Raw genomic sequence first — 52,586 nt, forward strand, 5'->3', positions numbered from 1 at the left:
CTGCTCCTCTGCACCCCTGCTGCCTCAATGATTTTCCCTTTTCTTAGTGCCATTCCTCCATGCCCAATGCCCAAATTAGATTTTCTGAAACAGACAATTATTGCTCCCATAGTTGGGAATATTGCGATCGCCTTTTTTTCTGTGCTTGTAATGTTGTTGAAAACCTTTTTTCCCAACTCAATATCGGGCACATACTTACAACTGTTTTTCTAAAAGTTAAGAGCCTTGAAGAAGAATTCAGAAGTCAGAATTTAGGAGCGGAGCCGGAGACGCTCCGCCTCTGGTCAGAATCAAGACGCTCGAACGCGAGTGCGTATCCTCTTGGGAGAAGACTCGGTTTAGCCGCGCTATCCGCTTTTTCGGTCAAAATTTATTCTGTTAGCGCAGCGGGGCGTAGCCCATTCTCACTACTGACTACTGAATTCTGTTTGATAAATTTAAAACTCCTAACTCCTAAATTCAAACTGAAAGGTGACCATTGTTCATCCTACTAAGCAAAGGACAAAATTATGAAACGAATATTTGCATTAATTTTGGTAATTTTTCTCTGGCTTAATGTTGTCCCCACAGCTTTAGCGGAGAACACTACATTAGTACCTTGTGCCGAATCATCTGCATTTGTAGAACGAGTGCAAAATGCACCTGATAGTTATTACACTACAAAGCCATTAAAGGCTTATTCTCGGTTACTTTGTGGCGAGGATGGTTTACCTCATTTAGTTCTTGACCGCTTCAGCCTTGCCTTTGACGTGCTGACTCCCATAGTGATATTTCTCTACATTGCTGGTTGGATTGGCTGGACTGGTCGTTCCTATTTGCGGACAATTCAAAAACTTGGTTCCCCAGAAGAAAAAGAACTATTTATCGATTTGCCAGTATTCGTTAAATGTATGATATTGGCTTTTGCTTGGCCGGCATCAGCAGTTCAAGAATTTCTCAGTGGTGAATTAGTTGCTAAGGATGAAGAAATTCCGATTTCAATTCGCTAAAAGCTATTGACAGTTGATGATTAACTATTAACTGTCAATTAACCCCCCAGAAAAATAATCGAATAAGACAAAATTAATTAGGATAAAAACATGGAGTCACGCTATTTTTTGAAAGTTTTCACAATGGTTCCTGTAGTTGCTACCTTAGCATTGATTATTTTAGCAGTGATTTTCATTGAATTGAATTGAATTACGTTTTTCCGGGATTACAATATGGGACTTTTTTCCATACTCTACCGTCAACAGTCACTCAATTTGAGATTTTGGATTTTAGATTTTAGATTATCCCCATGCATTAATGTAGGGGCTTGAATCTAAAATTTGAGATTTTGGATTTTAGATTTATGCCATGAATAAATTCAGGAGCTTGAAACCTTTTTAAATTTTGGATTAAAAATCCAAAATCCAAAATTTAAAATCTAAAATGGTTACTCCTGCCTCCTGAATATTAATGTGAGGAGAAAAGAGTTTCCCAGTCGATTACAGGTGGTCTTTCTCCCTGGTTGACTATTTCAAAAATTTTCCTAGAACTACTTGGGTAAGAAAGGGATTCCACACAAGCATTTGCTACGTCAATCCGGCTAGTATCACCCGAAAGTGTATCCCCAGTACCTACGACCACACCATATTTACCACCTGTTTTTGCCTTGAGGAGGGTGTTGAGGTCGTATGAGGTATAGGGGCCGTCAATGAGGCGTCCTGGGCGGATAATGGTGTAGGGTAATCCTGAATCAATAATGGACTCTTCGCCCTTTTGTTTGGCATCCAACACACCAAAGGCATTAAGAATACTAAAGGGAAACTGATTTTTACGGAGAATTCCACAGGAAGAGACGAAAACGAATCGCTGCAAATTCCGGGGTGCTGCTGCTACTAGATTTCTTACACCTTGAGCATCGACCTTTTCTGGACTATTCTTTGCTTTTGCTTGACTAGATTTGGGGTTAAGGAAAGTGATGCCCCATTCAAGCAAGTTCGGGGATTGCTCAAACTCCCATCGCTCAGAGGGGAAGGCAGTGGTTCCAGTACAATTTATGATGTGGGTGACATCTGGCATTGCGGCTGGCAGTGTAGCTGGCTGGCGGATGTCACCAACGGCAATTTCCACTCTTTGGTTAAACATCTCTTCAGCTTTTGCGGTATTGCGTGTCAAGACACGAACTTTCAAGCCTTTCTCCAACAGCTTGCCTACCACCAGTTGCCCTACTCCACCAGTAGCACCAGCAACTAGTACCAAATCTTCAACTGACGTTTGAAAAGAAGTCATAAAGTGCCTTTGAGATAGTCTATTGCTAATCTACTTAAAAAAATGCGATGTCTACAACGGACTGTTTGGTGACGCACATCGCCAAAATAGACCCAGATTAAAGATTTTGCTAATGGCTGTTGACTTTGTAGCTTTCAGGCTGACAAGTGGGAATTTTAGGAAAAGGGCAAACTCCCCAAAACTGAATTAGCACAGTAGCCAGCACTTGAGGTTTCGAGCAAAGAATGAAAATTAGTCAAAAATTAATTTTGGGTGTTCTAGGAATGGCTACTCTCTCAGGAATTATTGCTGCGATTAGCGCTCATCAACAATTGAAGATAGCTAAATATCTTGCTCAACAAGAGGCTGAAGAAGTTGCTGGACTACTGGGATATTTTGTAAGTTATGAGCTTGAATACCACAAAATGCGATCGCGAGAGGAGATGCTAGCCCATTTGCAAGAGCATGTTCAAGCACTACACAAACAGCGTCAGCGCGATCTGGAGATTGTAGACCGCAATAAAATCATTCTGGCAGATGTAGTCGCGGAAGACATCGGGACGCGATTAGATCACGATCGCAATAATGAAGTTGGTAAAACCATTCAAGATGGGATACCAAGAACCTATGTTGAGACTAGTTCTGAATACCCAAAGGGGATTCAATTAATTGCTGTTGCATTTAAGACTACCAATAGTAAAACCTTTGGTGCAGTCATTTTGGAATATACACCGCTTTATAAAGCAGCCCTAGCAACAGCCCATAAAAATATTTTTGTCACGTCGGTCATCAGTTTAGCATGTGGCATATTTGCATTAGCAACAGGCTATTTGATCTCTAGAAGCATCTCTAAACCGATTAAACAACTCCAGCAAGCTGTGGTAAATCTGGCTGAAGGCAAGCTGGATACCAGAGTTAATATTCGCTCTCATGATGAGATTGGCGAGTTAGCTACCTCGTTCAACAAAATGGCAGACGATCTACAATATTCCAGAGATGAATTTGTCAATGCCAACGAACAATTACGAAACGAAATTGCCGAGCGCCAACAAGCAGAAATAGAACTTCAGCAAGCTCTAAAAGACCTGAAAAAAACCCAAATCCAATTAATTCAATCTGAAAAAATGTCGAGTCTGGGTCAACTAGTGGCAGGAGTTGCCCATGAAATCAATAATCCAGTTAATTTTATCTACGGCAACCTCGAACACACTGATGATTACACTCAACAGTTGCTGCTGTTAATTAAGCTTTATCAAAATTATTATCCCAACCCAGAGCCAGAAATTCAAAATGCTAACCAAGTGGTGGATATTGAGTACCTAATAGAAGATTTACCTAAGATGTTATCCTCAATGAAGATGGGGGCCAAACGCATCCGTGAAATTGTTCTCAGCCTACGAATCTTCTCTCGTTTGGATGAAGCTGAGTTCAAAACGGTTGATCTGCATGAAGGGATCGACAGTACACTGTTGATTTTGCAACACCGGATCAAGGCACAAAATAATCGCCTTGAAATTCAGGTGATCAAAGAATATGGTGAAATGCCTAAAATCCAGTGTTTTGCAGGGCAACTGAATCAGGTATTTATGAACCTCTTGGCAAATGCAATCGATGCTTTAGAAGAGAGTTTACAAAAAAACATTTGTCCAAATCCCTGGATTCGCATTTCTTCTGAACAGGTAAATGAAAATGCCGTGATTCGGATTGCTGATAATGGAGTAGGAATTGCAGAAGCAATCCAGTCGCGTTTATTTGACCCTTTTTTCACCACAAAACCAGTTGGTCAGGGAACTGGTATGGGATTATCGATCAGCTACCAGATAATTACTGAAAAGCATGGTGGATCTTTGCAATGCATTTCATCACCGGGACAGGGTGCAGAGTTTATAATTGCAATCCCGATTCGAGCAGTAAAATCAGCACAATTATCAATCTGCGATCGCCATGCCTATCGGGAAAAATCAGCGTGAGTAGTTTTTCAGTCCATAGCTGCGTAGGCGTAGCCCGTCGTAGACATCGCGATTAGAGGGGAAATTGCGCCCGAATTGTTCGGTTCTACCACTGTCACCAGTACACAAATGGCTATAACCTCTTAAGTAGTAGTGAAATGTCTACCCTAGACGCTGTTAGTCGCTCTTGAATTAAGGGGTGAAAACCTGTGTACAAATGGATATTGCCAAGTCTGAGCGAAATCTTGGCTGAAAATCAATCAAGTGTGGCTGAATGTTCACCTGCTAAAGCAGAGCGGCAGTGGCGTGTCAGCCTCGCAGCGACAGAACATTTGCTATTAAATACTTTAGCACCTGCTTCAGTTGACACAACGCAAGGATTAATTTTAGCTGCACCAGCTCCCTTATTTAGTCAGCCAAAACTGACTCAAAGTTTACAAACAGTAACTTTTACGGCCAAACCATTTAATCCCTTGGCACTGATGCCATTTCAGATGCCAGATGCAATGCCTGGGGCGGGCTACGCCAATGCATTTGTAAATGAAGAAATTGCCCTCCACGAATCGGTACTTCCCTTACTAGCTGCCGATCCGCTAGGTGCAGAACAGTTTTGCTTGGTTTTTACAGATAAATTTAGATTAGTGCTGGTTTTAGCAACCCACAAAAACGGTAAAAAAACCTTTTCATTTTCTTTTGAGCCAGAGGTAGTACAGCAGGCTTGGCGATCGCTAGGAGCAAGGGTAATGCTGGCTAATCCAGAGTTTTTTGCCCGCTTGGATGCATTAGTAGAAGAGTATTCCCCGGTAGCCCCAGACTATCGGATTATGATTGAGTTTAGCCAGTTGTTGCTTCAGGAATTAACAGAACCAGAAGAGATTAGAGACTCTTTATTAGGGACTGGGGACAAGGAGAATAACCCATGCCCAATGCCCAATTCCCAATCCTCAATCCCCAATGCCCAATCCCCAAATCCTGATGTAGAATTGCTCCAAGCCTTCGCTCACGAAGTCCGCACACCTTTAACAACGATTCGCACTATGACTCGTCTGCTGCTGAAGCGGCGAGACTTAGATGCTAGCGTGATCAATCGCTTAAAAGTTATCGATCACGAGTGTACTGAGCAAATTGACCGCATGGAGTTGCTGTTTAAGGCAGCAGAACTGGAAACTACTACCTCAGCAAAATCCTCAAAAACTCAACTCACGCCGATGTCTTTAGATCAAGTGTTGCAGCAGAGTATTCCCCGTTGGGAACAAGCAGCGCATCGGCGGAACTTAACTTTAAATGTTGTTTTACCCCAGCAACTACCAACAGTGGTAAGCAATCCCACCATGCTGGATCAGGTTCTCACTGGTTTGATGGAAAATTTTACTCGCAGCTTACCTGCTGGTAGCCATATTCAAGTACAAGTTATCCCGGCTGGAGATCAACTGAAGTTACAATTATCGCCCCAATTTGGATGCAAAGATTCAAATAAAGCCGCCACACCTGCAACACCACCAATTCGCAAAGCCCTTGGTCAACTGCTGATGTTCCAACCAGAAACGGGTACGATTAGTTTGAATATTGCTGCAACCAAGCATTTGTTTCAGGCGATCGGTGGCAAACTGATTGTGCGCCAGCGTCCACACTATGGCGAAGTTTTGACAATTTTCCTGCCTTTAGAAGTTAGCAATAAACAGAAACCAGTAGTCAAAAGTTAGGAGTTATAGCCATTTTTAATTCGGTAAGGTACAACAACTATGCAAATAGACCTAACCCCCTTCCCGAAGCGGGAAGGGGGAATAATTCAAAGCCTCTCTCCTAAAAGGAGAGAGGTAAAAATCGTACCTCACTGGGTCGATAACTGCTATAACATCAGAGTATTCGGTGGTGATTTTCCAGCAGCAATAGTCAGATAGATTTACGATTATACTTAAATTAAGTCTCCTTACACCACACTAAAAAGCCGTGAAATAATTTAAATTTCTACGGCTTTTATTTTTTGTAGATAAAATTAGTAATGATTTAGCGATTAGCTCATGCGTTCGTTTAGCTATCACAAAACTTCTTTCACCAGATAACCATCTTCCATATGAATGATGCGATCTGCAATATCTAAAATTCTATTATCGTGAGTGACCATTAAGATAGCACAATTCTGGTCTTTAGCTAGTTTCTGCATCAGGGTAACAACATCTCGGCCTGTTTTACTGTCTAAAGCCGCTGTCGGTTCATCAGCTAAAACCAATTTAGGATGACTGACTAAAGCACGAGCAATCGCTACCCGTTGTTTTTGTCCTCCTGAGAGATCGGATGGGTAATAATTAACTCTATTCTCCAATTTAACAGCATTGAGTATAGCTTCTGATTTGCTGCGGGCTTCCGATTCAGGAATATTTTTATGTAATTCCAGTGACATTTGAACATTCTGTCTGGCTGTTAAGAAATCTAACAAGTTGTGGGCTTGAAAAATATAGCCAATATGGCGACGTACCTTAACTAATTGCTGATTACTCGCTCCAGAAAGCTCCTGACCAATAAATTTAAGACTTCCTTCTTGGACAGAACGTAACCCACCAATCAAAGTCAGCAAAGTTGTTTTTCCTGAACCTGATGGCCCAGTCATAATCACAATTTCTCCGTATTTGATATTAAAATTAATATCAAATAATACCTGGCTTCGGATTTTTTTTTCCCCGAAGTAGTGATTAAGGTTTTCTATAGTAACAATGAATTTTTGTTGAAACATTTTATTTAGATAATAAATTTAAACTAGAAAATATCTGCTGGATCTACATTACGGAGTTTATTTGTAGATAAGAAACCAGACGTTAAACACATTAATGTGGCTGAGATTAATACTAAAATGGCTTTATCTGTAGTCATGATAACTGGTAATTTAGTTGCATTTTTCGACACATCATATAGGGCTATTGATATAGCTAAACCTGGAACATAACCTAGAGATGCTAAAATTAAAGCCTGTTGAAAAACTACACTTAATAGGTATTTGTTTTTGAATCCCATTGCTTTCAAGGTTGCATATTCAGTTAAATGAGTAGAAATATTACTATAAAGTATTTGATAAACAACGATTACACCAACAACAAACCCCATTAACACCATCAGATTAAACACGAACCCAATGGGTGTTCTCAGAGACCAATAGGCTTTTTCCAAAGCAATAAAGTCTTTGCGGGTAATAACTCTTACGTCTTTGGGTAACTTGGCTGATAAATCTGCTAAAACTTTTTGTGGGTTGGCATTAGGTTTAAGTTTAATTAAGCCTATATCTATTTTTTGTACTGGACGATCTTGAAATATTCGTAGGAAAGTTGAAGAACTAACGATTAAATTGCCATCAACACCAAAGGAAGGGCCTAACTTAAATAAGCCACCAATTTTAACTCTGTAACCAACTAATCCAGTATAGCTGAATATTTCAACTTTGATAACTTTTCCTTGCTCAAATTCTTTAGCGATCGCTCCAAATTCTGGTCGTGAATCTCGGTCAAATAAAACGATATTAGGTATTCTAATTTGAGTAAGCTTTTCTTCAATATTGGGAAAATTAAAAATGGATTTAACTGGATCAAATCCCAGCACATATACTGGAAACTTCAGTCCGTTTTTGGGGTTTTTAAACTTAGCAAATTGCACATATAAAGGGCTAACTGATTCTACACTATTAAAACCTAATACTTGATATAAATGTGAACGAGGAAAGCTTTGATTTGATGTTAAAGATTTATATTGGGCACTGATTAAAAATAAGTCTCCTTCTAGACTTTTATGTAACTGTGTAGCACTGTCATAGAGGGCAGCTTGGAAACCAATTTGCATAAACATCAGAACTGCAACGAAAGCAATCCCAGCCAAAGCTACAAGAAAGCGGATTTTTTGTCGGGCTAGTTGTAGCCAAGCCAAGGGAATATTGAGAATCATTTAGTAAACCTCAAGGAGAGAAAATAGACTAAATTGAGGAAAAGTACTTTGTTGAAATCAAGAACTTTTTGGTGTGCCTTAATTACAAATTAGTATTAGTCCGTTCAGGGATATTCAGTGAGTTACAAAGCTTGATTGAGAAGTGTTAAATATAAATAAGTACCTCTACTTGTAAATCAGTAAAGCCAGCGACTTGCTGGTTATCTTGTAAATTATCAATCCGAATTTTTACATCAACTATTTTGTTATCCGTGTCTGCTTGAGGATTGTTATTAAAGATATTTTGTTTGCCAATTTGTAAACCAATATCTGCAACTTTTCCTCGTAATTTACCTGGTAAAGCATCGCTAGTAATAATAGCCGACTGACCTATACGTACTTTTTTAATATCAGTTTCATAGACTTCTGCTACCACATACATCTGTTGTGTACGACCTAAATCAGCTATTCCCGTAGTGCCGATCACTTCTCCAGGCCAAGCATTAATTTTCATGATTTGCCCAGTTATAGGCGATCGCACAAGACTTAAATCCCACTCTGCCTTAGCCTGGTTAACTGAGGCTACTGCACTTTCGACATCAGCTTGTGCTGCTGCTATATCGGTAGGACGAACCTCAGCAATACTCTTTAGCCTTGCTTTGCCCTCGGTTAACTGCTTTTGAAGAGTTTCTATACTGCGCTTGAGAGAAGCTTTAGCCTCATTGAGTTGTTGTTGAACTGTATCTAATCGCAAACGTTTAGTATCTGCGTCAGAAGCTGAAATCGCCCCTTCTTTATATAACTGCTGATATCGCTGATTTTCGCTTTCAGCATTCCGCCACTCTGCCTCTAAGCGAGCGATCGTTGCTTGTTGGGCAGAAGTTTCTCCACGCAACTCAGCTTCTAAACGAGCAATGGTTGCTTTCTGTGCAGAGATATCTCCCGCTTTTGCACCAGCTTTTACCTGGTTAAGACTCGCTTGGGCAACTAGGACTTGTTGCTGGGCTTTTTCTAAGGCTGCAAGACGGGGAAAGTAAGTGTCAAGAATTGCAACTATTTGCCCTTGTCGCACCTTATCTCCTTTATTTACCATAAGTTTTGTCACCCTTACACCCCCTTGGGAGTCTGGGGCTGACAGACGAATCACCTCTCCTTGAGGTTCTAAACGTCCTAAGGCAGCAATAGCAGTCATTTTAGAAGAACTACTTGAGGTAGCTACAGGCTCAACTTTCGAGGACAACTGAAATCGGGAAAAGGTATAGAAAGTAACGACACTAGTAGCTACAGCCATAGTAGTTGCTAAGATGACCGGCCACCAACCTACAGGTTTGATAAATGGTTTTATAAATGACTGTTTTTGTTTTTGTACCATAATTTTAATGAAGGAATTAAGCCCCCCTTTTGAAGGGGGGTTGGGGGATCTTCCGAAGCCAGATATCACTAACAGCAAGCGGATTGATGGATCAATCCGTTAGTAGAATCAAACCGCTGTGCAAAGAGTCATCAGTCATTAGTCCAAGAGAAACCACGCCCACTTTTTAATGTGGTTTGAATTAGTCCGATGAAAGACAAAGTTTTTCCGCCCGTAAGGAACGGGGTATGCACCAATGACCAATGACTACTTAATCAATTTTCGGCAAACCTATTTGGTACTTTATGCATCTAACTAGAGATAGCTCTATTTGTTTAGTACTACCTCTTTTTTACTTTTAACGATCGCCAAGTATTCGTTGCGAGTTCCATCTATCCGATAGTGGTCGCAAATTTGACAGAGTTTTAAGATATCCAATCGACTAAATACTTTTTGATGCTCAATTCCATTGTCGTTTCTCCACCGCCAAAAAGTTGTCCGATCGATGCGGCGATTACTTTCAGGCCATCTTCGTCGGGATAAAAAGTCTACTAGTTCCTCTTCATAAAACGAGTAGCCTTTCGGTAACTTTAGGAGTTCTTCTCTTAACTCAATTAGCGGGATGAGTGGATCTAGCTCAGATAGTCTCATGCCAGCAAGCCCTTATATTTTCGTGACAGTCAAATTATGCAGAACGCTTCATACAACACGGTTAATCGCATTATCATACTGTGCGTTTATGAATATATGGAGTGATCAGATAATCAGGTGAATTTATATTTGTATTCTCCCTATTTAAAGATCTATCCACTTTCTGAAACCGACAGTATTAAATTACATTATTTAATCACTTACGATAAACTGATTGATACTCAATTGCAACCCATATGCAACAATTTTGATGAAGAATAGTTAGCAGAATTTCCGATATAATTTATGGATAATATTTGCAGTTTGCTAACAATTTTTAATCCTTTTATGTCCTCACTGTTACTCAGCATCTCAAAATAAGTCTTTGATTTATGATGGATTTTTTGTTCACTAAATTTTTTCATTCTTCAGATATAGTTACTAGTGGTTATTGTTACATTGTGATGGATTGATTCTTCTGCAATAAGAATTTTTTAAAAAATTAGCTTATTGATTAATGCATAATTTTTTAAAAAAATAAATCGACTTTTGGATAGATGTAAAAGCTATAGCAGTAATTCATGAATACTGGACTTTTTCAGAAAACCGACTCTCTGTGTATTTCAATACGCAAAGAAATTATACACAGTTAAATTTTACTGTCAAAATAATATTGTTATTGAGCAACTTTGAAAATAATGATAATGACTGAAACTAAGTTATATGCAATTTGCATGCAATTTTTAAAATGTATTTTTGCTATATGACATACTAATTGAAATGAGTTTTAATAGTTATGTGAGTGACAGCAATCGCCCCCCAAAGACCCTAGATAAAATGAAACTACAGCGATTCATGCTCTCATTGCCAAGCTTTGATAACCAGCGACTGATTTTTCATGCAGCTCGCCAGACCCTTCGCAAAGCTGAGATGGCCCGTGTTGCTGTGCGTGAATGGCTCAATCAACATGATTGTGAGCTAGAAGAGTGGAAAACCAAAAAAGCTTCTGAGTTGGGAATTAGTATTAGTAGACTTGAGCAAAAGCTATTAGCTACCGCTCAACATCAATCGATAACAAATAAAGAAAATGACAATCCCAATTCAGAAGAAGATTCGTAATAATTCAGCATCCATGAGTCAGAACTTCTAAGTAATCTAGAATGATTAGTATATTTATTCATCAAATGTTTCCTGATTATTTCACTATTCTGACTCCTGAGCTCTTCCGATGATTCCGTATAACTTAATGTGTAGATTCTGATCCAATTACCCAATTACAGCTAGCAAATGTGTAACCAAAAATATAGTACTGTTAATTTGAAGTTGTCTAGAAAGTTCTGTTTAACAAGATTCCATTTAGCAAGACTTATCCCGTCGTATATAAGTTGCATATCAATTGTAATGGATAGGCTACTGGTCTAATATTCAGTACAAGCTACAATTGAGCGGATAAAACGAAGTAGGATAAGTTCTCTGGATGAAACTATCCAAGCTAAAGCGGCAAGCTGCCCTCCATTTATCTCTGGCGGCTTCTGCCGTTAAGATTGCTGTTGAAATGCTCTAATGAAAGCATATTTTTCATCATCAATAAATCTTGCTTTCGTCTCAAAAATAATCTAATTTACTCTAGTCGTAGAGGAAATATATTTACAAATTCCTCTACATTACAAAAATCAAATAATGAAGATAAAGTCATGGCTGCTTCTAGAATTGAAGCTGTTTTGGCACAGTTGCAAGAAGAAGTGAGCAATTGTGAACAAGCTCTACTTAAGCTCATACAGGTGAAAAAAGTTATGGTTGAAAATGCACCACTAACCAGCAAAATAAATCCACAGAGGCAAAAAACCGATATTGCGATTATCGGCATGGCCTCTATATTTCCCCAATCGAAAAATTTACAGGAATATTGGGAAAAAATTATTCACAAAGTTGATTGTATTACTGATATTCCTCCTTCACGTTGGAATGTAGAGGATTATTACGATCCTAATCCCAGAACCGCTGATAAAACCTACTGTAAAAGAGGCGGATTTATCCCGGATATCAATTTTAATCCTATGGAATTTGGGCTGCCACCCAATAGCCTAGAAGTCACAGACATTTCGCAATTGCTAGGTTTAGTTGTTGCTAAAGCAGCAATGGAAGATGCAGGTTACGCCGAATCTCGACAGTTTAGCCGCGATATCTACGATGGGCTTCGCCAACGCACCGGTGTAATCTTAGGTGTGGCGCTAGGTAGGCAATTGGCGGTTCCACTGACTGCGAGAATGCAGTACCCAGTTTGGGAAAAAGTTCTCAAGGGTAGTGGCTTATCCGATGAGGATACACAAAAAATCATTGAGAAACTCAAAAGTGCATATGTGCAGTGGGATGAGAACGCCTTCCCCGGTATGCTGGCAAATGTAGTTACAGGAAGAATTGCCAACCGCCTAGATTTGGGCGGAACTAACTGTGTAGTCGATGCCGCTTGTGCAAGTTCATTAGGTGCCCTCAAAATGGCAATTAGTGAGCTAATTGAGCATCGAGCCGACATGATGATCACTGGCGGAGTTGACACCGACAACTCAATCATGGCCTACATGTGCTTCAGCAAAACTCCTGCTGTTTCCCAAGGTGAAAATGTCAAACCATTCGATGCAGAATCCGATGGGATGATGCTGGGTGAAGGTGTGGGAATGTTAGTTTTGAAGCGCCTTGAAGATGCCGAGCGAGATCAAGACCGAATCTATGCAGTCATCAAAGGTATTGGCACTTCTAGCGATGGCCGCTATAAAAGCATCTATGCACCGCGTCCAGAAGGTCAAGTCAGAGCCTTGCATCGTGCTTATGAAGATGCTGGATTTTCGCCTACGAGTGTTGGTTTGATTGAAGCACACGGTACTGGCACTATGGCTGGAGATCCAGCCGAATTCTCATCTATAAAAGAAGTTTTTGGCGAAAACAATCCCAAAAAACAACATATTGCCCTGGGAACTGTCAAATCGCAGATTGGACATACAAAAGCGGCTGCGGGTGCGGCAAGTTTGATCAAAACGGCTTTGGCTCTCCACCACAAAGTCTTACCAGCCACAATTAACGTTACCAAACCGCATCCTAAATTAGATATTGATAGTTCCCCATTTTATTTAAATACGGAAACTAGACCTTGGATTACTGCTGATGACCAGCCAAGACGTGCAGGGGTAAGTTCTTTTGGCTTTGGTGGCACAAATTATCACGTCGTTTTGGAAGAATACACAAGTCAACATCAGCAACCTTATCGTTTACACAAACCTTCGCAGTCGGTGTTGCTATTTGCATCAACGCCTGAAGAATTGTTGTCGCGCACTCAAGAAATTAGACAGCAATTGCAATCCGAAACAGGAGAGCAGCTTTATACAGAATTGATTTCGGCATCTCAATCTTTAGAAATTCCGATCGCAAATGCCAGACTTGGGTTTGTTGCTGATTCTCTCACCCAAGCTTGTGACTTCTTGCAAACAAGTATTGAGTTGCTCAAAAACAAGCTGCAAGCAGAATCCTGGGAGCATCCCCAAGGAATTTACTACCGCAAAACTGGCATAGTTACAGAGGGGAAGGTGGTTGCCCTATTTTCTGGGCAAGGTTCGCAATACTTAGAGATGGGTAGGGAACTCTTAATTAATTTCCCTGACTTGGGGCAGACTTATGCTCAAATTGATAACCTTTTACGCCAAGACGGTTTGCAGCCCCTTTCGGAGGTTATTTTCCCTAACCCTGTGTTCGATCTAGATCAAAAGACTGCCCAGATGAAAGTGTTGCAGCAAACAGAATATGCACAGCCGGCAATTGGGGCTTTTAGCGTTGGTCTGTACAAGATATTGCAACAAGCTGGGTTTAAACCAGATTTTATCGCCGGACATAGTTTTGGAGAACTTACTGCCCTTTGGGCTGCGGGGGTTTTGAGTGAGAAAGATTACTTTTTCTTGGTCAAAGCTAGGGGTCAAGCGATGGCTGCACCAAAAGATCCAGAATTGGATGTGGGAGCCATGCTGGCGGTGAAAGGGGATGTCAATCAGGTTACAGAACTTATTCAGAATTTCCCGCTGATTACCATTGCTAACCTGAATTCTCCATATCAGATGGTGTTAGCAGGGACGAAAGCTGAAATTGCCAATGTAGAAGAGGCTCTGAAAACTCAAGGATTTTCTACTATCTTGTTGGGAGTTTCCGCAGCCTTTCACACTCCACTAGTGGCTTATGCACAGCAACCCTTTGCCAGAGCTATTGAGAAAGTTACTTTCAATGAGCCACAAACCCCGGTTTACACCAATGTGACCGGAAAGCGTTACCCAAATGAACCGCAAGTTATTCAAAAAGTCCTCAAAGAACATCTGAGGAATCAGGTGCTATTTAAGCAGGAAATTGAAAATATTTATGCTGAAGGCGGTTACTGCTTTATTGAATTTGGGCCGCGAAGCGTTCTCACCAATTTGGTAAAAGATATTCTGAGCGATCGCCCGCATTTAGCTATAGCTTTAAATACCAGTCATCTCAAGGATAGCGATCGCACTTTGCGGCAAGCTGTTATCCAGTTGCGCGTTGCTGGATTACCTTTGCAAAACTTAGACCCCTATCAACTGGAGTACAAAATCCCAGAAGCTTCTCCAAATAAGCTCTTGAATGTCCGCTTAAATAGCACCAACTATATATCAGAAAAAACAAAGCAGTCCTTTGAAAAAGCTATGCAAAATGGGCATCAAGTGAAATCCACTGTTGCTAACGGCAATCAACCAGTCATACCTAACATTCCTCATCCGGCAGAGAAAGTCGCAGTCAACGGTCAATCCACCTTTACTAACGGTAATCAATTAGTAACACCTAACATTTCTCATCCAGCAGAGAAAGTCGCAGTCAACGGTCAATCCACTGTTACTAACGGTAATCAAGCAACACCTAACACCTCTCAACCAACAGAGAAGGTAGCAGTCAATGGTCAATCTACCGTTGTTAATGGCAATAAAACTTACTCAGCAGCAGCTAACTCCTCTCATCCAGCAGAGAAAGTAACAGTCAATGGTGGAGTGAAATCTGTGCAGAACGGGCAATCAGACCAACTAGATATCAAGCTTCAGCAACCTATTCCAGAACTTCCTCTGAGTTATCTAAGAGCTATAGACAACTTAGAGTACACCTTAATAGAGTTCAATCGCCATCAACATCAAATCTTGCAGGTTCATGAACAATCTTTGAACCATCAGACAGAATATACCAAAACCTTTTTCCAACTCATGCAGCAACAACATGCGTTGTGGGGAAATGGTAAATTCAGCGGGCCACAAACACAAACACAGCAATTGGTAGTTTCCAGTTCAGAGCGCAGCATCATGCGGTTTCACGACCATCAAGCTGATAGCCTCCGCATCCATGAGCAATATCTGAACCATCAACAAGAATACACTAACAACTTTTTCCAATTGCTCCAGCGACATTATGAATTATCCCCTAGCAATAACACTCAACAGAGTCTGATACCGCCACTCAACTTTCAACCAGTAGCTCCACCATCCCCAGAGGATAACCCTGTTCTGGAGACTGCATCGGTTGCTGTACCTAACGGATTTGCGACTAAATCTGAGCCAGTTTCAACTAATGGTAACGGCACAAATGGTAATGGCGCACATCATCAAGCAGCAGTTTTAGATATTACTCCACTAAAAGAGAATAATACTGCAACTGTAGCCTTTGCACCCGCAGCACCTACAGAGCCAGTATCACCTCCAAAACCCGCAGCACCCGTACCTCCAACAGTAATTATTGATCAAGCGACTCTGAGTCAAACTTTGATTAACGTCGTTAGTGATAAAACAGGCTATCCGACAGAGATGTTAGAGCTGACGATGGATATTGAGGCAGATTTGGGGATTGATTCCATCAAACGTGTGGAAATTCTGGGAGCATTGCTAGAACTATACCCTGATTTGCCCAAGCCGAATCCTGAAGAAGTAGGACAGCTACGCACCCTCGAGCAAATAGCTGAGTATATGGGGAAAATTGCATCAGAAATCTCAGCAGCGATACCTGCGACGGCGGGCTTGGCCAACGCGCTCGTGAATGGAGCAGGGGAGCAGAGGAACACAGGCGCAGAGGAGCAGAAAGAAACTAGCAACGAGTCTTTGTCCTCTGCCTCTTTATCCCCAGTTCCATCAATTGATTTAGAAAATCCAGAGCTTACTAACATTGTGCTCAATGTCGTTAGTGAAAAGACAGGTTACTCAACGACGATGTTAGATTTGTCAATGGATATTGAGACAGATTTGGGAATTGATGGCGTCAAACTGGTGGAAATTTTGGGAGCGTTGCTAGAACTATACCCTGATTTACCCAAGCTGAATTCAGAAGCATTGGCTCAACTACATACCCTTGGACAAATTGTTGCATATATAGAAAAGGGACTAGGGACTGGGGACTGGGGACTAAGGACTGGGAAAGAGTTTTTTCAATCTCCAGTACCCAGTACCCAGTACCCAATAACCAATCCCCAATCCCCAATCCCCAATCCCCAATCCCCAGTACCCAATCCCCAATCCCCAATCCCCAGTACCCAATCCCGAATTCTTCGCTCTCCTGTCAGACTCAAATATCTTCCCGAACCTGATATTTTAGATTTCACTTTATCCGATCAGCATATCGCCTTGCTTACTGATGATGGTTCTCTCACCACGACGAAACTAGTTGAGACTCTGTTAAAGCGCGGCTGGAAAACTGTTGTCTTAACTTTTCCCTCAAGTGTGATTCCTAAGCAATCTCCTTTACCTGAAGGGATTAGTCGCGTGGTGCTTGCAGATTTGAGCGAAGAGCATTTGCAAGAACAGTTAGCAGCGATCGCTACTAATTATGGCCCAATCGCCGCGTTTATCCATCTGAATCCCTCAAATCACGAAGATACAATCAAGAATGTCCGCTATCTGGAATCAGAGAAAGCTATTCTTCGCCATGTCTTTCTCATCGCCAAATATCTCAAAGAACCACTCAATCAAGCAGCACTTCAAGGACGCAGTATTTTTGTAACTGTGGCTCGTCTAGATGGCGAATTTGGACTAGGACAAAAAACCAACTTTGGTGCAATTGGCGCTGGACTATTTGGACTTACCAAAAGTTTGAACCAAGAATGGGAGTCTGTATTTTGCCGAGCGATCGACCTCAGTCCTGATTTAGATGCTCAAACATCTGCACAGCATATCCTCGCCGAACTTCATGATCCCAATTTATTGGTTGTGGAAGTAGGATATAACTCACAAGGACGATCAACCTTAATATGTGAACAAGAAGAACAAAAAAACAGAGAGCAGCAAGTAGGAACAATCCCCTTTGCACCCAGCACCTTTTCCGCCAACCTTTTCCCCATCCCCAATCCCCAATCCCAAGTATTTCTTGTAAGTGGTGGTGCGAAAGGGATAACGGCTCAGTGCGCGATTAAACTAGCACAACGTTATCAATGCAAATTTATCTTGGTAGGTCGTTCTGTCGCTGATCCAGAACCTGTGTGGACTGAAGGTTACTTGAGTGAAGCGGATTTGAAAAAGCGGATTATGGAGAATTTCCTAGCTAAAGGCGAAAAACCCACACCTGCAATGGTGCAGAAAAAGTTTAACGCTATTTCATCTAGTCGGGAAATTGCCACAACCTTACAAGCCATTAAGCAGGCGGGTGGACAAGCTGAGTATTTTAATGTTGATGTGACTGATGCGATCGCTCTTAAGGAGCAAGTTGCTAATGCAGTGAAGCGTTTTGGCCCGGTAACAGGAATTATTCACGGGGCTGGTAATCTGGCTGATAAGCGGATTGAGAAAAAATCAGTCCAAGATTTTGAAACAGTTTACACTGCCAAGGTTAAAGGTTTAGAAAATCTGTTGCGGTGTGTACCACCCAGTCAATTGAATTATTTAGTCCTGTTTTCTTCTGTAGTTGGTTTCTACGGAAATGTCGGACAGACAGATTATGCGATCGCTAATGAAATTCTCAACAAATCAGCCCACCTTGTCAAACTCAACCATCCCCATTCTCATGTAGTCGCGATTAATTGGGGCCCTTGGGACAGTGGTATGGTTTCTCCTGAATTAAAGCAAGCTTTTGCTGAACGAAATATCGAGACTATTCCGATTGAGATTGGCACACAAATGTTAGCTGATGAATTAGCTAGCACCAATCAAGAAACTGTGCAAGTTTTAATTGGTAGTCCCCTGGTATATATCCCAGAAAAATTACCAAGCGAGTTGAGAACTTTCCGTATCCAGCGGCAATTAACATTAGCAGCTAATCCCTTTTTACAAGATCATGTAATTGCTGGTTATCCAGTTCTCCCAGCAACTTGTGGACTCTTATGGATTGCTAATGCTTGTGAACAAATCTATCCTGGTTACAAAGCCTTTAGTTGTACAAATTATAAAGTTTTGAAGGGACTAATTTTTGATGATAATTTGGCAACTGAATACACTTTAGAATTGCAAGAAACTGCAAAAAATGATATCAATGAGATAGATTTTGATGCCAAAATTTGGAGTAAAACTCCAGAAGGTAAAATCCGTTATCATTTTAGTAGCCAGATGAAACTGAAGCGAGAAATTTCTAGTGCCCCTATACACAAATTTCTGAATTTAAGCCAGGATCATCGAATCACCGCTACGACTTCATCGCTTTACCAAAATGGGGCAGCTAGCTTGTTTCACGGACTTGCTTTTCAAGGTGTTAAATCTGTCTTAAATGCTACTCTGGACAAGATTACTATAGAATGTTATTTGCCGGAGCCAGCAGCAAGAAAACAAGGACAGTTTCCAGTCCAAACATTTAATCCCTACATTGCAGATGTGCAGATTCATGCATTTTGGATTTGGGCACAGCATTTTTATCAGGTAGCTTGTTTACCTTCAGAAATCAAAACTTTTGAACAATTTGAAGCTGTCCCCTTTAATGAAACATTTTACGTTTCTTGTGAAATAAAATCCAAGACAGAATCGGGTTTGGTTGTGGATGTCATCGCCCATAATTCACAAGGACAAATATATACCCGAATGCTTGGAGCAAAGGGAACTATTTTACCCAAGCAATTAGATGAGATTTAAGTAGGAATCAGCCTAACTTTTCACGTCATGTGGAAAAGCTTCCTAACCCCCAGGTAAAAAATTCCAAGTCTCTCTCCTTCAAGGAGAGAGATTTAGAGAGAGGTTTTCCTGATACCGGAAAAAGTCAGCGAATCCGCAACTCAAAAATGTATACATCAGCTTGAGGAGATAGGTGATGGAAGAACTTGCAAAAAATAAAACTCCTAAAATAGCAATTGTGGGAATGGATTGCTATTTGGGTGGCGGTTGCAAAGGATTAGATGCCTTTGAACGCAGTATTTATGAAGGAACTCAGCATTTTATTTCCATCCCTCTTCAGCGATGTCTACAAGAAAATTTGCTAAAAAATTATGGTTTTACCGACGGGACATTACCATTAGGCGCATACATCAAAGATTTTGAAATTGATACTTTCCGTTTGGAAATACCGCCAGAAAAAGTAGACAATTTTAACCCTCAAGAACTGTTAATGCTTCAGGTAGCTGATAATGCTCTCAAAGATGCAACACTTCGTCAAGGGACAAGAATAGCAATAATCATTGCTACTGCTAAAGAGCTAACTCTAGAACAACTTCCAAAAACAGAACAGTTGGAAGTCATCGACAAAGACGGTGAATATCCAAGTTACATCGAAAATGGATTGGCTGATTATATTTCCAAACTATGGAATTTTGCTGGCCCTGCATTCACATTAATTGCCAAAGAAAATACTGTTTTCAAAGCCTTGGAGCTTGCACAAAAGCTACTCGCAATTAAAGAAGTAGATGCTGTTTTAGTTGGTGCAATCGAGCTTGCTGGAGATGGCGCTAGTGTTTTACAACGAAATCAAATAACAAAAGTTAACACAGGCGTGAATACTCTCAGTTACGACCAAAATGCCAATGGCTGGATAGTAGGCGAGGGTGCGGCGGCTGTAGTATTAAAGCTCCACGAAACAGCAAAACAAGAAAATAATCGCATCTATGCAACGATTGACGCCCTGAGTTTTACAAAAAATTCAACAAATAGCGTCGTCCCCATTACCCCTTATCCCCAATCCCCAAATCCTGAAGCGGTAACACAAGTTTGTCAACAGGCTTTTCATCTTGCAGACATCAAACCAAAAGATATCAACTATTTAGAAGTTGTTGGTAGTGGAATTCCTCAGCAAGACGAGACAGAAATTAAAGGTTTGCTCACAGCTTATCACACATTTGAACCAAATTTAACTTGTGCGATCGGTAGTGTCAAAGCCAATATTGGTCATACCTATGCTGCGTCGGGAATAGTCAGTCTGGTTAAAACAGCACTCTGTTTATATCACCGCTACATCCCCGCAGTTCCCCAATGGTCTGGCCCCAAAATGCCAGAGATTTGGCAAGATAGTCCCTTTTATGTAGCTTCTGAATCAAAACCCTGGTTTTTAGAAAAAGGAGCCACTAGAAGAATAGCTGCGATTAACGGGATGGAAATAGATGGGAGTTATGCACATTTAATTTTGTCAGAGGAACCAAATCAGAGAGATCACAGCAGCAGATATTTAGAGCAAATGCCTTATTATGTATTTGCGATCGCAGCTGACGATCAATTAACTCTATTAGACGAAATCCACAATCTTCAGCAGACTATCACAGATTCTTCTTCTCTCTTTGCGGCTGCTAGGCAGACTTTTACGGCTTTCCAACAGCGTCAACAGGCAACTTACGCTCTAGCAATTCTCGGACACAATCAAGATGAATTGCAGCGAGAAATTCAGCACTCCCTCAAGGGTATTGCCAATGCTTTCGAGACAGGGAAAGACTGGCAAAGTCCTCTCGGTAGCTATTTTACAGCAAAACCGCTGGGTCAAAGAGGTAAAGTTGCTTTCGTTTACCCAGGTGCCTTTAGTGCTTATATCGGATTAGGTCGAAATCTGTTTCGCTTATTTCCTCAACTTTACGATGATCCCTTCATCAGAAGCATCTACAATCGTGTTGCCAACGTCGAAAAACTTATTTATCCTCGAAGCTTAGAAAAATTGTCAACCAGGCAATTAGAAGTCCTTGAACAGCAATTGCTCAAAGATTCAGTAGCAGTACTCGAATCAGAAATGGCTTGTGCTGGACTGATGACAGCAATTCTGAAAAATTATTTCCAAATCAAGCCCCAATGTGCTTTTGGTTATAGCTTAGGCGAAATTAGCATGATGTTGGCTCAAGGTGTCTGGACTCAGTTTCAAGAAGGTAGTGAGGGCTTTAACTCATCATCTCTGCTGAAGACAAGGCTATCTGGCCCCAAAAATGCTGTGCGCGAGTATTGGGGATTACCTCAAGGACAGGATAAACAAAGCGAAGATTTTTGGCGCAACTATATTCTCATGTGTCCAGTATCACGTGTTCAGGAAGCTATCAAAGATGAAAAACACGTCTATTTGCCCTTAATTAATACTACAGAAGAAGTTGCGATCGCTGGTGAGATTCAAGCCTGTCAGCGCGTGATTGCCAATCTAAATTGTAATGCTTTTTCTGCTCCCTTCACCCATGTCATTCATTGCGAGGCAATGCGCTCTGAATACGATGAACTTGTGAGATTAAATACATTACCTACTCAAAACGTACCAGAGACTATTTTTTATTCCGCAGCCGAATATAAACCGATTGCCCTTGACAGCCATTCTATTGCTCACAACATTGCTCAAAACCTCTGTCAACAGCTTAATTTTCCTCAGCTAATTAACCGTGCCAATGAAGATGGATTCAAAATATTCATCGAAGTAGGTGCCGGTAGTAACTGTTCCAGATGGATTGATAAAACTCTCAACACAAAAGAACACATCACAGTGTCTCTTAATAAAAGAGGTGTAGACGATCATACTTCTATTATCAAAGCCTTAGCAAAACTCCTTAGTCATCGGGTTGTTCTAGATTTATCACCACTATATTCTCAAGAGCCAGAAATTTTCCATCAAAGCCAGTTTACTCTGAGAACTATAACCTTAGATAATAGGAAGATTAGTTACACATCTTTGAACAATAAAAATTTAAATATCCCGCAAGAGATATCTTTTATATATCCCAGCAAATCTGTTAATCAACAGCAATATCAACTATCAGAATTAAAGGAATTTACAGAAATGAATTCTTCTTGGTTATCAAATCCAACCAAAAGTCTTGAAAATGCTTCTAGAAATATAGAAACTCTCCCAGAGGATGCTAACCTTAAAAAAGGCAGCGAACCTACTCAGCTATTATTACAAGAGCGCCATGAAACTGTAGATAAATCACAAGTTAACGAAAGTTGGGCAACAGAACAGGAAAATAATCAATTCATCCTGACTCCTAATTTAACAAGCAGTGTTGTTAATGAACCCCACTTGCTAAATTTACACAGCCCTTACTATCAAAAACTCAGTGAAAATACTTCTCAGATGACCAAAGCCCATGCTGTTTTATTACAAGCGCGACAAGAGTCGCTAAAGCAAATTAGTGCCATAATTCAGTTGCAAATGGCTTGTTATCAGAGGTTATTTGAATAATAATCATTTAAAGCAGTGCAGAAACCAGATTATTTGAATAAATAATTTTACCTCGTTCCCAGCTTCTTGCTGGGAATGCATACTAGAAGGCTCTACCTACATAATTAGCGGCAGATACGCAATGACAAGCTAGAACCTGAAAACGAAATTTTCTCTCATGTTTGGGCTAAAGTTTGCACCAATTAGCAGTGAAGTGCTTTAACAATGGTCTGTTTTATCCAAAGTTGAAAAATGGTGTAATTTCTACAGCATCTTTCAGCTTGATGCAGTACATAAACTAGGTTTCAAAGTCAGATATAAAACCTCTTTGACTCCTGAACTATGCTGAAAATAATTTAAATTTTTCTGATAGGAGGTTTAAAAACATGATTGGCGCAAATAATATTGTAAATAATAATGGTAGCTACCTAAAAATAGCAGACTTATCTTATCATCAAAATCAAGTTTGGCAAGGTGCTTTTGATTCTGTAGCTTTTAATGAAAAAGGAATAAAGTCTAAGTTGCTAGATTTAGATAAACCTTGTTATATTATTAAAGTTGAAGGAAAAATAGGTGCAACTAATGAAGGTTGTTTATATCCTTACAACCAAGAAAAGACTGGACAGACAGAAATATTAATAGCTGTTCCACCACTGTCAACTAAACAATTAGGCGATCCAAATTTTCTTAACTTTCATGGTGTAAAATACGCTTATGCTACAGGTGCAATGGCTCAAGGAATTGCTTCTGAAGAACTGGTAATTGCCCTTGGCAAAGAGAGAATCTTGAGTTCATTTGGTGCTGGTGGCTTATCTCCTGCTCGCGTCGAAGCAGCCATTAAACGTATTCAACAAGCTTTACCCCAAGGCCCTTACGCATTTAACTTACTCCACAGTCCCAGTGAACCTGCTATTGAACGCGGTGTTGTTGATTTGTATCTTAAATATCAGGTAAGAACTATCGAAGCTTCCGCCTTCCTCGATTTGACTGATAACATTGTTTATTACCGCGCTGCTGGACTTAGTTTGAATACAGCCAATCAAATCGAAATCAAAAATAAAATCATTGCCAAAATTTCTCGGAGAGAAGTTGCAACCAAATTTCTGCAACCTGCTCCCACAAAAATTTTAAAACAATTAGTTGAGCAAGGTCTTATTAGTGAATTACAAGCAACTCTAGCTGAAAAAATTCCCGTAGCTGACGATATTACCGTAGAAGCAGATTCTGGTGGTCATACAGATAATCGTCCTTTAGTTTGTCTCTTACCTTCTATCTTGGAATTAAGAGATGAAATACAAAGAAAATTTTCTTATGAAAAACCTGTCAGAGTTGGAGTAGGAGGAGGAATTGCTACACCACAATCAGCATTAGCTGCTTTTATGATGGGGGCTGCTTATGTTGTGACTGGCTCAATTAATCAGTCTTGTATTGAAGCCGGAACTTCTCAACATACTAAACAATTACTATCTCAAGCTGAGATGGCTGATGTGATGATGGCTCCAGCGGCAGATATGTTTGAAATGGGGGTAAAACTCCAAGTTCTCAAAAGAGGAACTCTATTCCCTCTACGAGCGCAAAAAATGTTTGAGTTATACAAAAACTATGACTCAATTGAAGATATTCCGCTAGCAGAAAAAGAAAAATTAGAAAAACAAGTTTTGCGAAAGAGCTTAGAAGCAGTGTGGGAAGAAACAGTTAGTTATTTATCTCAACGCAATCCCGATAAATTAACCAAGGCTGTTAATAATCCCAAGCTGAAGATGGCTCTAATTTTCCGCTGGTATTTGGGATTATCATCCCGTTGGTCTAACTTTGGGGAAAAAGGCAGAGAAATGGATTATCAAATTTGGTGTGGCCCAGCTATGGGTAGCTTCAATGACTGGGTTAGAGGTTCTTACTTATCTGAATCAAATAATCGCCAGGTAGTTGATGTTGCGAACCACATTATGACCGGAGCGGCATTTTTATACCGGATGCAAAGTTTGAAAATTCAGGGCTTACAAATGCCAGCTTATTACAGTGAATATCGCCCAACTACGTCTAATTAAAGGAGGAAAATCACATGAGTGTTGTTAAAATTGATAATCGAATTCCTAAGATTCAAAATAAGCTTTTCGAGCAAGCACATACTCATCCTTTAGAATTAAAAACTGTTGCTATAGCAATGAGCAAGCAGGGAATTAAAGGAGAAAAACTTTACTCTTATCCGGGAATGCTTCCCTTACCCATACCAATTTGTGAGTATTTACTTTCCTTCAATGCTCGTCAAATGTCGATTTTATCTGCGACCTTCTTTGCTAATTTATACAAATATGTCGCCAATAGTGAATATCAGTCTCTGATATCCAATATGAGCATTGCCGAAAAAGTTTTTGCTCCATATTCAGACGAATTTATGATTCTTCATCAGGAAACTAATGAAGAAATGGATCATATTTGGTCTTTTAGAACCATATATAGTATGGTCTGCCGAGAACTAGGAATTCAAAGCTCCTTTGATGAGCCGGGATTTTTCTATGGTTCTGTTGGTGCAATACCTCAATCAGATTTTGAAAACTTCGATACCCGTTTTACTTTTGACGAAGATTTAAATGAAACTCTGTTGAATCTTCAAAAGGGGAAAAACTTTCTTAAAGAGATTATCAAACAGACGCAGCAGCGAGGTCAAAATTTTACATATCGAAATTTAAGGTTTATGATTGGGGATGCTATGAGAATGCTACCCGCCGAAAAAGTCCAAGAAAGTGGCTTGGGTAGTTTGGCTCTGCTGTATCGGTACATGGCTAATGTGGAATTAAAAAAAAGCGAAGCCTATTTATTTGATTCCCCTGAAAAGTTTGATTATGAACCATTAGCTTTTGAATTGAATCAGGGTCATTTAACAGATGAAGCGCGTCACTACACAACATCTTTTGATTTAGGAGTAGAACTGTATAGGGTAGCTCCTCCAGAGGCTCAAGATTTCATTCGATATTTCATGCAACTAATTGTAGAAGACTACATTAGTGCTAGTTTCACAACTTATTTGGAGAAATTAGACCTCACTGTGCAAGGAATCATGTTAACTGATATTAGAATTGGGCTGAACTCACTAAGTATGTCTCTGCACCATCCTGAATTAGCTGATAAGCAAGTAGATATCAATCAATTAGTTCATTCTTGGAGGCAGGTGAGTTCAAAGTGGCGCAATATAATTGGTTACATAGAACAAAAGAGTTGGCAATACAAATCTCAGCAACTAGAGCGTCTTATTAAAGAATTGGGATTAGAGTTAAATACAACTAAGCTAGGTAATCGCTATGAGCGTTACAAAGATGCTCTGGCAATGAAGGAAATTCAAAAAGTTATTGAAGTAGCCTAACAGTTGCTAAATCTGTTAATCCTCTTTCCTGAAGCTAGTGAGTTTAGAAATGATAGTGTCTATTCATTTTGAAGATGATCAGAAAACAGTTCAAGTAGAAGCAAACCAACGCTTAACTAAGGTTTGTGATGAGCATCCTAGTTCAATTTTATTTGGTTGTCGTTGTGTTGCTTGCGGAACCTGCCTCATAGAAGTTGTAAGTGGGATGGAAAATCTAACTCCTGTGATGGATGAGGAGCGGATTTTACTTGATGTATTCGCTCCAGAGAATCCTAATATTCGCCTAGCTTGTCAATGCATAGTGCAGGGTGATATTCGCATTCGGGTAGCTAATTAATTGACAAATTCCACGTAGCTCAATATCGCTTAAAAGATATGCAGCAGTAGCAAAAGTTCAAATAATTTCTCCCTTGGACTTTTCAAAAGTTTTAGCCAATACAGCAATCCTATTTAGGCTGTGAATAAAAATTATCCGTTTTTAGCTTGTTCATATCCTATTTAGGAATGCTATATATCCAATTCCTTTTACTTCAGAGGTGTGTAAATGAGTCAGTCTATTCCTGAGACAACTAAAAAGCAGTCTTATACCGCAGAAGAAATTCAAGCTTGGTTAGTATCTCATATTGCAGAGCAGTTAGGAGTTGAACCCAAAGATATAGATGTCAGTCAGCCTTTAGACAGTTACGGTTTAGAGTCAGCGCAAGCCATGTTTCTTGTTAGTAAAGCTGAGAAATTATTTGGTTTTGAGCTATCTCCAATCTTATTGTGGCATTACCCCACTATTGAAACTCTATCCCAGCGTTTAGCCGAAGAATCTAAAGCTTCGCAGTCAGAAATTTTTGAGATTTGAATACCAAAGCTGTTGTTGAAGAGTTTACATAACAAGATTTTGATAGTTTTAAACTATGAATATATCCAGGTTTTTAGCAAGATTTACTCAACAGGTTATTCAAGTTATAAAAAATAATAATAACCTGAATTAAGAACTAGGCTTGCAAACAATCAGTCGTTAGAGGAAATCAAAATTAAATATGATTTACAACAGAAAACTGGGACGCCTTGAGCAAGCTATGGAAATCTTAAATAGCCGTGCTAAAACCTGGAACATAGTAACTATTAGTCGCATCAAGGGCTATATCTGTGAAGAAATTCTGACACAGGCTTTAGAAGTGATTCAGTCTCATCACCCTCGCTTAAATTCTCAAATTATTCGTTCTAAGAATAGTCTCATCTTTCAAACTCAAGGAACAGCAAAGATTGCTTTACGTGTTGTAAGGCAGTTAAATAATGAGCAGTGGCAAGAAGTGGTTTATGAAGAGATGAACAAGGAAATTGATAGTAGCCAAGGTCTGCTACGAGTGGTTCTTGTTCATCTGGTGGGTAAGGAGCATATAACTTACCTGATTACAACAATACATCATGCGATCGCAGATGGTTTATCATCTATCCAACTTCACTCAGAAATCTTGACTTGTTGTCAGAAAATTGTATCCGGCGAACCAATTAATTCAGTTAATAACTTAACTCCACTTCCACCAATCGAAGAACTAATGCCCAAATGGACTAAGGGTTTTAGGGGTAGGATAAACAGTACTATCTTTTTGTTCAAAATTGCATTGCGACACATCTGGAATCGACCAAAAACATTAGGTTTTGAAAAGTACGTATCCATTGCCAAGCGTCGTTGCAATATTATCCACAGACAACTTGACCAAGACTTAACCCAAAAGTTTGTAAATCATTGCCGTCAAGAAAATACAACAGTACATAGTGCTTTATGTGCTGTACTGATGTTTACAATAGGCAGAAAAATAATTAAAGGTAGTAGAAAAAGTATCCGAGTAAACTGCCTATCATATTTTGATTTGAGAAGACATCTGGAACCAGAAATCAGTGATGATCAGATGGCTGTATTAGCCTCCTCTATTATGGGATTTCATACTATAGGTAAAAATACGTCCTTCTGGCAATTAGCTCGTGAGGTAAAACAAAAGCTTGAAGTTGGTAAAAAGTCTGGCGAACTCTTTAAAATGATCTTGATTGCCAAGCATCTCATAGATTTTTGTTTTATCTATCCCAAGCAAGTAGCTGCTACAGTATCTGTTTCTAATGTTGGCAAAATAAATATTCCCAAACATTATGGTGAATTTGAATTAGAAGAAATCAGTTTTGCTGGTTCTCAGGCTTTATATGCAGGTGTTTTTGTTATCCACGTCTCAACTTTTCAAGGAAAAATGCTGTTGAATTTTGTATTTTCTCAACCTTCAATTAGTGAGAATAATATGGAACTTATGGTTAGCAATGTTATGTCTTATATTTTTGATATTTGCAATTTAAATTTAGACTCTAGTTTAATATGCAACTAGGCTATTTATTGCTCATTTGAGAAGCTAAAAAGACAATATTATGAAACAATTAGGAGATTCTAAAACTATGAACACATCAGAACTTGTAGCAAACCTTACTCAACAAGGTGTTCATTTGTGGGTTGATAACGATAAATTAAAGATTCGCTCGCCAAAGGGAGTAATCACATTAGAAATGCAAGCAGAAATAGTTGCTTGTAAAGCAGATATTGTGGCATTTTTGCACGAGATGGATGTAGCTGCTGACTTAGAGTCTGTCCCTTTAAGTCAAGGACTAAATTTACAAACTATTGGTCGTCTAATTGGGGGATTTACAGAACAATCAACTGTGGAGTATAAGCCGCCAATTATCGATCCTAAAGCTATGGCTCAAAAGCTGATAGTTACATTTAAACCTTTGCCTAATAGCTACAACAATCAAGAAATTCGGAAATTTCGCCAAGAATTGGAAGTTCAGTTGAGAAATTATGGGGTCAAGGTGTTGCTTTGGGAAGAAGCGATCGCAGAATTTAACTATGACCTAACAATTCCGGTAATTAACAAAAAGAAAAACTTCAAATTCAAAGGGGTTAAATCAGAAGTTAATGCAATTGTTGATGTAGAAATACCTCATTCAATTCTCAGAAAATTTGGTATCTTTGCAGCAGAGGCTCTTTATCAATTTTATTCTAAATTTGTTTTAAATGGTCGAAAAATCCCTGTTATAAAAATGGCTCGATTAAGCAGTTGGGCTGAGGATCATGCAGCTAAGTATGTTGACAATCCTAGCAAGACACAAGTAATTACAATTACTGACATTGACCATGATTTTATCAACCCTATTATCCCGTATAAACAAAAAATAAATATTGGCTTAAACACTTTAATCAGAACGTTTTCAGAGATTGTTATTGGAGTATCATCTGATAAAATTTCTATATTAAATATGAATCTTTCTGACTCTATTTTCCCCAAAAATGAGATAGAAAGGTTTGTTTTAAAATCATTAATCCCTAAAGTTTTTGTGCCAATTGCACCACTTTTGCTGAGTCGATTCGAGCTAGGACAGTATAATCCTCAAGAATCTAGCTATGCTCCAAAATTAGTGAAATTGGGTCAAGAATTAGCATCAACAGGTTTATTTCCTCCTGGTTTTAAATTGGACGAAGTTATTAAAAGAAAATCTCATAGAGATATTGTCAGCGTCATTATAAATGGTAGGACAGGTGTCTCTTATGGCTTTGTTGCTTATGTTGAACCTCCACAATATTTTGGAGACATAGAGTTAACTAAAAATGAGTGGGAACATCTATTACCTGTTAAGGGATTTAGTAGTAACGAACTGCGTCAAAATGAAAAAGGTAGACGCTATGTCAAAATAAAAATGCTAGGAGAATATGTATTTAGACAAATACCTGATATTTGGCTTGTAAGTTCTCGTTCAGGGTCAAATAAAACAGACTTAAATATCGCTGATGATATTATCAGAATTGGTTTGAAAGAGAAGCTATATCTACAACTTCCTAAGGTGATTCATTCGGACTTAGCAGATATGAAACCTTCTTATGATATTTATGTCATGCTTGCGATTAGTCTTTCAGCGGCTTTGTATACGCCAGAATTAATTAAAGACGGTGCGCCAATTGTTCATTTTCACGGCTACCCAGCATTTGATTGGTTTAAACCAAATGAATACTGTGTTGGAGTACATAATCCTTCTGTACCGTGTGGAACCTATGAGTCTGGTGTATTCAACTTTCTGGGTATTTCTAGCTTGGCTGAACAACAAACAAGCAATATATCTTTAGTTAGTTTGATAGAACCAGATCATGGCACAAATTTTATAGCTCATGATTTGGATTATCTAGTGGAAAGGTTGAAATCTGGATGTGCAGATGGACAAATTGAACTAGGTGGAAAATATTTTACTTCTCTTAAATCGAAAGTAGAAGAATGCAGAATATAAAATTTTGAAATATGCTTTTAACTAATTACGAATTACGTTAGCGGTAGCCAGGAACGAGCTTCCGTATAAACGTCATTAATAATTATTTTAAGCTTAGGTCATTCGTATAAAAATGCTAGAGCATTATTTCTAGCTTTTTTACACGAATGACTTTTTTTTAGGAAAAATTACTCAAGTTTTTATGAAGTTGCGTATGAGTTGCATATGAGTTGCGATTGAGTATCTCATCGTCATAATATGCTTATAAATCACAACTGGATGAGATTATTAGACAGTGTTAAAAACCTTCTTACTATATATATGAGAAGTAGATAATGCATCTGAAATCAAACCAGCATTACAGTGGTAGATTGAATCTGTGAATATCGAAAACAAAACTCTTCTCATCACAGAAATTAATGGGTTTATCGGCTTACGTTTTGCTGAGTTAAGCATAGCAAAGGGAATGAAAGTCCGTGGCCTGCAAAGTTACCCAGATAAAGCTAAAAAAGCGCAAAAACTGGGTGTTGAGGTGATTGTTGGTAGTGTTACCAATCCAGCTACTGCCCAAATGGCTTGTCAGGGAGTAGATGTAGTTGCACATACGGCTGAACTTGCCAAGGAAGGTGGGTCACTTGACCATTTTCGTGAGGTAAATGTTGGCGGTACCGTCAATATAGCTAAAGCTGCTAAGAATGCTGGTGTTAAAACCTTTGTGCATCTTTCAAGTGGTATGGTCTATGGCTTCGACTATTGCGATCGCATCACGGAATCTGGGCCGTTGTCTGGCGATAATAATCCCTACTGTCAGACGAAAATAGAAGCCGAAGAAGCAATATTACCACTAAATTCCGCACCAGATTTTGGCATCATCATCATTAGAGCAGGCGATGTTTATGGCCCAGGAAGTATTCCTTGGATAGTTCGGCCCATTCTGATGATGCGTCAAAAAGAATTTGTCTATGTCAATGATGGTAGGGGAGTTATTAATCATGTATACATAGACAACTTGATTGATGCGATCTTTTTAGCGATCGAAAAAGAAACCTACGGTGAAATATTTAATATCACTGATGGACAAGAAACTTCTTGGAAAGAATATTTTACCCATTTGGTAGAAATGGTAGGAGTATCTGCACCCAATTCTCTACCAAAAGATGAACTCAAACTTTTGATAAAACTACGTTCACAAGGGCAGAAACTATTTGGACAAAAAGCCGATATTCTGCCAGAATCTATAGATTTTATCACTCGCCCCTATGCTTATTCAATTGCTAAAGCAGAAAGTCTTTTGGATTATAAACCCAAAATTGATTTGAAAGAGGGGATGCAGCACATACAGGAATGGTTGCAAAAAACAGACATCAAAAAGATAATTGAGTCGTCATAGGTGATTTATAAAGTTTTAATACCAAGTGTTAGACCATCAACCACACATATCAAGTGTTAGACCATCAACCACACATATCAAGTGTTAGACCATCAACCATACATACCAAGTGTTAGACCATGAATAAACAACCTCTTCGCATTGCGATTTTTACGGCATTATATGCTCCATTCATGTCGGGGGTTTCTGTAGGAGTACACCAACGGGTTCGTTGGTTATTACAACAGGGGCATGAAGTTTTTCTAATCCATCCTGGAGTCAATGATCTCTACCCCAAAGAAGTTTGCGATCGCCCCATGCTAGGACTGAAGGAAGCTCAGTCTTTCTCCAACTTTTCTTCTTATGCGTACCCAACTAAGCCACTAATATTCTACAAATTTCATCCTGAACCATTGGATTATCGGTATTGGAGCGATACCAAGTTGCTCTTAAATTTTCAGCCTGACATTGTGGTGGTTGAAGAAGCACCAGAAATGATTGGTTACTACTCACTTTTTTTGCAAGGTTATCGTCGCCCGATTGGAAGTGAATACACAAAACGAACAGGCATCCCAATAATATCTATATTCCATACCGATATCGTTGCTTATATTCGATATTACATCGGAGAGTGGTTATTCAGATTTATTCGTCCTATAATTCCCACTCTAATTAAGCAATTGAGTGAGGCTTATGACGTTAATTACTTTCCTTCTCAAGAACAACTCACTAAGTACAAATTGATGGCAGCCCAACGTGTAGAATATCTCTCCTATCAAGGAGTCGATTGCGAAAAATTTCATCCCCGAAACATTTGTTATAACCCTATTCCCAACGACCAACGACCGACTCTGCTATTTGTCGGACGCATTAGTGCAGAAAAAAATGTCAAGCAACTCTTAGATGCATTTGTACTCATTGCTGCCAAGATTCCTGATGTCCATCTAGTGATTGTTGGTAGCGGCCCCCAGGATAAAGAGATCCGTCGGCGTGCCAAAAAGTTTGAATCTGGTATTACGATTTGGGGTGAATCCCACGGCACAGAACTTTTGGGTTGGTTTGCGCGAGCAGATGTATTTGTCAATGCCTCCGTCACCGAAAACTTTTGTACCACTAATATGGAAGCTTTAGCATCTGGAATTCCTGTTGTAGCCGCCTATGCTGGGGGAAACTCAGAGCAAATTGTACCCGGTATCAATGGCTTTCTAACTGAACCCAATAACCCAAAAGATTTTGCCATAAAGGTAATTACAATTCTAGAAAATCCGGCTCTCAAAGAAGAAATGTCTCGACAGGCTCGCCTCTACATACAGAAATTTGATTGGTCACTATGTATGGAAAAATTTGAAGAAAAGCTATACCAACATGTTGGAGCATCAAAGAAACTGGAGGTAAAAGCTACTGGACAAGTAGTTAATAGGTAGGCAAATAATGAAAGTCTGTGAACTGTAATATCATATCTGCCTAATTACTCTGCAAAAAAACTCTCTGCGTCAGGCTGAATGCTATGGGTTGTTAATTTATTACTTATGAACCTGATCCGCCTTTTATTGCGTACTTCTTCTCTTCACCTTAGTCTTGCAATGTTAGCTGGTATTTTCAGTGGTGGCACTGCTGCTGGTCTAATTGCCCTAATTAATACAACATTGAGTCAAAATCAGCCATCGAAAACTACACTACTTTGGAGTTTTATCGGTCTTTGTGTGCTGCGGCTAATTTCTAATTTTACTTCTCAAGTTTTGTTAATCCAACTTTCACAAAAAGCAATTCTCAACTTACGGATAGTTTTAACCCGTCGCATTCTTGCCTCGCCCTTACGTCACTTAGAACAAATCGGTGCTCATGGTCTTTTAGCCGTTCTCACTGAAGATATTCAAACAATCTCTAACACGGTTATTACTGTTCCTTTTGTGTGCATTAATATTGCCATTGTGATTGCTTGTCTAATTTATCTAGGCTGGTTATCTAAAATTGTCTTCCTTATAGGTATTAGCTTTATGTTTCTGGGAATATTCAGCTATTCACTACCAATGAAGAAAGCTATGTCTTTTCTAAAATTGGCTCGTGAGCAGGAAGATAGATTGTTTAAGCATTTTCGTACTGTAACTCAAGGCACAAAGGAACTTAAGCTGCATCATCGGCGACGCCAAGCATTTCTCTCTGAAGACTTCCATACCACTGCCTTATCATCCCGCCGTCATAATGTTGTGGGTATGAGTATCTTTGCTGCCGCTGCTAGTTGGGGACAAATTCTATTTTTTGTTGCTATCGGTTTACTTTTATTCATTCTCCCTAGTATCAATAAAATTCCCCCTGCAATTCTATCTGCTTATGCCATAACTATTATCTATTTGATATCACCCCTAGAGTATATTATGAGTATGATGCCTAGCATAACTAAAGCCTTAGTTGCTTTAAAAAAAGTTGAGTCTCTGGGTCTATCGTTAGCAAATTACTCCAACGAAATTGGTGATAATGTTTCACTGACATCAGATAAATATTGGAACTGCCTAGAAATAGTAAATGTAACCCATACTTATTATCAGGAACGAGAAGAAAGCAACTTTATTCTTGGGCCTATTAACTTGAAATTCCATCCCGGAGAACTTGTTTTTATTGTAGGAGGTAACGGTAGTGGTAAGTCTACCCTCGCTAAATTAATTACTGGGCTTTATATCCCTGAAACAGGAAATATTTATCTAGATGACAATCTCATCAATAATCATAATTTAGAGTGGTATCGCCAACAGTTTTCTGTAGTATTTTCCGATTTTTATCTTTTTGATCGCTTCCTGGGTTTAGATAGTAGTGATCTAGATATTCAGACTCGAAAGTACCTTGTTCAACTACAACTAGACCATAAAGTTAAGGTCAATAATGGAGTACTTTCTACTACCGATCTTTCTCAAGGACAGCGCAAGCGCCTAGCTCTAGTTACTGCCTATTTAGAAGACCGTCCTATCTATATGTTTGATGAGTGGGCATCAGATCAAGATCCTGTATTTAAGGAAATTTTCTACACTCAACTTCTGGCAGAGCTAAAGAATAGAGGGAAAACTGTAGTAGTTATCAGTCATGACGACCAATATTTTTACCTGGCAGATCGGATTGTCAAGCTGGAATACGGCCAAGTGAAAACTGAACATTTAAATATTGGAAATTAGTAAAGCAATGTTTTTGAATAAATTCTTAGTAACATCTGATCGCCCCAACAAGTTTTTAGCTAAAGAAAGGTTTACATTACGAGAAAAACAAAACATAATTTTGGATGCAGATGTAAAATCTGTTCTATTTTACAGAAAATGGATTCAGGCTCAAACTAATAATGCTTTGGATAGTACCAGAATATTAGGAATAGTAGCAGCTGCCAAAGGAGCCGAAAATTATTTACCCTATACTATTCCCAAAATGATTCAACAAATCTCTGAAATTGGGATGATGGCTGATATAGTAATAGGTTTGAATAATGGTTTTGAGTGCCCGACTGTTATCGACCGTTTTATTTTGCTGCCAAATGTCCAAGTTATTCATTTATATACTGGAGAAAAACTAGCAAACAATATCCCAGCACCAATATTTGACAATTTGATGTGCCAAGGCAAACCTTATTGCTTAATTAACATTGAACCTCAGCCATCCCAACATAGAATATTTATTGTGCATCAGAGAGAAGGACAATATTCAGCAGGAAAAATCCGAATATTGGGAGATATTTATGGCTCATTACTACTCAAGAGTATAGAGAATGGATGGATACCACCTACAATTTCAGTGGCTTTTGATGCCGAATCTCAGTTTTTAATTGAGGAAGAGTATTCAGTTATTCAACCAGAATCTAACGGTTTAAAGTTAATAGTCAATCAACTACAAAATTCACCTAAAGTTGATATTTGTGGTACAAGAAATAAGTTTGCTGTTTACCAAAAAGGTATGGTAGATGGAACTGAAGTTTTAGTGCCTAACTTTAGTGAAGAAGTGCCTCCTATCCAATGGTTTATAGATATTGCTCATGGTAAATTCAGTGGCTTTCAATCGAAACCAGGGAGTGGTACGGTTGCTAAAACTGATGTGCTTGTCAGCTTAGTAGCAGTAATTAGTGAAAGGTATCCAGGGATAAGAGTTGAAGACACTCATCTCAGTATTTTAGCCAAGTATGCAGGCTTTATAGGCGATATATTCATAGATGTTATTTCTACGAACAGAACTCCCCATTTGACAGACATGACACTGGAACAGCCACCAAAGAAGGCTTGGGTGGAACAAGTATATAGATGGAATTCTGGTTATCGTGGATTGGAATTACTTTATGGAAAACATAACATTCAATCGATAATCAGCTATGGCTTCACTTGGTTTATTTTGACACGACCAATTAAGTTTTGGAAATCAGTTATAGGAAGTGAAAAAATTAACTTATATACACTGCTTAGAAAATTAAAAGCTTTAGCGATCGCCTTTATTGTTTCTCGTAAAATCAGCAAAAGGAGTTTTGTTCAGCCTGAAATACTACAAGGCAGTGAAGCAAAAGCTTGTTGGTGAAAATAGTAGAGTGAGTGAAAAACATCAGTGGCATCGCTTCGCAATAGATAAACCTAAACCAGATCCATATTCTCTGTTTCTATCTGTGAATGAGGAGATTAATTAATGTATTCTTCTGAAGAAAGAATTACAATTTTTACTGTACCTAAAGCATTTAAAGGACATATTGGAATTATTCAACAGAATGCAATCAATAGTTGGAAATTACTTCGTCCCCAGCCACAAATTATCTTATTTGGTAATGAGGAAGGCATTGATGATATTTCTCAAAAACTTGGAGTAATTCATGTACCGCACATTCAATATAATGAATATGGTACACCATTGTTAGATGATATATTTCGACAAGCTCAAGAACTTGCTAAAGGTTCTATTCTGAGTTATGTAAATACTGATATTATCCTGTTAAATAATTTTTTGGTGGCTGTAAAGCAATTACGCTCCGCATTGTTTCATGATTTTTTAATGACTGGACAGCGTACCGATGTGAATATTACAGAACTGCTGGACTTTGATATTCCTACTTGGGACACTCAGCTTCATCACTTTGCTTTAAAACAAGGGATATTAGCTTCAGTTGTGTGTATGGATTATTTTGTATTTCCTAAGCCACTTTATGCCGAAATTCCAGCTTTTGCTGTTGGCAGAGGTCATTGGGATCATTGGATTGTTTATTATGCCCGTGAATTAGGAATTCCTGTTGTTGATGCCACAGAAGTAGTTACAGCTATACACCAAAATCATAACTATACTCACTTATTAGGTGGTCGAGGTGCAGCTTATGTCACAGGCGAAGAAGCTAAAAAGAATGCCAAGCTAGCCGGAAATGTGCATATATTTAATGGGTCTGTTGCAACCTGGAAGCTAACACCTTGGGGAATTAAAAAACGTAACTCACTATCCGCTTTTTCCTCATTTTTAGTTGACATACCTCGTTTTGCCAAGTTACTCAAAGAGGTTAATTGGAATAACAAATCTGAGGTATAAACCCTCAATAAACGTTTATGCACTGTTCACCTCAATAATACTTGCAGCAAAAAAACTTTTTTTAATTAAAGTATTATGAAGCATAATTGCTCCCTAAAACCTCATTGATAAAAGACACATATATACTTGGAGAAACAAAATGAAAATAGGTTATTGGTTAGGTGATGTCAGCTTACATAGTGGTGGTATTGCTCCTTATTCTTGGCGGATTCTTGAAATTTTATTAATCAAAAGTAAATTTCAAGAAATTGATATTTTAGTTTTTTGTTCATCGGAAGTAGAGAAAAAATGTCTTGACCTAATTAACAAATATCAAGCTAAAGCCAAGCCATATGTAATACCCCTAAAATTTAGTTTTGTTGAGACAGTAGTTAGTCGATTTACTAACCTTATATCTCAAGTATTAATCACATTTAATATTCCTAGTCAAGTAGTTAAATATCTTAATCCCTCGTTTCTTTGGTTTGCATCCTTAGATATTGACTTACTTCATGTACCTTATCAGACTCCACCATTCTATGATTTACGATATCCATTAGTTGTAACAATGCATGATGTCCAAGAACTACATTATCCTGAGTTTTTCACTCCTCAAGAGCGAGTTTGGAGAGCAGAGCATTATTGGAAATCACTTGAAAAATCTAGTAAAATTATTGTTTCATTTAATCATGTCAAGGAAGATTTGATTAAATACTTCCGATTAGATAATAATAAAGTTCATATTTCCCACCTACCTTATGAAAAGATGTATTTGCAGTCACCTACGAATGAAGAACAATTAATCTATGAAAATAAATATGCTCAACTAAATAGCTTTTTACTCTATCCTGCCCAAACCTGGCAGCATAAAAATCATCTATGCTTAATTAAAGCAGTAGAATACATTAAAGAAAATTTTGGGATAGTAATATATGTTTTATGCACTGGCAAGAAAAACTCAAGCTTTTTTCCAGTAATAGAAGATTATCTCAAAAATTCTGAGGTTGCTGATCAAATTCATTTTCTAGATATTGTGCCTGAACCTGAATTATGCTGGTTATACAAAAACTGCTCACTAGTTGTGATTCCATCATTGTATGAAGCAGGCTGTCTTCCACTTCTAGAATCGATGTCTTTGGAAACTCCAGTTATATGCTCCTCTGTAACTTCTCTTCCTGAAACTATTGGCGATTTACGTTTTACCTTTGATCCCTTTAATATTGAGCAAATCGCTAACTTAATTATACAGATGTTAGATAACTCAGATTTTCGCATCGATAACATAGTAAATAGTAGAAATAGAATCAAAGAATTTCACCAAATTGATTCTGCTGCTGAGTTGATTAAAGTCTATCAGGAGGTTTTATCTACTTAGTTTATGCCTGAATAGACATACCATACAACGGAGTTTCAACTCCTCTGGCAGATGTAAAGACGTTAATCTAAGCATTTTAGCTAAATTGCAGGCTTTAAAAGTTTTTGGTGATTGCCTTTTGTACATCTGTCTTTGGAAGCATCGTAGTTCCCACTCTCGCAAGGAGTATTCCGGTCATTATTTGTTGTGACACTTGTACACGTCACCGTATTCTTTAGCAAAAATCAAATAGGATTCCTATATATGACCTATAAGTTTACATACGAAGAATCAATTCACTGGATGCAGAATCAGCCAGAACATTCTGAATTGGTCAAATTTTCTTATCTGGATACAGATAATTTTAATGCTGCACAACGTTTTACCTTGAGTGAGGAATTTGCTGAAGTTGCAAAGCTTTTGAAATTAAATAACTCGCCTAATAAATTAAAAATACTTGATCTAGGCTGTGGTAATGGAATTGCATCTTATGCCTTTGCCTATTTAGGACATGATGTTTCATCTGTAGATCCTAACCCTAGTGAAGATTTGGGATTAGGAGCAACTGCAAGACTGGCATCTAGAATCAACCAAGGCTCAATAGAAACCTTCCAGGCATTTGCTGAGTTACTACCTTTTACAGATTCGACATTTGATATTATCTACGTTCGTCAGGCATTGCATCATTTTTCTTCTTTACAAAAAGGACTAGCTGAATGTTCAAGAGTCCTTAAAGCAAAAGGGTTATTACTTGCAACTAGAGAACATGTTACTGATAATGAAAAAGAGCTAAAAGCTTTTCTTGAAAGTCATATGTTACACAAAATGAATGGTGGAGAAAATGCCTATCCTTTGAATATTTACACTTCATCAATTGAAAATTCAGGTTTTATAATTATCAATTGTTTTACTCCTTTTGCTACAGTTATCAATCATTTTCCAATATCTAATACAGAACTTATGGATTATTTATTTCAGCTATTAAAAAAGATATTAGGCGGGAGAATTGCCTCATTTATTATAAACTTTCCTTATGTTGAAATTATCTATCGATATATATTGTCTCACTTTTACAAGTATCCAGGTAGATTATATTCTTTTCTTTGCGTTAAAGGGAAAAGTAAGTAATAGACTTTCGCTCAATTGTCAATATTAAAAGGGTAAAGACAGTGCATTCACTGTCTTTACCCTTTCTACGCTTAGTTACTACCGATGTGACCTGAGTCTGTCGCCTTTTATATGTGGGGACTGGAGGGAAGGAACCCCAAGACGGTCTATTCTGTCAAATATGCTACTTGCCTTTATGCACAACTTTCACGTCGCACATCTCGGCTCAATCATAGTATCAGAGCTTTTAGAACTGTCTGCGGCAATGTCTTGTTAGGCATCTTATCTATGAAATAACTTACTTCTAAGGGAAAAAATAGTTCAATATCTTCATCTTTCATCAAAAGAATATCAAAATAATAAAACCTGCTTGTTAATTGATAAAACAACAAGTTTTTAAAGCTATCTAAGTCACTTAACGGATACTTTCCCATCAAGTATCCAAAGTTATCATAGACCAAAAAGTAGTTGTATCCAATCTCCTCAAAAAAGCTCAGTGTTTCTAAACAGTTTTCTATATAAGTTGTATTAGAAAATGCATCGCATTCAAATAAAACAGTAGGTAAATTATCTTTGATCGCCTTTTTGGCTCCAGAGATTACCTCAAAATCGTGACCGTCAGTATCAATTTTCAGAACATTGAAATATTTGAAGTCAGGATGATCAGCTACTATATCATCCAAAGACTTTGTTTCCATATTAATAGATCCCTCTGTATTAATAACTGAAGCTGTGCCATTTTTTTCGATCACTGCATATGTTCCTATACCGCTTTCAGAAGAACAGATGAAGCTTAAGATTTTTACGTTGTTAATCTGTTCCCAGTTAGAAAGCAGATATTTTTTAAAGTTTGGATTTGGTTCTATTGCTAAGAATCTATCTTCACTAGAAGTATTGTGATAGAAAGCAGCTATAGAGTCACCAATATTCGCACCTACATCAATACACTTTAAATATCCATATTTATCATGTATGTACTTACTAATTCTTTTAGCAAACCGATCATAAAATTGATATTCTTGGAGATATATTGGCAGTGCATGTGATAAAGGCAAGTGAAGAGACTTATCGTGTATTGTTAGTACGCATGATGGATCGTGAAAAAATTTAATTAGTACTTCCCTGAAAAGGAACCAAAAATAATAAGAAAGCCCATGAGAACGAAGGAATGTTTTATACACCAGGCTTGAAATACCCATATTTTATCTCTTTGCTAAGATGCTTAACTAGCTAGTTAGTATAGGAAAATTTTCTGGATGCTTCAACTTATATGCAACATTAAAACTGGCAAAAAGTAAAGATTTTGTCACCTAATTTCTTTGATAAATAACGTTGTTGCATATTTATTTTTCATTCGACAATCGTCTGACAATATTTTATTTATTAGTAATTTTATTAGAGGATGTTTTAAAAGTTTTTTTGATAACATCTAAGCCTCGAAAATCTAATCCCACAACCCCCTTTCCCTACAAGGGAATGGGGTGGGGGTTTCAAAGCCTCTCGACCTTTCGGGGAGAGGAATAGAAGCGGGGTTTTGAGTATACTTTACAACTTTTCAAACAACCTTTTAGACATAACTTAGTACAGGTTGGCAGAAATAATCTGGTATGTAAAAATATACAAAAGCTGGTTTGTTGGCATTTGTACTTTCTGCCTCTGTCTTCTTGTACTAGATTAATTTTAAATAAATTGTCAAAATAAAAAAGCCGCTAAAATACTAAAAATCTCACTAATAATTTAGCAATACTATGTTCTTATCCCGTACAAGTGTTTATCATATAAAATTATTCAGTGTTCGCTCATTTGGCTCTGAATTTTAAAAATTTTTTGCCCCCAGGCAACAACAATATTAGGATTTTAGTCTCCTATTAAGACCGCGATCACCTTTTTAACCTCGCGAAAAATCAGGAAGAATATCGTAGGGATGCTTGTAAATTCTAAGCATATCGAACCTTTTCCTACTCGCTTACTGGTTTTCACCTGAAATTGACACCAATGCACAGATGTACTTACCCTGCTCTTTAAGTCAAAAGAAAGTAGTTTTCCACGCATCTCACAAATATTTCCACACCCATTGCCAAGGCAGTTTCGTCAAAATCAAACCGGGGATGATGATGGGGATATGCTAAGTCTTTGGCGGGGTTAGCAGAACCCAGAAAGAAATAGCAACCAGGAACCTCTTGCAAAAAGAATGACATATCTTCAGCAGCCATAGTTTGGCATTCTGGCACAATACCTATAGGAGTTTCTACCACTTCTTCTGCTACACTTCGTACCAGTTCTGCCATTTTAATATCATTAATTACTGGTGGATAAAGTGACCAGTATTCTAAGTCATAACTCGCACCATGACTTTGACAAATTCCGGCAATAATCTGCTCGACACGCTGGTTAAAAAAGCCTTTCAAACTAGGATTAAAATACCTGACAGTCGCACTCATTCTCGCTGTATCAGCAATTACGTTACGCTTGGTTCCAGCATGAAGTTCGCCCACTGTCACCACTGCTGAATCAATGGGATTAACATTCCGAGCGACAATGGTTTGTAGAGCATTGACGATTTGGGCAGCAACAACAACGGAGTCAACAGTTTGATGGGGGAGTGCGCCGTGTCCACCTTTGCCCAAAATTGTGCAGTTAAAGCACTCCACAGCTGCCATCAACGCCCCAGCCCGCACACCCACTGTTCCTAAAGGCAAATTATTCCACAAATGCAAACCAATAATCGCGTCAACATCAGGATTTTTCAAAACTCCAGCTTCAATCATCGGCTTTGCGCCTCCTGGTGATTCTTCGGCTGGCTGAAAGATAATTTTCACCGTACCGAAGAAATCTTGGCGATGCTGCTGGAGATAATAAGCTGTACCTAATGCGATCGCAGTATGTCCATCATGTCCACAAGCGTGCATCACTCCATTATGCTGCGATTTGTAGGGCACTTCGTTGAGTTCTTGGATTGGCAAAGCATCCATATCTGCCCGAATCGCCAAAACTTTTGGATTTTGGATTGTTTCTGAATCTTGCTCTTTACCTTTGATGGTGGCAACAATCCCAGTGTGGGCAATGCCAGTTTTATGCTCAACTCCCCATTCTTGCAGCTTTTGTGATACAAACTCAGCCGTCAGTTTTTCTTGAAAACCCAACTCTGGTTGTTGATGCAATCGCCGTCGCCACTCTACTAGTTGTGGTTGCAATGAACGGATCGCCAGTCGGATGCGAGATAGGTCAACAGAAGAGGGATTGGGAAAGGTGGAAACCATTATAAAGACAAACTAGTTTAAGTACAGCTAACTGAGTTTATTGTCCCAGTTTATCGTAGGGCATGGGGAATGATGGACAAGGGTAGATAATGTAGTCTCGATGAAAAACTTTTCACCGCCATGCATGAAAAGGGGTTGTGAACAGCCTCTCTAGGATAAAAAAAGTGTATAGAGAGGCGCTATCGACGTGATCTGAAGACCGGAGACAGAGCCGCTTTGCCTCCGGTATTTGCTCCAATCCCAAGTTGCCTGTGGGTTCGGTAAGCTCGAACTGCCTTCTTCTTCCTACCTCCTGAAGAATTATTTAAAATCTGCCATTTCCCTGAACAATGTGCTTGACGGTAGTCAAGGTTTCCAGGCTGATAAATCCTCGACGATGACCTTTTTGGTTAGACATGCCGAGGAAGACTGAATCTCCCCGCGAGGGGTTGCGGGAAAAACGCGGGGAAGTGTTGATGTAGGTAGAGGCGCTATTAACTCCTAAGGCAAACTGCCGACTTTCCTGGTAAGATTCAGTAACAATGGAGTCGGCATGACCACTGCTGTATTCATTAATCCAGGCGATCGCAACTTCTAAGCTATCCACCAGTTTAAAAGCTACTGTTCTAGTTAAATAAGGGTTTCCCCATTCGCCTTCCTTCACCAATTGCAACTGGGGAAAGGCTTCTACTAGTTCTGCATCCCCTTTAATTTCAAAGCCTTTTTCCATTAAGCTGTTCCACAAAACTGCTAAAGATGATGGCAAGGCTTGACGATGAATTAGTACCTTTTCAATGGCGTTGACTTGATCGGGTTCACTTTGATGGCTATTAAGAATCATCCAGCGCACCATTTCCAAGCTGCTATTCAGTGACCAGTAGAGATAACAGTTGCCCATCGCTGACTTTAAAACGGGGCAAGTTGACTGTCGGACTACCTGCTGCACTAAGCTAGAACGTCCGTAGGGAATCACTAAATTCACGTACTCGTCTTGGGTGACTAAATCCCGAATCGAAGCACCATGTTCTGCTGTAATCAGTTCTACACAGCCTGGAGATAGACCAACTTCGGCGATCGCACTTTGCAGTACCTCAGCGATCGCCGCGTTAGAATGGCTAGCTTCAGTACTACCTTTGAGAATAATACTATTGCCAGTTTTGATACAAAAACCCGCTGCGATCGCCCCTAAATCGGGAAACGCTTCATAAATAAATCCAATCACTCCCAAGGGCATTAATTGGGTGTAACTTTGGGAATCTTCCAGTTGATAATCAGCGGTTCTGACGCGCCGCAGCGGATCTGATAATTCCCCCAACCGTTGTAAAATGTCTACTGTCATCTCTAGCCTGGTGGGAGTCAGTTTTAGCCAGTCCAATATCAACTCTGGCACTGCCATTTCCCGACTGGCTTCTAAATCCAAGGTATTGGCTTCTAGAATGTCGTCAAATGAGCGCTCAAGCGCCTGTGCCATCGCCAATACTGCACGACTTCGGTCTGCTCCCTTTGTGATCCCCAACTTTAGGGAAGCTTGATAGGCTCGTTGGGCACTAGTAATCGGTTCGGGGCGATCATCCAAAACTTCAACAGTCATTGAGTTAACGTCTGTAGGTAAGCCAGACCATTAGTGCTGGCAGAATAGCCAACAGCACCGCCACCATTGCCCAAGCAATAATGCTGGAACCATTTGCCAATCGCAGTGCTAATGGCAGCCATATAATCACTAGCACGAAAATAATGCCCAGCGCTATAGGCAAATAGCTTTCTCCCAAGCGGGGATGAACAACATGCCAACTATTTCCCATCCAACGCCAAGCTCGCTTGTAGGGATAGGTGGTAGAAAGCTGTTCTAGGACATGACCATTATCTTCTACTACAAAGATTTGCTGACAGCGATCGCAACCAAATGCTTCTGTCAGCGTAATCGGAATTAACTGACCCCGGCGACGACAGGGACAGGGGTATTCGGTATTGAAGTCGATTTTTTCAGGTTTTTGAGATTGCACAAGCGTTCTAATAACTTGAGCGTGTTTTATTACACGAACTGCGAGAATATAATCCTTTGGTAAAAGCCTGATAAGGTAGATAAGGCTTCTTTCTTTATAAACATGGATAGGCGATGCAAACATCGCCATGATTACAAACAGCAGATGCAGCCGACTCGAAGTATCGTAATTGCCATACCAGTCTGGGGTTTTCTATTTGTAGTCTTTCCCCGTAACTGGTAATCTTGTTTAAAAAATTTCGGATTTTCATCTGTCGCTTTCAAGGTAATGTGGTTGCATTTTTGGGCATTTATTGTGCTGAAACACCTGGTACAATTTTAAGCCTACGTGGCGACCACTCCTAAAACAAATCGTTTGGGAAGGCTACGCTCATAAACAACAGACACCAACAAACCCGCTAATTTTTCTTGGGGTCACTATGATATTACTATCCAGTTATCAAGGTTAGATTGGGATTACGTCCAATCTTTATTCCTTGCAGTTCACAAGCGTTTCAATAACGAGAATTGCCAAAACGTCCAGAGCGTGTGTGTGACTCTTTGCCCAAATAGATTGTGGCTAACTTCACTGCCAAAAGACGCTTTGCACCTGACAACACTATTATTTAACTAGCCAACTTTAGTCCAGTGTAATACACCCTATACAAAACGAATTGATTACACCTATAAAGATTGTAGCCAAGCTAATGCATATTTTGACCAGTCTAAAGCTGGGTTTTATATTTCTTAGGAATATAGATGAAACAAAATGCAAAACTCCTGTTTCATCGGGTGAGTGATACCCTTGGTTAACGCACCATCCAATATTTTCCATGCCCTAGTCTGCCTTTACATAACGGCAGTTATGATGCCTTCTCCTCCGGTTAACGCCAAGGGCGAACGGCAAATTCTTCTCCCTCAAAGAGGCTATTTGTTTTTGAGAACACTTCAACGTATTTTAAAAACATTAAACCTCTTAGAATTTTTAAATCTAAGAGGTTTTAGTTGGAAGCGGGTAACGCGATTCGAACGCGCGACATTCACCTTGGCAAGGTGACGCTCTACCACTGAGCTATACCCGCAATCAATCACCAAATATTAATATCTCAGATTTATCCCTAATTGTCAACCCCTTAATTTAGTTATGAGTGCTGAGTTTTTTTAACTCATAACTCAACACTCATTTAACTCATTTAGCCCAGTTCTTCTGACTCCGCAGTTAAATTGCCAACGCTGGCACTTTGAAAAGAGGCTGGCAAAGACTGGCTATTAAGAGAATATGGCTCTGCCAGGTTAGAACGCAGTTGCCGCATCAGGCTTGCCATTTCTAGGGCATTTAGGGCGTAATCCCAGCCATGATTACCTTTGATGCCTGCCCGTTCTAAGGCTTGCTGCATAGTATCTACTGTCAAAATGCCAAAAATTACTGGCACACCAGTTTGAAAGCTAGCAGCGGCAATGCCTTTAGAAACCTCTGAGGATACGTAATCAAAATGGGGTGTTTGCCCTCGAATGACTGCGCCAAGACAAATTACAGCATCATAACGATGGGAAAGTGCTAATTGGCGAGCTACTAAAGGTACCTCAAAACTTCCCGGAACCCAAACATAGTCCACCTGACTACCTTGGGGGTTAGGGTCTACACCGTGGCGTTTTAAACAATCTTGACATCCCTCTAGCAGCTTTCCGGTAACGAGGTCATTGAATCGACCAATCACCACTGCAAACCGCAAAGGCTCCGTTTGGGTAAAAGTTCCCTCGAAAACTGCCATGATTGCCTCTTTATCAACTATACTTCTGGCCAATATACATTTCTTATTTAAATGTAGAGGAGCAGGAAAGCGCGGTCAGGATGAAGTTATCAGGAAAAAGAAAAAATCTCTTGTTTCCCTTAACCTTTGACCTTGGCTTTTCTGCCCCTCTAGTTCTTATATTATGTGCCTGCGCCAGAACGAAGCCGTCGCCTACACGACAAAAAAGTTTAACAAACCAACTAAAAATACCAAACCAATCCAGACACCAGAACCAACCCAGAGCAGTTTTTTAGATTCACCCCAATTTTGGGGTGTGGCGTAAGCAACGGGGACGCCAACAACCAGGACAAAAGACAATAGGACTAGACCTATCAAGGCAAATTGGAATATTATGGTCATTTTTGCTTCTCCCAATACAGTGAAATACTAAGGATAGAATATCCTAAAGGGCGACACTGACACTTTCTTATTATTTTTAAGCTAGCAGAAATTACAACATTTTAGTCATTTGTCCTTTCGTCTAAGTACTAATGACTAATGGCTAATGAAGTATGGATTTAATTCTTTGCCACACAACAGCAGATTTTGACGCACTAGGGGCAGCGGTAGGGTTAACGCGCCTACTACCGGGAAGCAAGATTGTGCTAACTGGCGGCTCTCATCCTCCTGTACGGGATTTTTTAGCATTGCATCGGGATGAATATCCGCTGATTGAACGCCGTTCGGTGAATTTAGAAAAAATTCGCTCTTTAACTGTGGTGGATACGCAACAGCGCGATCGCTTGGGTAAAGCTGCTGAGTGGTTAGATTTACCCCATGTCAGAGAGATTATAGTTTATGACCATCACTTAGGACAAGAATCAGATATTTTCGCCACGCGATCGCATATTGACTCAGTAGGAGCCACCACAACTTTAATTGTGGAGCAATTGCAACAACAGCAAATTTCCCTCACTACTGCCGAAGCAACTGTGATGGCTTTGGGCATCCACGTTGACACTGGCTCCTTAACCTTTGACCAGTCCACACCACGGGATGCTCTCGCTTTGGCTTGGTTGATGGAACAAAGTGCCAGTTTATCAGTAATTTCTACTTACCGTGACCCTGGTTTGTCTTTGCAATTGCAGCAGCTATTAACTGAAGCGCTGGAAAATTTAGAATATCTTTGCTTGCGTGGATATACGGTTGCTTGGGTAACTCTGAAAACTAATGGTTTTGTGCCGGGGTTATCAAGTCTGGCATCAGAACTCGTGGAATTAACCGAAATTGATGCCATACTGTTGGCTAATGAGTATCCTTTGGGTGAAGAAGATTCACGCTTAACTGTAATTGGGCGATCGCAAATTCCCAAAACGAATCTTAACCTATTATTCCAACTACTAGGTGGCGGGGGTCATTCACAAGCCGCATCACTAAATCTCCGCCAAGTAGATTCGCAGGCAATATTAAAACAACTCCTTGATGGGATAAAAGCACAAATTCCCCATCCCCCCACTGCTAGGGATTTGATGTCCTCTCCTGTCCGCACGATTCTACCTGAAACCACAATTGCCGAAGCCCAGCGCATTTTGTTGCGCTATGGACACTCTGGTTTATCTGTAGTCGATACTCAAAGGCAATTAGTAGGTATTATTTCCCGGCGAGATATTGATATCGCCTTGCACCACGGATTTAGTCATGCGCCAGTTAAAGGCTACATGACCACAAATCTCAAAACTATTACACCAGATACGACACTGCCACAAATTGAGTCGGTGATGGTAACTTATGATATCGGGCGCTTACCAGTATTGGAGAATGAGCAGTTAGTTGGCATTGTCACTCGTACTGATGTTTTGCGGGAATTACATCAAAACAGGGCTGAGTTCCGAGGACTGAGTTCTGAGTCTCAATCATCACTCAGAATTCAGCATGGGCTAAACTCTAGCTATCCGCTAACAGGACTCAGCGTCGAGTTGCAGAATAAACTTGCTCCTCGATTGTGGCAATTACTCACCACAGCATCCCAAGAAGCAGAAAAACGGGGTTGGCATCTTTATCTAGTGGGCGGTGCAGTGCGGGATTTGCTATTAGCCGAAGCAGTAGCGGGCACCTTGATGATTAAAGATATTGACCTCGTAGTTGATGGCTTTCATAAATCAGCAGATGTCGGCGCTGGTGTGGAACTAGCAAAAGCACTCCAACAACTTTACCCTACGGCTCGCTTAGAAATCCACGGGGCTTTTCAAACTGCTGCTTTGTTGTGGCATAAAGACTCAGAATTAGATTCTTTATGGGTGGATATTGCCACCGCTAGGACAGAATTTTATCCTTATCCAGCAGCAAATCCAGAAGTTGAGGCGAGTTCTATTCGGCAAGACTTGTATCGCCGAGATTTTACCATCAATGCCCTCGCTTTGCGACTTACTACTCCCCGTGCTGGCGAATTACTTGACTTCTTTGGTGGTTTACTCGATTTACAAGCTAAAGAAATTCGGGTTTTACACGCCAACAGCTTTATCGAAGACCCCACCCGCATTTATCGTGGCGTGCGCTTTGCCGTGCGCTTTGGATTTCAGATTGAACCGCAAACTGAAGAGTTTATTCGCTATGCCATCAACAGTGGTGTTTACGATCGCACTTCTCAAGAGAATAGCAAAACTCCAGCCCTACAAACTCGACTGAAAACAGAATTAAAACACATTCTAGAAGCCCCCTACTGGAAATCGGCTTTGCAGTTACTCGATAACTTAGGGGCATTGCAATGCATCCATCCTAGCCTGAAGCTAGATGTGGAAGTCCTGCGACAATTACGTTTGCTAGAACGCTGTTTGCGGCGATTTGACCCGCAACCAACTCTCATCCATTGGGAAATGCGTTTAGAAGCGTTAATCACTCATCTAGCACCACAATATCGGGCGAAAGTGGCAAAGAATCTGCAACTGCAAGAGGATAGCATTAAACGCTTGCAAAACTTGGCTTCTGCCCAAGCTGAGGTGATGGAATCTTTGCCTCAGTGTCAAAGTCCCAGTCAAGTAGTGCAGTTGTTGCAACAGTCCGATTTAGCAATGCTGATTTTAATCGCCGTGCAAAGTCCGCGAGAAATTAGACATCAGATTTGGGAATATTTAACTGTTTGGGCTAATGTCCAGCCACTACTGAATGGCAATGATTTAAAGAAACTGGGTTACAAACCAGGGCCCCAGTATCGACAAATATTAGATGATGTACTTGCTGCTACTTTGGATGGAGTGATTAAAGATAGGACTGAGGCTGAAGAGTTTTTAGCACAACACTATCCTCAATGAAAAGGAATGTAATCAATTAAAATCATGGTGAGAATTTCTGATGGTGTAACAGGTTTTGTATCAGCAAATAAATTACGAGTTTCAGCGAGTGTTAAGTCAAAACTCTTTTTCACCTGAGCGAGACTAAAATCGCTGTATGCCATCCTTCCAGCTTGTGATTATCTATTTAATCTATTTCATATATTAGACTTCTTGCAGAAGTGGGGAAAAGGGTAAGGGGTAAAGAGGAAAGGGCTAATTCTGTAGCTTTTTAAGCTCTGCTTCTGTAAACAGATTCTTCCCCGCCCGTAAATCTTTCACCCAGCGCTGCCGTTGTGCTTTACTATCTTTATCCTGAGTCTGGGCGATGTATGCTTCAAAGTCCTCAATTGCCCCTTGATAGTTGCCTGTCAGCGCTCTAGCCAAGCCACGACTATCACGAATGTTGCCATCTTTAGGTGCAAATGCAACGGCTTTTTCACAGGCTGGTAAAACATCAGCCGCTTGTTTTTGTATACTTCCGTCCCAGCATAGTGTATTCCAAGAACTTGCAGGAATTTCGACTTTTGGATCAAACTTGAGAGCTTGGGTATAAGCTGCTAGCGCTTCCTTAAACTTTTTCTCTTGTAAGCGGCTGTTTCCTTCATCAACTGAGCCTTCAGCCTTGCCTTTGTTGACAAACTCTTTCGCTCTCGCTTGGAAATCAAAATTTAATTTCTTATCCCACTGCTGCGCTTGGCGGAACTTTTCAACAGCGCCATTAATATCATCATTTCGCGCTAACTTCTCACCTTGGATGACTAACACTGTCGCCCCCAGCACATTCTGTGATGGAGTTTGGCATGATTGCAACTCTTCTAACACTTCTGGATGGGCAATGAGGTAATTATTTAGCAAATTACAACCACTGAGTGATAAATTATCGAAATCCAAATCCCATAAAATCACAGTCTTGTCATCACTGCCAGAAGCCAGTGTCTTGCCATCGGGGCTGAATCCGACGCTATAGACCCTACTGCTATGCCCAGTCAGGGTTTTGATGGCTTTGCCTGTGCTGACATCCCAGAGTTTGATCGTCTTGTCATCACTGCCAGAAGCCAGTGTCTTGCCATCGGGGCTGAATCCGACGCTATAGACCCTACTGCTATGCCCAGTCAGGGTTTTGATGGCTTTGCCTGTGCTGACATCCCAGAGTTTGATCGTATTGTCTGAACTGCCAGAAGCCAGTGTCTTGCCATCGGGGCTGAATCCGACGCTATAGACCGTACTGCTATGCCCTTCTAAAGTATTAACTTCAAAAGCTCTATTTTCTTTATGCTCTTGTGGCTGCAAATAAACTGCTTGCCTTAACGTTGCCATAGTCTGCATTTGGGTATCTGTATTTGCCCAAGGCGTCAGTTTGAGTTTTCCCCCGGCTTTTAAGCCTTTTATTAAGGCATCCGGGTTTTGTCCAGAGACAAAAGATGTCTCTGAAGAATTAGTAAGGGCGTTAATTTCATTAATTTCGGCTTGTTTTTTTAGTTTATTTGCCTCTCCTACCAATGAAAATGCTACCCACACCTGTACACCCACGACTAAACCTGCGGCTACGGAACCAAAAATGCTGCGTTTGAGAAAACGATTAAATTTTACCTCACCGAGTTTTCTTTGTTCTCGTTCTTTTTCCAGTTCCGCCATCACCTGCTTTAACTTCGGTTCCTGTTGCTGGCGGATAAAAGCGGCGATGTAGTCATGTACCAGTTGATAACGGTCAGCCGGGTTTTCTGGTAGCAAAACCACTAAGCCAGATTGGACAAAAATTTCTACAATTAAATCTAATTTGCTGATGTCAAAAGCTTTATCCTCCCTAGTTTCTGATCCCCCCAACCCCCCTTAAAAAGGGGGTAGAAAGAATAAAGCCCCCCTTTTTAAGGGGGGTTGGGGGGATCTCCGAGAAGTACAGTAGCAAATCGCGTTCTAACTCAGCGCGAGTCTTCAGAGGGCGAGTTCCTTTTTCATCGGTGAGCAAATACAGTAATATGTCTGCTGCTTGGTGATTTTCTTCACCACAATCATTAACAACTTCATGCAAATAACGCTTAACCAATTCGTCTTTAGTGCCTAGCTGCCGATATTCTGCCAGAGTTGTAATATTCTCCGTTTGCAGTTGCGCCCCCAGAACCTGCAACTCAATGGGACGAACTTCACCCAATTCTCCGGCTAAATCTTGCACCAGTTGTTCAACTAAAACATCCTCTAAGTGAAAACTAGTATTTTCAGTTAAACGCTGAATAATTGACTTCGCATCAGCAGGTGAGAAGTTCCCCAACTTGTAAAGCACATTATTACTGAGAATGTCATTGCCAATAATCTTCAGACTGGACAAATCATTGCACTCTAGCAAGTAATGGATGTAATCTACCCGCAGCGATAAGATAACTTTCACCGATAGAACATTCAGACACTCTCCCAGAAACTCAAAGAATTGCTTTCTTTGTGCAGGTTCGGTGTAAACAAAGAAAAATTCCTCAAATTGATCAAAAATTAGCACTGTGCGGAGATTGCGCTGTTCGTTTTCGCGGAGTTGAGTGATTAGGGACTGGGGATTTTGAGTATCTGAGGTGGATGAACGGAGTTCTGATATGGATTCATCCAGTTCAAAGGTGGATGAACGGAGTTCTGATGTGGATTCATCCAGTTCAAAGGTGGATGAACGGAGTTCTGATATGGATTCATCCAGTTCAAAGGTGGATGAACG

At 39.7% G+C, this 52,586-nt stretch carries 35 protein-coding genes, 1 tRNA gene and 1 pseudogene; 22 read left to right on the forward strand and 15 right to left on the reverse strand.

Annotated elements, in window-relative coordinates; translation table 11 throughout:
* Positions 1 to 191 (reverse strand): hypothetical protein (locus tag HWQ44_RS18895; RefSeq protein WP_292721582.1); only part of this gene is annotated, 191 nt, incomplete at its 3' end.
* A gap of 318 nt (positions 192 to 509) precedes the next feature.
* Between HWQ44_RS18895 and HWQ44_RS18900 the strand changes: the two genes are divergently transcribed.
* A complete protein-coding gene (locus tag HWQ44_RS18900) occupies positions 510 to 989 on the forward strand; it encodes a Photosystem I reaction center subunit III (protein WP_292721584.1) in 480 nt (159 codons plus the stop codon).
* Positions 990 to 1,079: 90 nt separating this feature from the next.
* Positions 1,080 to 1,178, forward strand: coding sequence for a hypothetical protein (locus HWQ44_RS18905; protein WP_292721586.1), 99 nt, complete (start codon positions 1,080 to 1,082; stop codon positions 1,176 to 1,178).
* Between the two features lie 259 nt (positions 1,179 to 1,437).
* Here the strand turns inward: HWQ44_RS18905 and HWQ44_RS18910 are convergent, their stop codons facing one another.
* A complete protein-coding gene (locus HWQ44_RS18910; protein WP_292721589.1) occupies positions 1,438 to 2,256 on the reverse strand; it encodes an SDR family oxidoreductase in 819 nt (272 codons plus the stop codon).
* A gap of 224 nt (positions 2,257 to 2,480) precedes the next feature.
* Here HWQ44_RS18910 and HWQ44_RS18915 point away from each other — a divergent pair, with 224 nt between their 5' ends.
* From HWQ44_RS18915 to HWQ44_RS18925, 3 genes are all read left to right on the forward strand, one after another.
* Positions 2,481 to 4,205, forward strand: coding sequence for an ATP-binding protein (locus tag HWQ44_RS18915; protein ID WP_292721592.1), 1,725 nt, complete (start codon positions 2,481 to 2,483; stop codon positions 4,203 to 4,205).
* Between the two features lie 188 nt (positions 4,206 to 4,393).
* Entirely contained in the window at positions 4,394 to 5,887 is a 1,494-nt protein-coding gene (locus tag HWQ44_RS18920) for a HAMP domain-containing sensor histidine kinase (RefSeq protein ID WP_292721595.1), read from the forward strand.
* A gap of 39 nt (positions 5,888 to 5,926) precedes the next feature.
* A complete protein-coding gene (locus tag HWQ44_RS18925) occupies positions 5,927 to 6,085 on the forward strand; it encodes a hypothetical protein (RefSeq protein WP_292721598.1) in 159 nt (52 codons plus the stop codon).
* 137 nt (positions 6,086 to 6,222) lie between these two features.
* On the opposite strand, the gene HWQ44_RS18930 is transcribed toward HWQ44_RS18925, so the two are convergent.
* The 4 genes from HWQ44_RS18930 to HWQ44_RS18945 form a co-directional block, all read right to left on the reverse strand.
* Positions 6,223 to 6,915 carry a DevA family ABC transporter ATP-binding protein gene (locus tag HWQ44_RS18930; RefSeq protein WP_292721600.1) on the reverse strand — a complete coding sequence of 231 codons (693 nt, stop codon included), beginning with the start codon at positions 6,913 to 6,915 and terminating at the stop codon, positions 6,223 to 6,225.
* Between the two features lie 23 nt (positions 6,916 to 6,938).
* Positions 6,939 to 8,111 carry an ABC transporter permease DevC gene (devC, locus tag HWQ44_RS18935; protein ID WP_292721603.1) on the reverse strand — a complete coding sequence of 391 codons (1,173 nt, stop codon included), beginning with the start codon at positions 8,109 to 8,111 and terminating at the stop codon, positions 6,939 to 6,941.
* A gap of 145 nt (positions 8,112 to 8,256) precedes the next feature.
* Positions 8,257 to 9,462, reverse strand: coding sequence for an ABC exporter membrane fusion protein (locus tag HWQ44_RS18940; RefSeq protein WP_292721607.1), 1,206 nt, complete (start codon positions 9,460 to 9,462; stop codon positions 8,257 to 8,259).
* A 306-nt stretch (positions 9,463 to 9,768) separates the two neighbouring features.
* Complete coding sequence (locus HWQ44_RS18945; protein ID WP_292721610.1) at positions 9,769 to 10,092, reverse strand: hypothetical protein; 324 nt, start codon at positions 10,090 to 10,092, stop codon at positions 9,769 to 9,771.
* An 834-nt stretch (positions 10,093 to 10,926) separates the two neighbouring features.
* Between HWQ44_RS18945 and HWQ44_RS18950 the strand changes: the two genes are divergently transcribed.
* The 16 genes from HWQ44_RS18950 to HWQ44_RS19025 all read left to right on the forward strand — a co-directional run bounded on the left by HWQ44_RS18950 (position 10,927) and on the right by HWQ44_RS19025 (position 39,630).
* Positions 10,927 to 11,190 carry a hypothetical protein gene (locus tag HWQ44_RS18950; RefSeq protein WP_292721663.1) on the forward strand — a complete coding sequence of 88 codons (264 nt, stop codon included), beginning with the start codon at positions 10,927 to 10,929 and terminating at the stop codon, positions 11,188 to 11,190.
* A 575-nt stretch (positions 11,191 to 11,765) separates the two neighbouring features.
* Positions 11,766 to 19,151 (forward strand): type I polyketide synthase, encoded by a 7,386-nt coding sequence (locus HWQ44_RS18955; protein WP_292721612.1) that lies wholly within the window; start codon positions 11,766 to 11,768, stop codon positions 19,149 to 19,151.
* Positions 19,152 to 19,326: 175 nt separating this feature from the next.
* Positions 19,327 to 22,644 (forward strand): type I polyketide synthase, encoded by a 3,318-nt coding sequence (locus HWQ44_RS18960; protein ID WP_292721615.1) that lies wholly within the window; start codon positions 19,327 to 19,329, stop codon positions 22,642 to 22,644.
* Between the two features lie 365 nt (positions 22,645 to 23,009).
* Entirely contained in the window at positions 23,010 to 24,671 is a 1,662-nt protein-coding gene (locus tag HWQ44_RS18965; protein ID WP_292721618.1) for a PfaD family polyunsaturated fatty acid/polyketide biosynthesis protein, read from the forward strand.
* Positions 24,672 to 24,685: 14 nt separating this feature from the next.
* Entirely contained in the window at positions 24,686 to 25,984 is a 1,299-nt protein-coding gene (locus HWQ44_RS18970; protein ID WP_292721621.1) for a hypothetical protein, read from the forward strand.
* 49 nt (positions 25,985 to 26,033) lie between these two features.
* On the forward strand, positions 26,034 to 26,321 hold the full coding sequence (locus HWQ44_RS18975; protein ID WP_292721623.1) for a 2Fe-2S iron-sulfur cluster-binding protein: 288 nt from the start codon (positions 26,034 to 26,036) through the stop codon (positions 26,319 to 26,321).
* A gap of 207 nt (positions 26,322 to 26,528) precedes the next feature.
* Positions 26,529 to 26,834, forward strand: coding sequence for an acyl carrier protein (locus tag HWQ44_RS18980; RefSeq protein ID WP_292721625.1), 306 nt, complete (start codon positions 26,529 to 26,531; stop codon positions 26,832 to 26,834).
* A 181-nt stretch (positions 26,835 to 27,015) separates the two neighbouring features.
* A complete protein-coding gene (locus HWQ44_RS18985; protein ID WP_292721627.1) occupies positions 27,016 to 28,350 on the forward strand; it encodes a condensation domain-containing protein in 1,335 nt (444 codons plus the stop codon).
* Between the two features lie 67 nt (positions 28,351 to 28,417).
* Positions 28,418 to 30,295, forward strand: coding sequence for a hypothetical protein (locus HWQ44_RS18990; RefSeq protein ID WP_292721665.1), 1,878 nt, complete (start codon positions 28,418 to 28,420; stop codon positions 30,293 to 30,295).
* A 358-nt stretch (positions 30,296 to 30,653) separates the two neighbouring features.
* Positions 30,654 to 31,664, forward strand: coding sequence for an NAD(P)-dependent oxidoreductase (locus HWQ44_RS18995; RefSeq protein ID WP_292721629.1), 1,011 nt, complete (start codon positions 30,654 to 30,656; stop codon positions 31,662 to 31,664).
* Positions 31,665 to 31,783: 119 nt separating this feature from the next.
* Complete coding sequence (locus HWQ44_RS19000; protein WP_292721632.1) at positions 31,784 to 33,067, forward strand: glycosyltransferase; 1,284 nt, start codon at positions 31,784 to 31,786, stop codon at positions 33,065 to 33,067.
* Positions 33,068 to 33,172: 105 nt separating this feature from the next.
* Entirely contained in the window at positions 33,173 to 34,807 is a 1,635-nt protein-coding gene (locus HWQ44_RS19005) for a cyclic peptide export ABC transporter (protein ID WP_292721635.1), read from the forward strand.
* On the forward strand, positions 34,797 to 36,182 hold the full coding sequence (locus tag HWQ44_RS19010; RefSeq protein ID WP_292721637.1) for a hypothetical protein: 1,386 nt from the start codon (positions 34,797 to 34,799) through the stop codon (positions 36,180 to 36,182). Before HWQ44_RS19005 ends, HWQ44_RS19010 begins: the two co-directional genes overlap by 11 nt.
* 105 nt (positions 36,183 to 36,287) lie before the next feature.
* Positions 36,288 to 37,169 carry a hypothetical protein gene (locus HWQ44_RS19015; RefSeq protein ID WP_292721639.1) on the forward strand — a complete coding sequence of 294 codons (882 nt, stop codon included), beginning with the start codon at positions 36,288 to 36,290 and terminating at the stop codon, positions 37,167 to 37,169.
* A gap of 139 nt (positions 37,170 to 37,308) precedes the next feature.
* Positions 37,309 to 38,523, forward strand: coding sequence for a glycosyltransferase family 1 protein (locus HWQ44_RS19020; protein ID WP_292721642.1), 1,215 nt, complete (start codon positions 37,309 to 37,311; stop codon positions 38,521 to 38,523).
* Between the two features lie 243 nt (positions 38,524 to 38,766).
* Positions 38,767 to 39,630, forward strand: coding sequence for a methyltransferase domain-containing protein (locus tag HWQ44_RS19025; protein WP_292721644.1), 864 nt, complete (start codon positions 38,767 to 38,769; stop codon positions 39,628 to 39,630).
* A 209-nt stretch (positions 39,631 to 39,839) separates the two neighbouring features.
* Here the strand turns inward: HWQ44_RS19025 and HWQ44_RS19030 are convergent, their stop codons facing one another.
* The 7 genes from HWQ44_RS19030 to psbZ all read right to left on the reverse strand — a co-directional run bounded on the left by HWQ44_RS19030 (position 39,840) and on the right by psbZ (position 46,982).
* Positions 39,840 to 40,808 (reverse strand): FkbM family methyltransferase, encoded by a 969-nt coding sequence (locus HWQ44_RS19030; RefSeq protein WP_292721647.1) that lies wholly within the window; start codon positions 40,806 to 40,808, stop codon positions 39,840 to 39,842.
* A gap of 822 nt (positions 40,809 to 41,630) precedes the next feature.
* Positions 41,631 to 42,869 carry a M20 family metallopeptidase gene (locus HWQ44_RS19035; protein WP_292721649.1) on the reverse strand — a complete coding sequence of 413 codons (1,239 nt, stop codon included), beginning with the start codon at positions 42,867 to 42,869 and terminating at the stop codon, positions 41,631 to 41,633.
* A gap of 304 nt (positions 42,870 to 43,173) precedes the next feature.
* On the reverse strand, positions 43,174 to 44,439 hold the full coding sequence (locus HWQ44_RS19040) for a glutamate-5-semialdehyde dehydrogenase (RefSeq protein WP_292721651.1): 1,266 nt from the start codon (positions 44,437 to 44,439) through the stop codon (positions 43,174 to 43,176).
* A gap of 4 nt (positions 44,440 to 44,443) precedes the next feature.
* Complete coding sequence (locus HWQ44_RS19045; protein ID WP_094348002.1) at positions 44,444 to 44,851, reverse strand: hypothetical protein; 408 nt, start codon at positions 44,849 to 44,851, stop codon at positions 44,444 to 44,446.
* A gap of 988 nt (positions 44,852 to 45,839) precedes the next feature.
* Positions 45,840 to 45,911: transfer RNA gene (locus HWQ44_RS19050), tRNA-Gly, on the reverse strand.
* 111 nt (positions 45,912 to 46,022) lie between these two features.
* The gene (gene ribH / locus HWQ44_RS19055; RefSeq protein ID WP_292721654.1) at positions 46,023 to 46,601 is read right to left on the reverse strand and encodes a 6,7-dimethyl-8-ribityllumazine synthase; all 579 of its coding nucleotides are present in this window, start codon (positions 46,599 to 46,601) and stop codon (positions 46,023 to 46,025) included.
* A 192-nt stretch (positions 46,602 to 46,793) separates the two neighbouring features.
* Positions 46,794 to 46,982, reverse strand: coding sequence for a photosystem II reaction center protein PsbZ (psbZ, locus tag HWQ44_RS19060; RefSeq protein ID WP_179068007.1), 189 nt, complete (start codon positions 46,980 to 46,982; stop codon positions 46,794 to 46,796).
* 152 nt (positions 46,983 to 47,134) lie between these two features.
* Here psbZ and HWQ44_RS19065 point away from each other — a divergent pair, with 152 nt between their 5' ends.
* Entirely contained in the window at positions 47,135 to 49,870 is a 2,736-nt protein-coding gene (locus HWQ44_RS19065) for a CBS domain-containing protein (RefSeq protein WP_292721658.1), read from the forward strand.
* Here the strand turns inward: HWQ44_RS19065 and HWQ44_RS19070 are convergent.
* The gene (locus HWQ44_RS19070; protein ID WP_292721660.1) at positions 49,864 to 50,013 is read right to left on the reverse strand and encodes a hypothetical protein; all 150 of its coding nucleotides are present in this window, start codon (positions 50,011 to 50,013) and stop codon (positions 49,864 to 49,866) included. The two genes, HWQ44_RS19065 and HWQ44_RS19070, sit on opposite strands and share 7 nt — an antisense overlap.
* A 91-nt stretch (positions 50,014 to 50,104) precedes the next feature.
* Positions 50,105 to 52,586: pseudogene (locus HWQ44_RS19075) on the reverse strand (ribosome assembly protein 4); the annotation flags it as partial.

It is taken from the genome of Nostoc sp. JL34, assembly GCF_017114945.1.
Lineage (GTDB): Bacteria > Cyanobacteriota > Cyanobacteriia > Cyanobacteriales > Nostocaceae > Nostoc.

Coding starts and splice junctions, on each gene's coding strand:
- HWQ44_RS18955 (WP_292721612.1), top strand. CDS start 11,766: ATGGCTGCTTCTAGAATTGAAGCTGTTTTGGCACAGTTGCAAGAAGAA.
- HWQ44_RS19015 (WP_292721639.1), top strand. CDS start 36,288: ATGTATTCTTCTGAAGAAAGAATTACAATTTTTACTGTACCTAAAGCA.
- HWQ44_RS19065 (WP_292721658.1), top strand. CDS start 47,135: ATGGATTTAATTCTTTGCCACACAACAGCAGATTTTGACGCACTAGGG.
- HWQ44_RS19000 (WP_292721632.1), top strand. CDS start 31,784: ATGAATAAACAACCTCTTCGCATTGCGATTTTTACGGCATTATATGCT.
- HWQ44_RS19025 (WP_292721644.1), top strand. CDS start 38,767: ATGACCTATAAGTTTACATACGAAGAATCAATTCACTGGATGCAGAAT.
- HWQ44_RS18945 (WP_292721610.1), bottom strand. CDS start 10,092: ATGAGACTATCTGAGCTAGATCCACTCATCCCGCTAATTGAGTTAAGA.
- HWQ44_RS18925 (WP_292721598.1), top strand. CDS start 5,927: ATGCAAATAGACCTAACCCCCTTCCCGAAGCGGGAAGGGGGAATAATT.
- HWQ44_RS19020 (WP_292721642.1), top strand. CDS start 37,309: ATGAAAATAGGTTATTGGTTAGGTGATGTCAGCTTACATAGTGGTGGT.
- HWQ44_RS18900 (WP_292721584.1), top strand. CDS start 510: ATGAAACGAATATTTGCATTAATTTTGGTAATTTTTCTCTGGCTTAAT.
- HWQ44_RS19070 (WP_292721660.1), bottom strand. CDS start 50,013: ATGGCATACAGCGATTTTAGTCTCGCTCAGGTGAAAAAGAGTTTTGAC.
- HWQ44_RS18905 (WP_292721586.1), top strand. CDS start 1,080: ATGGAGTCACGCTATTTTTTGAAAGTTTTCACAATGGTTCCTGTAGTT.
- HWQ44_RS18910 (WP_292721589.1), bottom strand. CDS start 2,256: ATGACTTCTTTTCAAACGTCAGTTGAAGATTTGGTACTAGTTGCTGGT.
- devC (WP_292721603.1), bottom strand. CDS start 8,111: ATGATTCTCAATATTCCCTTGGCTTGGCTACAACTAGCCCGACAAAAA.
- HWQ44_RS18940 (WP_292721607.1), bottom strand. CDS start 9,462: ATGGTACAAAAACAAAAACAGTCATTTATAAAACCATTTATCAAACCT.
- HWQ44_RS19035 (WP_292721649.1), bottom strand. CDS start 42,869: ATGGTTTCCACCTTTCCCAATCCCTCTTCTGTTGACCTATCTCGCATC.
- HWQ44_RS18970 (WP_292721621.1), top strand. CDS start 24,686: ATGAGTGTTGTTAAAATTGATAATCGAATTCCTAAGATTCAAAATAAG.
- HWQ44_RS19040 (WP_292721651.1), bottom strand. CDS start 44,439: ATGACTGTTGAAGTTTTGGATGATCGCCCCGAACCGATTACTAGTGCC.
- psbZ (WP_179068007.1), bottom strand. CDS start 46,982: ATGACCATAATATTCCAATTTGCCTTGATAGGTCTAGTCCTATTGTCT.
- HWQ44_RS18915 (WP_292721592.1), top strand. CDS start 2,481: ATGAAAATTAGTCAAAAATTAATTTTGGGTGTTCTAGGAATGGCTACT.
- HWQ44_RS19030 (WP_292721647.1), bottom strand. CDS start 40,808: ATGGGTATTTCAAGCCTGGTGTATAAAACATTCCTTCGTTCTCATGGG.
- HWQ44_RS18960 (WP_292721615.1), top strand. CDS start 19,327: ATGGAAGAACTTGCAAAAAATAAAACTCCTAAAATAGCAATTGTGGGA.
- HWQ44_RS19005 (WP_292721635.1), top strand. CDS start 33,173: ATGAACCTGATCCGCCTTTTATTGCGTACTTCTTCTCTTCACCTTAGT.
- HWQ44_RS18975 (WP_292721623.1), top strand. CDS start 26,034: ATGATAGTGTCTATTCATTTTGAAGATGATCAGAAAACAGTTCAAGTA.
- HWQ44_RS18990 (WP_292721665.1), top strand. CDS start 28,418: ATGAACACATCAGAACTTGTAGCAAACCTTACTCAACAAGGTGTTCAT.
- HWQ44_RS18965 (WP_292721618.1), top strand. CDS start 23,010: ATGATTGGCGCAAATAATATTGTAAATAATAATGGTAGCTACCTAAAA.
- HWQ44_RS18985 (WP_292721627.1), top strand. CDS start 27,016: ATGATTTACAACAGAAAACTGGGACGCCTTGAGCAAGCTATGGAAATC.
- HWQ44_RS18950 (WP_292721663.1), top strand. CDS start 10,927: ATGCTCTCATTGCCAAGCTTTGATAACCAGCGACTGATTTTTCATGCA.
- HWQ44_RS18930 (WP_292721600.1), bottom strand. CDS start 6,915: ATGTTTCAACAAAAATTCATTGTTACTATAGAAAACCTTAATCACTAC.
- HWQ44_RS18980 (WP_292721625.1), top strand. CDS start 26,529: ATGAGTCAGTCTATTCCTGAGACAACTAAAAAGCAGTCTTATACCGCA.
- ribH (WP_292721654.1), bottom strand. CDS start 46,601: ATGGCAGTTTTCGAGGGAACTTTTACCCAAACGGAGCCTTTGCGGTTT.